The 55,445-nt window shown below is 61.8% G+C and carries 56 protein-coding genes and 2 pseudogenes (2 of these 58 only partly in view); 33 read left to right on the forward strand and 25 right to left on the reverse strand.

Going from position 1 to position 55,445, the window contains the following annotated elements; all coding sequences use genetic code 11:
• From U367_RS0127060 to U367_RS0127090, 7 genes are all read left to right on the forward strand, one after another.
• On the forward strand, window positions 1–592 hold the 3' portion of the coding sequence (locus tag U367_RS0127060; protein ID WP_028619364.1) for an SDR family oxidoreductase. 197 nt of this gene lie to the left of the window's left edge; 592 of the gene's 789 nt are visible here — the last part of the coding sequence; its start codon lies beyond the left edge, outside the window; its stop codon occupies window positions 590–592.
• Between the two features lie 67 nt (window positions 593–659).
• Complete coding sequence (locus U367_RS0127065; RefSeq protein ID WP_016975200.1) at window positions 660–1,592, forward strand: BKACE family enzyme; 933 nt, start codon at window positions 660–662, stop codon at window positions 1,590–1,592.
• Window positions 1,593–1,655: 63 nt separating this feature from the next.
• Window positions 1,656–2,534, forward strand: a complete 879-nt coding sequence (locus U367_RS0127070) for an SMP-30/gluconolactonase/LRE family protein (protein ID WP_028619365.1) — start codon at window positions 1,656–1,658, stop codon at window positions 2,532–2,534.
• Between the two features lie 73 nt (window positions 2,535–2,607).
• Window positions 2,608–3,930 (forward strand): MFS transporter, encoded by a 1,323-nt coding sequence (locus U367_RS0127075; RefSeq protein ID WP_028619366.1) that lies wholly within the window; start codon window positions 2,608–2,610, stop codon window positions 3,928–3,930.
• Window positions 3,931–3,985: 55 nt separating this feature from the next.
• Complete coding sequence (locus U367_RS0127080; protein WP_028619367.1) at window positions 3,986–5,302, forward strand: MFS transporter; 1,317 nt, start codon at window positions 3,986–3,988, stop codon at window positions 5,300–5,302.
• Window positions 5,303–5,360: 58 nt separating this feature from the next.
• Window positions 5,361–6,284 carry a LysR substrate-binding domain-containing protein gene (locus tag U367_RS0127085; protein WP_028619368.1) on the forward strand — a complete coding sequence of 308 codons (924 nt, stop codon included), beginning with the start codon at window positions 5,361–5,363 and terminating at the stop codon, window positions 6,282–6,284.
• Between the two features lie 48 nt (window positions 6,285–6,332).
• The gene (locus U367_RS0127090) at window positions 6,333–6,695 is read left to right on the forward strand and encodes a 5-carboxymethyl-2-hydroxymuconate Delta-isomerase (RefSeq protein ID WP_028619369.1); all 363 of its coding nucleotides are present in this window, start codon (window positions 6,333–6,335) and stop codon (window positions 6,693–6,695) included.
• A 3-nt stretch (window positions 6,696–6,698) separates the two neighbouring features.
• Here the strand turns inward: U367_RS0127090 and U367_RS0127095 are convergent, their stop codons facing one another.
• The 4 genes from U367_RS0127095 to U367_RS0127110 form a co-directional block, all read right to left on the reverse strand.
• A complete protein-coding gene (locus tag U367_RS0127095; protein WP_028619370.1) occupies window positions 6,699–7,634 on the reverse strand; it encodes a LysR family transcriptional regulator in 936 nt (311 codons plus the stop codon).
• Window positions 7,635–7,771: 137 nt separating this feature from the next.
• Entirely contained in the window at window positions 7,772–8,959 is a 1,188-nt protein-coding gene (locus U367_RS0127100; protein WP_028619371.1) for a cyanate transporter, read from the reverse strand.
• Window positions 8,960–9,101: 142 nt separating this feature from the next.
• Window positions 9,102–10,544, reverse strand: a complete 1,443-nt coding sequence (locus U367_RS0127105) for an aldehyde dehydrogenase family protein (protein ID WP_028619372.1) — start codon at window positions 10,542–10,544, stop codon at window positions 9,102–9,104.
• A complete protein-coding gene (locus U367_RS0127110) occupies window positions 10,541–12,166 on the reverse strand; it encodes a 5-guanidino-2-oxopentanoate decarboxylase (protein WP_028619373.1) in 1,626 nt (541 codons plus the stop codon). The genes U367_RS0127105 and U367_RS0127110 overlap by 4 nt, the downstream gene beginning before the upstream one ends.
• A 112-nt stretch (window positions 12,167–12,278) precedes the next feature.
• Between U367_RS0127110 and U367_RS0127115 the strand changes: the two genes are divergently transcribed.
• Window positions 12,279–13,157 carry a LysR substrate-binding domain-containing protein gene (locus U367_RS0127115; protein ID WP_028619374.1) on the forward strand — a complete coding sequence of 293 codons (879 nt, stop codon included), beginning with the start codon at window positions 12,279–12,281 and terminating at the stop codon, window positions 13,155–13,157.
• Between the two features lie 56 nt (window positions 13,158–13,213).
• Here the strand turns inward: U367_RS0127115 and U367_RS1000000131870 are convergent.
• From U367_RS1000000131870 to U367_RS0127130, 3 genes and pseudogenes are all read right to left on the reverse strand, one after another.
• A pseudogene (locus U367_RS1000000131870) lies at window positions 13,214–13,360 on the reverse strand (NAD(P)-dependent oxidoreductase); the annotation flags it as partial.
• A 67-nt stretch (window positions 13,361–13,427) separates the two neighbouring features.
• Entirely contained in the window at window positions 13,428–14,042 is a 615-nt protein-coding gene (locus U367_RS0127125; RefSeq protein ID WP_028619375.1) for an NAD(P)-dependent oxidoreductase, read from the reverse strand.
• A 33-nt stretch (window positions 14,043–14,075) separates the two neighbouring features.
• Entirely contained in the window at window positions 14,076–14,942 is an 867-nt protein-coding gene (locus U367_RS0127130) for an MBL fold metallo-hydrolase (protein ID WP_028619376.1), read from the reverse strand.
• 104 nt (window positions 14,943–15,046) lie between these two features.
• On the opposite strand from U367_RS0127130, the gene U367_RS0127135 reads away from it, so the two are divergent.
• Together U367_RS0127135 and U367_RS1000000132115 are read left to right on the forward strand one after the other, a co-directional pair.
• Window positions 15,047–15,952 carry a LysR family transcriptional regulator gene (locus tag U367_RS0127135; protein ID WP_028619377.1) on the forward strand — a complete coding sequence of 302 codons (906 nt, stop codon included), beginning with the start codon at window positions 15,047–15,049 and terminating at the stop codon, window positions 15,950–15,952.
• Window positions 15,953–16,050: 98 nt separating this feature from the next.
• The gene (locus tag U367_RS1000000132115; protein ID WP_012722801.1) at window positions 16,051–16,227 is read left to right on the forward strand and encodes a hypothetical protein; all 177 of its coding nucleotides are present in this window, start codon (window positions 16,051–16,053) and stop codon (window positions 16,225–16,227) included.
• Here the strand turns inward: U367_RS1000000132115 and U367_RS0127145 are convergent.
• Window positions 16,220–17,098, reverse strand: coding sequence for a helix-turn-helix domain-containing protein (locus U367_RS0127145; protein ID WP_028619378.1), 879 nt, complete (start codon window positions 17,096–17,098; stop codon window positions 16,220–16,222). The genes U367_RS1000000132115 and U367_RS0127145 overlap by 8 nt on opposite strands.
• 189 nt (window positions 17,099–17,287) lie before the next feature.
• Here U367_RS0127145 and pobA point away from each other — a divergent pair, with 189 nt between their 5' ends.
• Together pobA and U367_RS0127155 are read left to right on the forward strand one after the other, a co-directional pair.
• Window positions 17,288–18,472 carry a 4-hydroxybenzoate 3-monooxygenase gene (pobA, locus tag U367_RS0127150; protein ID WP_174890980.1) on the forward strand — a complete coding sequence of 395 codons (1,185 nt, stop codon included), beginning with the start codon at window positions 17,288–17,290 and terminating at the stop codon, window positions 18,470–18,472.
• Window positions 18,473–18,538: 66 nt separating this feature from the next.
• Window positions 18,539–20,056 (forward strand): MDR family MFS transporter, encoded by a 1,518-nt coding sequence (locus U367_RS0127155; protein WP_050587938.1) that lies wholly within the window; start codon window positions 18,539–18,541, stop codon window positions 20,054–20,056.
• A gap of 115 nt (window positions 20,057–20,171) precedes the next feature.
• On the opposite strand, the gene U367_RS0127160 is transcribed toward U367_RS0127155, so the two are convergent.
• From U367_RS0127160 to U367_RS0127170, 3 genes are read right to left on the reverse strand one after another with little or no spacing between them, the layout of a single operon-like run.
• Entirely contained in the window at window positions 20,172–21,011 is an 840-nt protein-coding gene (locus U367_RS0127160; RefSeq protein WP_028619381.1) for a cache domain-containing protein, read from the reverse strand.
• 54 nt (window positions 21,012–21,065) lie between these two features.
• A complete protein-coding gene (gene cynS, locus U367_RS0127165) occupies window positions 21,066–21,536 on the reverse strand; it encodes a cyanase (protein WP_028619382.1) in 471 nt (156 codons plus the stop codon).
• A gap of 27 nt (window positions 21,537–21,563) precedes the next feature.
• Entirely contained in the window at window positions 21,564–22,193 is a 630-nt protein-coding gene (locus tag U367_RS0127170) for a carbonic anhydrase (protein ID WP_028619383.1), read from the reverse strand.
• A gap of 111 nt (window positions 22,194–22,304) precedes the next feature.
• On the opposite strand from U367_RS0127170, the gene cynR reads away from it, so the two are divergent.
• Complete coding sequence (cynR, locus tag U367_RS0127175) at window positions 22,305–23,171, forward strand: transcriptional regulator CynR (protein ID WP_028619384.1); 867 nt, start codon at window positions 22,305–22,307, stop codon at window positions 23,169–23,171.
• On the opposite strand, the gene U367_RS0127180 is transcribed toward cynR, so the two are convergent.
• Window positions 23,146–23,919: a transporter substrate-binding domain-containing protein gene (locus U367_RS0127180; protein WP_028619385.1), complete on the reverse strand. Its 774-nt coding sequence runs from the start codon at window positions 23,917–23,919 to the stop codon at window positions 23,146–23,148. The two genes, cynR and U367_RS0127180, sit on opposite strands and share 26 nt — an antisense overlap.
• Window positions 23,920–24,263: 344 nt before the next feature.
• Here U367_RS0127180 and U367_RS0127185 point away from each other — a divergent pair, with 344 nt between their 5' ends.
• From U367_RS0127185 to U367_RS0127205, 5 genes are all read left to right on the forward strand, one after another.
• Window positions 24,264–25,634: a glutamine synthetase family protein gene (locus U367_RS0127185; protein ID WP_028619386.1), complete on the forward strand. Its 1,371-nt coding sequence runs from the start codon at window positions 24,264–24,266 to the stop codon at window positions 25,632–25,634.
• 100 nt (window positions 25,635–25,734) lie between these two features.
• Window positions 25,735–26,334, forward strand: a complete 600-nt coding sequence (locus U367_RS0127190; protein ID WP_028619387.1) for a class I SAM-dependent methyltransferase — start codon at window positions 25,735–25,737, stop codon at window positions 26,332–26,334.
• 122 nt (window positions 26,335–26,456) lie between these two features.
• Window positions 26,457–27,590, forward strand: coding sequence for a ribonuclease D (rnd, locus tag U367_RS0127195; protein WP_028619388.1), 1,134 nt, complete (start codon window positions 26,457–26,459; stop codon window positions 27,588–27,590).
• Window positions 27,587–27,880, forward strand: a complete 294-nt coding sequence (locus tag U367_RS0127200) for a YcgL domain-containing protein (RefSeq protein ID WP_028619389.1) — start codon at window positions 27,587–27,589, stop codon at window positions 27,878–27,880. The genes rnd and U367_RS0127200 overlap by 4 nt, the downstream gene beginning before the upstream one ends.
• Before the next feature lie 107 nt (window positions 27,881–27,987).
• Window positions 27,988–28,920: a D-2-hydroxyacid dehydrogenase gene (locus U367_RS0127205; protein WP_028619390.1), complete on the forward strand. Its 933-nt coding sequence runs from the start codon at window positions 27,988–27,990 to the stop codon at window positions 28,918–28,920.
• A gap of 35 nt (window positions 28,921–28,955) precedes the next feature.
• Here U367_RS0127205 and U367_RS0127210 read toward each other — a convergent pair whose 3' ends face one another.
• Complete coding sequence (locus U367_RS0127210) at window positions 28,956–29,540, reverse strand: nitroreductase family protein (protein WP_028619391.1); 585 nt, start codon at window positions 29,538–29,540, stop codon at window positions 28,956–28,958.
• A gap of 154 nt (window positions 29,541–29,694) precedes the next feature.
• Between U367_RS0127210 and U367_RS0127215 the strand changes: the two genes are divergently transcribed.
• Both U367_RS0127215 and U367_RS0127220 read left to right on the forward strand, forming a co-directional pair.
• Entirely contained in the window at window positions 29,695–30,144 is a 450-nt protein-coding gene (locus tag U367_RS0127215) for a YcgN family cysteine cluster protein (RefSeq protein WP_003172524.1), read from the forward strand.
• A gap of 12 nt (window positions 30,145–30,156) precedes the next feature.
• Complete coding sequence (locus U367_RS0127220; RefSeq protein WP_028619392.1) at window positions 30,157–31,377, forward strand: hypothetical protein; 1,221 nt, start codon at window positions 30,157–30,159, stop codon at window positions 31,375–31,377.
• A 107-nt stretch (window positions 31,378–31,484) separates the two neighbouring features.
• On the opposite strand, the gene U367_RS0127225 is transcribed toward U367_RS0127220, so the two are convergent.
• The 3 genes from U367_RS0127225 to U367_RS0127235 form a co-directional block, all read right to left on the reverse strand.
• Entirely contained in the window at window positions 31,485–31,835 is a 351-nt protein-coding gene (locus U367_RS0127225) for a YgaP family membrane protein (RefSeq protein ID WP_028619393.1), read from the reverse strand.
• 68 nt (window positions 31,836–31,903) lie between these two features.
• Entirely contained in the window at window positions 31,904–32,371 is a 468-nt protein-coding gene (locus U367_RS0127230; RefSeq protein ID WP_003189607.1) for an RNA methyltransferase, read from the reverse strand.
• Between the two features lie 160 nt (window positions 32,372–32,531).
• Window positions 32,532–32,906: a YajD family HNH nuclease gene (locus U367_RS0127235; RefSeq protein WP_003210675.1), complete on the reverse strand. Its 375-nt coding sequence runs from the start codon at window positions 32,904–32,906 to the stop codon at window positions 32,532–32,534.
• Window positions 32,907–33,004: 98 nt separating this feature from the next.
• Between U367_RS0127235 and U367_RS0127240 the strand changes: the two genes are divergently transcribed.
• On the forward strand, window positions 33,005–33,925 hold the full coding sequence (locus U367_RS0127240) for a ParB/Srx family N-terminal domain-containing protein (RefSeq protein WP_028619394.1): 921 nt from the start codon (window positions 33,005–33,007) through the stop codon (window positions 33,923–33,925).
• A 4-nt stretch (window positions 33,926–33,929) separates the two neighbouring features.
• Here U367_RS0127240 and U367_RS0127245 read toward each other — a convergent pair whose 3' ends face one another.
• On the reverse strand, window positions 33,930–34,610 hold the full coding sequence (locus U367_RS0127245) for a spermidine synthase (protein ID WP_028619395.1): 681 nt from the start codon (window positions 34,608–34,610) through the stop codon (window positions 33,930–33,932).
• A 78-nt stretch (window positions 34,611–34,688) separates the two neighbouring features.
• Here U367_RS0127245 and U367_RS0127250 point away from each other — a divergent pair, with 78 nt between their 5' ends.
• The gene (locus tag U367_RS0127250) at window positions 34,689–34,967 is read left to right on the forward strand and encodes a hypothetical protein (RefSeq protein ID WP_028619396.1); all 279 of its coding nucleotides are present in this window, start codon (window positions 34,689–34,691) and stop codon (window positions 34,965–34,967) included.
• Here U367_RS0127250 and U367_RS01000000130340 read toward each other — a convergent pair.
• Together U367_RS01000000130340 and U367_RS0127260 are read right to left on the reverse strand one after the other, a co-directional pair.
• A pseudogene (locus U367_RS01000000130340) lies at window positions 34,964–35,438 on the reverse strand (cyclic nucleotide-binding domain-containing protein). The gene U367_RS0127250 and the pseudogene U367_RS01000000130340 overlap by 4 nt on opposite strands.
• A gap of 81 nt (window positions 35,439–35,519) precedes the next feature.
• Window positions 35,520–37,562 carry a S9 family peptidase gene (locus U367_RS0127260; RefSeq protein WP_028619397.1) on the reverse strand — a complete coding sequence of 681 codons (2,043 nt, stop codon included), beginning with the start codon at window positions 37,560–37,562 and terminating at the stop codon, window positions 35,520–35,522.
• Between the two features lie 25 nt (window positions 37,563–37,587).
• On the opposite strand from U367_RS0127260, the gene U367_RS0127265 reads away from it, so the two are divergent.
• The 3 genes from U367_RS0127265 to U367_RS0127275 are packed head-to-tail and all read left to right on the forward strand — an operon-like array spanning window position 37,588 to window position 39,485.
• Complete coding sequence (locus U367_RS0127265; protein ID WP_028619398.1) at window positions 37,588–38,124, forward strand: hypothetical protein; 537 nt, start codon at window positions 37,588–37,590, stop codon at window positions 38,122–38,124.
• 30 nt (window positions 38,125–38,154) lie between these two features.
• Entirely contained in the window at window positions 38,155–38,931 is a 777-nt protein-coding gene (locus tag U367_RS0127270) for a class II glutamine amidotransferase (RefSeq protein ID WP_016975237.1), read from the forward strand.
• Window positions 38,932–38,942: 11 nt separating this feature from the next.
• On the forward strand, window positions 38,943–39,485 hold the full coding sequence (locus U367_RS0127275) for a DUF2937 family protein (protein WP_028619399.1): 543 nt from the start codon (window positions 38,943–38,945) through the stop codon (window positions 39,483–39,485).
• Between the two features lie 125 nt (window positions 39,486–39,610).
• On the opposite strand, the gene U367_RS0127280 is transcribed toward U367_RS0127275, so the two are convergent.
• On the reverse strand, window positions 39,611–40,531 hold the full coding sequence (locus U367_RS0127280; protein ID WP_028619400.1) for a LysR family transcriptional regulator: 921 nt from the start codon (window positions 40,529–40,531) through the stop codon (window positions 39,611–39,613).
• 175 nt (window positions 40,532–40,706) lie between these two features.
• On the opposite strand from U367_RS0127280, the gene U367_RS0127285 reads away from it, so the two are divergent.
• The 3 genes from U367_RS0127285 to U367_RS0127295 are packed head-to-tail and all read left to right on the forward strand — an operon-like array spanning window position 40,707 to window position 43,053.
• Window positions 40,707–41,447 carry a 5-oxoprolinase subunit PxpA gene (locus U367_RS0127285; RefSeq protein ID WP_028619401.1) on the forward strand — a complete coding sequence of 247 codons (741 nt, stop codon included), beginning with the start codon at window positions 40,707–40,709 and terminating at the stop codon, window positions 41,445–41,447.
• Window positions 41,444–42,148, forward strand: coding sequence for a 5-oxoprolinase subunit B family protein (locus U367_RS0127290; RefSeq protein WP_028619402.1), 705 nt, complete (start codon window positions 41,444–41,446; stop codon window positions 42,146–42,148). The genes U367_RS0127285 and U367_RS0127290 overlap by 4 nt, the downstream gene beginning before the upstream one ends.
• Window positions 42,145–43,053 (forward strand): 5-oxoprolinase subunit C family protein, encoded by a 909-nt coding sequence (locus U367_RS0127295; protein ID WP_028619403.1) that lies wholly within the window; start codon window positions 42,145–42,147, stop codon window positions 43,051–43,053. Before U367_RS0127290 ends, U367_RS0127295 begins: the two co-directional genes overlap by 4 nt.
• 101 nt (window positions 43,054–43,154) lie before the next feature.
• Here U367_RS0127295 and U367_RS0127300 read toward each other — a convergent pair whose 3' ends face one another.
• From U367_RS0127300 to U367_RS0127310, 3 genes are all read right to left on the reverse strand, one after another.
• A complete protein-coding gene (locus U367_RS0127300) occupies window positions 43,155–44,333 on the reverse strand; it encodes a vWA domain-containing protein (RefSeq protein ID WP_016975243.1) in 1,179 nt (392 codons plus the stop codon).
• The gene (locus tag U367_RS0127305) at window positions 44,333–45,178 is read right to left on the reverse strand and encodes an AAA family ATPase (protein WP_003210690.1); all 846 of its coding nucleotides are present in this window, start codon (window positions 45,176–45,178) and stop codon (window positions 44,333–44,335) included. The genes U367_RS0127300 and U367_RS0127305 overlap by 1 nt, the downstream gene beginning before the upstream one ends.
• Window positions 45,179–45,277: 99 nt before the next feature.
• Window positions 45,278–46,354 (reverse strand): DUF748 domain-containing protein, encoded by a 1,077-nt coding sequence (locus U367_RS0127310; RefSeq protein ID WP_028619404.1) that lies wholly within the window; start codon window positions 46,352–46,354, stop codon window positions 45,278–45,280.
• Between the two features lie 127 nt (window positions 46,355–46,481).
• Here U367_RS0127310 and cysK point away from each other — a divergent pair, with 127 nt between their 5' ends.
• Together cysK and U367_RS0127320 are read left to right on the forward strand one after the other, a co-directional pair.
• On the forward strand, window positions 46,482–47,456 hold the full coding sequence (cysK, locus tag U367_RS0127315) for a cysteine synthase A (RefSeq protein WP_010212098.1): 975 nt from the start codon (window positions 46,482–46,484) through the stop codon (window positions 47,454–47,456).
• Window positions 47,457–47,565: 109 nt separating this feature from the next.
• The gene (locus U367_RS0127320) at window positions 47,566–48,504 is read left to right on the forward strand and encodes an aspartyl/asparaginyl beta-hydroxylase domain-containing protein (protein WP_028619405.1); all 939 of its coding nucleotides are present in this window, start codon (window positions 47,566–47,568) and stop codon (window positions 48,502–48,504) included.
• A gap of 147 nt (window positions 48,505–48,651) precedes the next feature.
• Here U367_RS0127320 and acnA read toward each other — a convergent pair whose 3' ends face one another.
• On the reverse strand, window positions 48,652–51,393 hold the full coding sequence (acnA, locus tag U367_RS0127325) for an aconitate hydratase AcnA (RefSeq protein WP_028619406.1): 2,742 nt from the start codon (window positions 51,391–51,393) through the stop codon (window positions 48,652–48,654).
• A 196-nt stretch (window positions 51,394–51,589) separates the two neighbouring features.
• Between acnA and rlmM the strand changes: the two genes are divergently transcribed.
• On the forward strand, window positions 51,590–52,666 hold the full coding sequence (gene rlmM, locus U367_RS0127330; protein WP_016975248.1) for a 23S rRNA (cytidine(2498)-2'-O)-methyltransferase RlmM: 1,077 nt from the start codon (window positions 51,590–51,592) through the stop codon (window positions 52,664–52,666).
• Window positions 52,667–52,693: 27 nt separating this feature from the next.
• Entirely contained in the window at window positions 52,694–52,945 is a 252-nt protein-coding gene (gene tusA, locus U367_RS0127335; RefSeq protein WP_028619407.1) for a sulfurtransferase TusA, read from the forward strand.
• 108 nt (window positions 52,946–53,053) lie between these two features.
• Here the strand turns inward: tusA and U367_RS0127340 are convergent, their stop codons facing one another.
• Window positions 53,054–54,448, reverse strand: a complete 1,395-nt coding sequence (locus tag U367_RS0127340; protein ID WP_028619408.1) for an MATE family efflux transporter — start codon at window positions 54,446–54,448, stop codon at window positions 53,054–53,056.
• A 140-nt stretch (window positions 54,449–54,588) separates the two neighbouring features.
• Between U367_RS0127340 and pdxB the strand changes: the two genes are divergently transcribed.
• Window positions 54,589–55,445, forward strand: partial view of a 4-phosphoerythronate dehydrogenase PdxB gene (gene pdxB, locus U367_RS0127345; protein WP_028619409.1) — the 5' portion only. Its footprint extends 286 nt past the window's final position; only the first 857 of its 1,143 coding nucleotides appear in the window; it begins with the start codon at window positions 54,589–54,591; its stop codon lies off the right edge, out of view.

Here is a 55,445-nt window from a genome sequence, read left to right on the forward strand (position 1 = left end):
CAGTGATGCCGCGCAGATCGAGGCGGTGTTCAAGGTGCAGCGCGAGCGTTTCAGCGGCCTCGATGTATTGGTCAACAATGCCGGGATTGCCGGGCCTACCGGTGGCATCGATGCGATCAGCGACGCCGAGTGGCAAGCCACCATCAACATCAATCTCACCGCGCAGTACCGGTTTGCCCACCACGCGGTGCCGATGCTCAAGGAATCGTCCCACGGCCATCTGCTGCATATTGCCTCGGTGGCGGGGCGCTTGGGCTACGCCTGGCGCACGCCGTACGCGGCGACCAAATGGGCGATCGTCGGCTTGATGAAATCCCTGGCCTCGGAGCTGGGCGAGAGCGACATCCGCGTCAACGCGTTGCTGCCCGGCATCGTCGAAGGCCCGCGCATGGACGGCGTGATCCGCGCGCGTGCGGAGCAGGTCGGCGTGCCCGAAGCCGAGATGCGCCAGGAATACCTCAACAAGATTTCCCTCAAGCGCATGGTCACCGCCGAAGACGTGGCCGCCATGGCGCTGTTCCTCTGTTCGCCCGCCGCACGCAACGTGACCGGCCAGGCGATCAGCGTCGACGGTAACGTCGAGTACCTGTAAGCCACGGAAGAACACATCGCGCTGCACCCAGGATTTTTTTCATAAGAATAAAAGTCGGAGATTCGTCATGTCCAAAAATCGTCCTGTCATCATCACCTGCGCCGTCACTGGTGCGATTCATACGCCGTCGATGTCACCGCATTTGCCGATCACCGCGCAGGAAATTGCCGATGCCGCCATCGGTGCCGCCGAGGCTGGCGCCGCGATTGTCCACCTGCATGCCCGTGACCCCAACGACGGTCGCCCCAGCCAGGACCCGGCGTTGTTCGCCGAATTCCTGCCGCAGATCAAGGCCGCCAGCGACGTGGTGATCAACATCACCACCGGCGGCGCGCCGACCATGGGCGTGGAAGAGCGCCTGCAGCCGGTGATGCAGTTCAAGCCGGAACTGGCGTCGCTGAATATGGGCTCGATGAACTTCGGCCTGTACGAAATGCTCAACCGCTTTACCGACTTCAAGCACGACTGGGAGCGGCCGTACCTGGAAGAAAGTGACGACCGGATCTTCCGCAACACCTTCCGCGACATCACTCACATCCTCAATTCCTGTGCCGAAAACCGCACCCGTTTCGAGATCGAGTGTTACGACATCGGCCACCTGTACACCGCCGCGCATTTCCTCGAACGTGGCCTGCTCAAGCCACCGTTGTTTATCCAGTCGGTGTTCGGCCTGCGTGGCGGTATCGGCGGCCACCCGGAAGACCTGGCACACATGCGCCGCACCGCCGACCGCCTGTTTGGCGACGACTATGTGTGGTCGATCCTTGGCGCCGGGCGTGGGCAGATTCCGCTGGCGACCATGGGCTTGTCCATGGGCAGCAACGCCCGTGTCGGCCTGGAAGATTCGCTGTGGGATGGCCCGGGCAAACTGGCGGCGTCGAATGCCGATCAGGTCCGGCGTATTCGTACCGTGATCGAAGCGCTTGGCCATCGGGTCGCTACGCCGGATGAAGCGCGGGAAATCCTCGGCCTCAAGGGGCGCGACCAGGTCAACTTCTAACCCAACATACCGCCGCGTCAAGGCGCGGCCTGCATCCCGCACAACAACAATAAGGGGATCACCATGCGTATCGAAGTGCTTGTCGACGTCAAGACCACCCTGGGCGAAGGCCCGGTGTGGGACGTCGAGCAACAACGCTTGTATTGGATCGACAGCGCCGACGGCCGCATCTTGCGATGCACCGACGACGGTCGCGAGCTGCTGGCCTGGGACGTGGGCCAGAAGATCGGCTCCATGGCCCTGCGCCGCGACGGTGAGTCGGCGATCGTCGCGCTGCAGAACGGCGTTCACACCCTCGACCTCAACAGCGGTGAGCTCAACCTGGTCATCGACCCGGAACCGCACCTGCCCGACAACCGCCTCAACGACGGCAAGGTCGACCGCCAAGGCCGCTTTATCTTCGGCTCCATGGACACCCAGGAAGACAACGCCAGTGCCAAACTCTACCGGCTTGATGCCGACCTGAGCCTGCACACCCTGGACGAAGGCATCATCGTGTCCAACGGCCCGTGCTGGAGCCCATCGGGTGAAACCTTCTACTTCTGCGACACCTGGTCCGGCGAGATCTGGGCCTACGACTACGACCTGGCCACCGGCAGTGTCAGCAATCGTCGCACCTTCGCCAAGGTCGACACCTCCGGCGGGGGCGCCGCCGATGGTTGCACCGTGGATGCCGAAGGCTGCCTGTGGCAGGCGCTGGTCTACGCCGGAAAACTGGTGCGCTACACCCCCGACGGGCACGTCGACCGCATCATCCAGATGCCGGTGAAAAAGGTCACCAGCCTGACCTTTGGCGGGCCGAACCTGGACACCCTGTTTGTGACCTCCATGGCCAAGCCGCCGCTGCCGCGTTTTCCGGCAGACGGCCAGCAGCGCGGAGCGCTGTTCGCCATTACTGGGTTGGGCGTGCAAGGAATAGCCGAGCGACGGTTCGCCAGCTAGCGCGTGTGTTTGACAAGGCATATTCCTTCGCAACCTTGTGTCAGTGCGCGCCCTTGCGCGCCTGGAGAGGCCCATGGCAACTATAAAAAAAGCGTCGCTGCGCAGCATTCACCGGCATTCCTGGGTGTCGCTGCTGGTCTGCTGGATGATCTGGATCCTCAATGCCTACGACCGTGAGATCGTGCTGCGCCTGGGGCCGACCATTTCCAAGCATTTCGATTTGTCCGCCGACCAATGGGGCACCGTGGCCACGGTGGTCATGCTGGCCCTGGCGCTGCTGGATATCCCCGGTTCGATGTGGAGCGATCGTTACGGTGGCGGCTGGAAACGTGCGCGCTTCCAGGTGCCGTTGGTGCTGGGCTACACCGCGATCTCGTTTCTGTCCGGTTTCAAGGCGTTGAGCGGCAACCTCGCCACCTTCATTGCCCTGCGCGTCGGCGTCAACCTCGGCGCCGGCTGGGGCGAGCCGGTGGGCGTGAGCAACACCGCCGAATGGTGGCCGGTTGAGCGCCGCGGGTTTGCCCTGGGCGCGCACCACACGGGTTACCCGATTGGCGCGATGCTTAGCGGTATCGTCGCGAGTTTTGTCATCACCGTGTTTGGTGAAGAGAACTGGCGCTATGTGTTCTTCTTCGCGTTCGTGGTGGCGCTGCCGCTGATGATCTTCTGGGCGCGTTATTCCACCGCCGAGCGCATCACTGCACTGTACGTCGACATTGCCGCCAAAGGCATGACCCCGCCCGACAACGCGCCGGCCAGCCAAGTCAAAGGCGAGGCCTGGCGTACATTCCTTGCTACCTTGCGCAACCGCAATATCGCCCTCACAGCGGGCAACACCATGCTCACCCAAGTCGTATACATGGGCGTCAACATCGTGCTGCCGGCCTACCTCTACAACATCGCCGGATTGTCCCTGGCCGAGTCGGCGGGGATGAGCGTGGTGTTCACCCTCACCGGCATTCTCGGGCAATTGGTGTGGCCGTCGCTGTCGGACATCATCGGCCGGCGCACCACGCTGATCATTTGCGGCGTGTGGATGGCGGCGAGTGTCGGCGCGTTCTACTTCGCCAATACGCTGACGTTGATCGTCGTGGTGCAACTGCTGTTCGGCCTGGTGGCTAACGCGGTGTGGCCGATCTATTACGCCGTGGCCTGCGACTCGGCCGAGCCGTCGGCGACGTCGACCGCCAACGGCATCATCACCACCGCGATGTTTATCGGCGGCGGCCTGGCGCCGGTGCTGATGGGCAGCCTGATCGCCATGGGCGGCGGTTGGACCACGCTGCACGGCTACACCGTCTGTTTCTTCGTGATGGCCGGCTGCGCCCTGGGCGGCGCACTGCTGCAATTGTTTTCCCATCGCCCCCAGGCCATGGCCGTGCAACTCGACTCCTAGAACAACACCGATGCGCTCCCCAGCCCAGCTGGCGGGGCGCCAAGAGGAATTGCCGATGATTACCGCCACTTCCGCCCGCACCCCGCAGGCGTTGAACAAACTGATGTTCGTCAAGTTGATGCCCTTGCTGATCATCGCCTACATCCTGAGCTTCCTGGACCGCACCAACATCGCCCTGGCCAAGCATCATCTGGACGTCGACCTGGGTATTTCCGCTGCGGCGTACGGGTTGGGCGCGGGGCTGTTTTTCCTGACGTATGCGCTGTCGGAAATCCCCAGCAATCTGATCATGCACAAGGTCGGCGCGCGGTTCTGGATCGCGCGGATCATGGTGACCTGGGGCCTGATCTCGGCGGCCATGGCCTTTGTGCAGGGCGAGACCTCGTTCTACGTGCTGCGCCTGTTGCTGGGCATTGCCGAAGCCGGACTGTTCCCCGGCGTCATGCTCTACCTCACCTACTGGTTCAACCGTGAACAACGGGCGCGCGCCACCGGGTATTTCCTGCTTGGCGTGTGTTTCGCCAACATCATCGGTGGCCCGGTGGGCGCGGCCTTGATGCGCATGGACGGCATGCTCGGCTGGCACGGCTGGCAGTGGATGTTCATGCTCGAAGGCCTGCCAGCGGTGGCGTTTGCCTGGGTGGTCTGGCGCAAGTTGCCGGACCGTCCGAGCAAGGCGCCGTGGTTGTCTGCCGAGGAAGCGCGCGGCATTGAGCAGCGCATCGCCCGGGAAACCGAAGAGGGCGCGGGCGAGGGCGGTCACTCGTTGAAAAACTGGCTGACCCCGCAAATCCTGCTGGCGATTTTTGTGTACTTCTGTCACCAGATCACCATCTACACCGTGATCTTTTTCCTGCCGAGCATCATCAGCAAGTATGGCGAACTGAGTACCATGAACGTCGGCCTGCTGACTTCGTTACCGTGGGTCGCGGCGGCACTCGGTGCCTTGCTGATTCCGCGTTTCGCCACGACGCCCGGACGCTGCCGGCGGTTGCTGGTCACAGGGCTGCTGACCATGGCGCTGGGCCTGGGCATCGCGTCGATATCGGGGCCGGTGTTCAGCCTGCTCGGTTTTTGCCTGTCGGCGGTGATGTTCTTCGTGGTGCAGTCGATCATTTTTTTGTACCCGGCTTCCCGTCTCAAGGGCGTTGCGCTGGCGGGCGGGCTGGGTTTCGTCAACGCGTGCGGGCTGCTTGGCGGGTTTGTCGGGCCGTCGGTAATGGGCGTGATCGAGCAAAGCACCGGCAATGCGATGAACGGCCTGAAGGTGATTGCGCTGGTATTGGTGGTGGCGGCTATTGCGGCGCTGCGGTTGCGCATGGGGCACGAGCCTGAGCGTGGCGCACAGGCCAGCGAAGCGTCCTACACGTAGACGCCGGCAACGCGGCTTTCTACACTGCGGCTTGTCTTGGGGAAAGGGGCAGGCGCCGATGAATCGCAATGAATTACGCAAGGCCGACATCAACCTGATGGTGGTGTTCGAAGCGCTGATGCTGGAGCGCAACGTGACGCGGGTGGCGGAGAAGCTGTTTCTCGGCCAGCCGACCATCAGCTCGGCCCTCAACCGCTTGCGTACCTTGTTCAACGACCCGCTGTTCATTCGCGTCGGCCACCGCATGGAGCCCACGGCGCGGGCCGAGGAAATCATCCAGCACCTGTCGCCGGCGCTGGACTCGCTATCCTCGGCCTTGAGCCTGACCCACGATTTCGACCCGTCCATCAGCACCATGACTTTTCGCATCGGCCTGTCCGATGACGTCGAATTCGGCCTGTTGCCGCCTTTGCTGCGCGCCCTACGCCAGGAAGCGCCGCAAGTGGTGTTCGTGGTGCAACATGTGGACTACTGGCGCATCCCGGATCTGCTCGCCTCTGGCGATATAACCGTTGGCATCACCCAGACCCGTGGCCTGCCGGCAAATGCCAAGCGCAAGCTGCTGCGCCATATCCGCCCGCGCATCCTACGTGCCGATGCCTCGGAAACACCGCTGACCCTCGACGAATACTGCTCACGCCCTCACGTGCTGGTGTCCCACACCGCCAACGTGGCAGGGTTCGCCGATGAGTGGCTGGCAGAAATCGGCCGCAAGCGCCACGTGGTGTTGTCGGTGCCGCAATACAGCGCACTGCCGGCGTTGCTCGCCGGCACCGACCTGATCGCCAGCCTGCCGGACTACACCGCCGAGGCCATGGCCGTGTCGGGCCACCTGTTCTGCGAGCCGTTCCCGTTCGAGACGCCGACCCTGGACTTGTCTATGGTCTGGCTCAGCCATGTCGACACCGACCCGGCCGAGCGCTGGGTACGCTCGCGACTGGAAGCGTTCATGAGTGATCGAGGGTTGGCGACCAAGGCCTGACTCCGTGGTATATCTAGGATTCTTCCTACCAAAGATTCGGAGCCCTACATGCCACACCTGCATCTGGAATACACCGCCAACCTGACGAACCTGGCCGTTGAGAAAACCCTCCTACGGCTCAACAACGTGTTGATGGTGTCTGGCCAGTTCGGTTCCGAATTCGATATCAAAAGCCGTGCGGTCAAGGTCGAGACGTTCCAGGTGGGCACCTCCCTCGACCCCCGCGGTTTTATCGCGGTGAAGCTGTCGCTGCTCAGCGGGCGGTCGCCGCAGGTCAAGAAGCAGTTGTCGGAAAGCCTGTTGGCTGCCTTGCAGGACCTGGGCGACTGGCCGGCGGGCGTACAGGTTCAGCTGAGTGTTCTGTTGGTGGATATGGATCGCGATTCCTACAGCAAAGTCGCGATTGGTTAAGCCCTACAACAACCCCTGATCGGCACACACCTTCACCACCTGTTCACGAAACCAGGTATTGGCACTGTCCTGTTCACTGGTTTCGTTCCATTGCATCTCCAGCGTGAACCCCGGCAAGCCGTTCGGCGCTTCGCAATGGCCGAATGCCGTGGCCGGTGCCAGCAACTTTTGCACGCGGCGCGGCAGGGTGACGATGAAATCGGTGCCGGTGATCATCTTCAAGGCTGCGCTGTAGCTGTTGGCGCGGGCGATGACCTGGCGCTTGTGGGCCTGGCGTGCGAGCCAGCCGTCGATCATGTTGGTGTCGGAGGTCCACGGCGTAGGGAACACGTGGCGGCGTTCGACGAAGGAGTGCAGGCTGAAGGCCGGTTCCCGGGGTGCCGAGCGTTTGTCGAACACGCACACAAGGTCGTCCTCCAGCAGCATATGGGTGCGGAAGTCTCTGTGGGCGCGGTGGAAGTTGGGGCCGAAGCAAATCACCAGGTCGAGACGACCTTCGCGCAGGTCGTCGGCGGGGATGTCGGTTTCCAGCTTCTGCACATTGACGATCACCGGCAGGTCGGCGCGGTCGAAGTTTTTCAACAGGCGCGGCAGGATCAACTGTTCGAAATATTCCGGCGCACACACGTTGAAGGTCACGGCCTTCTGCGTCGGATCGAACGCTTGGCCACCGGCGTGGCAAAGGTTGATGCTTTCGAGGATTTTCTGCACATGGCTGTACATGGTGGTGGCCTTGTACGTCGGCCGCATGCCGGCCCGCGTGTTGATAAACAGCTCGTCTTCGAAGCTGGTGCGCAACTTCTTCAGGCTGTAGCTCACGGTGGACTGGCTGACAAACAGCGTTTCAGACACCTCGGTAACGCTGCTCTGGTCATAGACGGCGATAAACACCATCAAGTCCTGCATATCGAGCTTTCTGAGCAAGTTACTGTTTAGCATCGGTTTCGTCCGTAAACCCTTTGTACCGAATTCAGTACAAGACAGCACAAAAGCTTAACGGAACGAGCGTGCCAATAGAATGCTCTGTAGGGCGTTTCTATGTTTGGTGTGAGACAAATACTGTTTGCAACACGACCTCAGCGTATATGTCGTGCGTAATGCTTTGGGTTGAAGCGCGTCACGATCAACAGCATCAGCACGATCACCGCCGTCAGCGACCACCAGGCCCATTCGAAGCTGCCCAGTCTGTCACGGATCATCCCGGCGATCAGCGGCGAAAGCCCGGCAATCAGGTAGCCGATGCCTTGCACAAACGCGGTGAGGCCACCGGCGCGGCGCGGGTTGTCCAGGTGGTCGAGGGACAGGATCAGGCTCATCGGGAACAGGCCGCCGATGCCCAGGCCGAGCAGGCTAGGCCACAGCAGGCTCAGGTGTTGCGGACTCAGGATCAGGCCGCAGAAACCGAGGATGATCAGCACCAGCAACACCGCAACGACGCCGCGTTTATCCTGGCGACGGTTGGCGATGGCGGGGGTGATCAGGCCGGACACGACTTCCATGGCCGTCAGGAAACCCAGCAGCAAACCGGCGTTCTGTTCACTCCAACCCTGCTCCACGTAGTACGGCGCCAGCCAGGCGAGTACGCAGGTGTAGGAGGCGGTGCCGAGGCCGAAGAATACCGCGAGCAACCAGGCGCGACCGTTGCCGAAAAATGATTCTTGAGGGCCCGCACCGGCTTGGGGCAGTGGCGGCAACACCGAGCGCTGCGCGTACCAGAACACCAAGGCCAACAGCGCCAGCACCGCCCAGATCGCCAGGCCGATGCGCCAACTGCCGGTCTGCACCTGCACGAACGGTGCAAACGATGCGGCCAGCGCCGCGCCGCCCATGATCGCGGTGACGTACAGGCCCATGAACAGCGAAACGTTGTCACTGAACCGCGATTTGATCAGCGCCGGCATCAGCGCCTGGATCATCGCAATCCCCACGCCGGCGGCGATGGCGCTGACAATCAACTCCAGCGCCGAATCGAGGAACAACCGCGACAGCGTCGCCACGCCAATCACCACCAGTGACACCACGATGCTGCGGTGCTCGCCAAAACGTTTGGCCACGCCCATTCCAAAGAACATCGCCAAGCCCATGGCCATCACCGGCAACATGGTCAGCAGGGCCGCGCTGCTGAAACTCAACGGCACGTCGCCACGAATCGAGGACAACAGGGGGCCGACAGCGGCCATTGAGGGGCGCAGGTTGAGGGCGACCAGCACGACACTGATCATCAGCCAGACGGCGGTGGTGGGTTTTGTTTGGACGGTTTCCATGGGACGGCCTTGAGTGAACAGGGGCGAATCAGGCCATGGGCGGGAGGAGGGGGGCAAATCAGAAAGTCGCAGGGGCTATCTAAAAATTGCGCAGGTCACATGTGGGAGGGGGCTTGCCCCCTCCCACATGTGACCTGCGCCGTCAGTTAGAGCTGATCACATGCTTGATCTCCTGAAACGCCGCCAACCCCCACGGCCCCAACTCACGACCGATGCTGCTCTGCTTGTAACCGCCCCACGCGGCCTGCGGGAAGATCACCTGCGGCGCGTTGACCCACACCAGCCCGGCTTGCAAGGCGTTCGCCACCCGTTCGGCGGTTTCATGGCTGGCGCTGACCACACTCGCCACCAGGCCGAAATCGCTGTCATTGGCCAGGGCGATGGCCTCGGCTTCGGAGGTGAAGCGTCGTACACAGAGCACCGGGCCGAAGATCTCTTCGTTCCACAACGCGCTGTCCAGCGGTACGTCGGTGAACACGGTCGGGCGGATGAAAAAGCCCTGCGGCAAATCTGCCGGGCGATCGCCGCCGCACAGCAAGCGTGCGCCATCTTCAACACCGCGCTGGATATGCCCGAGCACGCGCTGATATTGCACGCGGTTGATCAACGCGCCCATTTCCACGTCATCGGCAAATGGGTCAGCCACGCGAATGCCTTCAGCCCGTGCCTGCACACGTTGCAGGAATTCATCCGCCAGGCTGTCAGCTACCAGCACGCGACTGGTGGCGGAACACATCTGCCCAGCGTTGAAAAATCCACCGCCACAGGCCAGCTCCACTGCCAGGTCCAGGTCGGCATCGGCCAATACCAGCAGGGAAGATTTGCCGCCCAGTTCCAGGCTCACGCCCTTGATGGTTTCGGCCGCGCGCTGCATCACCTGCACGCCGACGGCGTTGCTGCCGGTGAAGGAAATCTTCGCCACGCGGCGATCCGCCGCCAGCGGCGCGCCCACTTCCAGGCCCGTGCCGCACACCAGGTTGAACACCCCAACCGGCAAGCCCGCCTCGGCGATAATCCGCGCCAGATGCAACTCCGCCAATGGCGTCACTTCCGATGGCTTGAGCACCACGCAGCAACCGGCCGCCAGCGCCGGGGCGAGTTTCCACGCGGTGGTGACCATCGGAAAATTCCACGGCACGATCAGCCCGACCACACCGCACGGCTCACGGCGCAGGCGTGCGCTGAAGTCCGCGCTGGGCAATGCCACCGGGCTATCCTGGCTGGCATCCATCGCTTCGGCCACGCTGGCGTAATAGTCGAAGGTGGCGATCACATCGTCCACATCAATCGCGGCTTCAAACAGCGGTTTGCCGTTGTTGCTCGATTGCAGGTGCATCAGCTGTTCGCGCTGCTCGCTGACGCCTTGGGCGATCTTGCGCAACAGCGCGGCGCGGTCGCGGCCGGTGCTTTTCGACCAGTCGATGAAAGCGGCGCTGGCGGCGTCGACCGCCTGGGTGACCGTGCTTGCATCACCGACGCTGACGTGGGCCAGGACGGCCTCAGTCGCGGGGTTGATTACCTCAAGCGAGGCCTGTCCGGCATGCCATGCCCCATTGATATACACACCGTTCAAGACCGCGCTCATACCGCCACCTCCTTCATCCATAGCCCTTGGTCGACTTCAATCAGTGTCGGCCCTTGGCGATCAGCCGCAGCGCGTAGTGCCACGCGCAGCGACTCAACCCCTTGGATGCTGTCGGCGGCGCAACCGAGTGCCTTGGCCACGCCGATAAAGTCCGGCGTGTAGATGTCCACGCCGACCGGCTCGATGGCGCGGTTGACCATGTATTTCTTGATCTCTTCATAGCCGTGGTTATTCCACAGCAGCACGATCACCGGCGTGCGCGCTTCCACGGCGCTGGCCAGTTCCGGCAGGGAGAATTGCAGGCCGCCGTCGCCGATCAGGCACACCACCGGCTGCCCATCGCCACGCCCCAGCCAGGCGCCGATGGCGGCGGGCAGGGCGTAGCCCAGGGTGCCGTAGCCGGTGGACGAGTTGAACCAGCGGCGCGGGTGGTCGAGGTTCAGGGTCAGGTTGCCGCTGTACACCGGTTGGGTGGAGTCGCCCACCAGTACGGCGTTGGGCAATTCTTCGAGGACGGTATTGAGGAACAGGGTTTGCGCGCGGGTGGCGGCGTCCCAGCTCGGGGTCAGTTCCGCCCACAGGCGCGCTACGCGCTCAGCGCCCCACGCGCTGTTACGCGGTGGCAAGGGTTTGCTGCTCAGCTCGGCCAGCAAGGCCTCTGCGGCGATTTGGGCATCGGCCACCAGCGCCACTTGCGGTGGATAGTTACGCACGGTCTGGTCGGGGTCGATATCGATGCGCAGCAGCGCGCCGGGAATCTCGAAACCACCGGCGAAGGTCACGTCGTAGTCGGTTTCCGCCAGTTCGGTGCCGATGGCTAGCACCACGTCCGCTTCGGCCACCAGTGCGCGGGTGGCGACCAGGGTCTGGGTCGAGCCGATCAGCAGCGGGTGGTGGCCGGGCAGCATGCCTTTGGCGTTGATGGTCAGGGCTACCGGCGCGCCGAGCACTTCGGCCAGTCGGGTCAGTTCCGGGGCCGCGTCGATGGCGCCGCCACCGGCCAGGATCAAGGGTTTCCTGGCCGCCGCGAGCAGTTGGCTCATCTGCTTGACCGCCGAAGGCGCGGCACCGGCACGGGCCACGCTGACCGGTTCACTGCCCCGCAGTGCGTCGGCATTTTCCACCAGCACATCCAAGGGGATTTCGATGTGCACCGGTCGCGGCCGCCCGGCCTGGAACAACGCAAACGCCCGTGCCAACACGCCGGGCAGCTCCGCCGCGGACATCAGGGTGTGGGAGAACGCCGCCACGCCGGCCATCATCGCGCCCTGGTTCGGCAGCTCATGCAGCTTGCCGCGTCCGCCGCCCAATTGGCTGCGCGACTGCACGCTGGAAATCACCAGCATCGGGATCGAGTCGGCATAAGCCTGGCCCATGGCGGTGGTGATATTGGTCATGCCGGGGCCGGTGATGATGAAGCACACGCCGGGTTTGCCGCTGGTGCGCGCATAACCGTCGGCCATGAAGCCGGCGCCCTGTTCGTGGCGCGGGGTGACGTGACGGATGCTGGAACGGGCCAGGCCGCGGTACAGCTCCACGGTGTGTACGCCGGGAATGCCAAACACTTGGTCCACGCCGTAGCCTTCCAGGAGGTTGACCAATACTTCGCCGCAGGTCGCCATACAGATCGCTCTTATTGTTGAGGTAAGGCGTTATTGGACCGGCTGGCCCGTAGCGGCAACAATCGATAAAAAGTCATACTAGCCATGTCCTCACGTCATGGCTTGCCCCCCTATGAAACGCCTCCCGCCACTGCCCGCGCTGCACACGTTCTGGGTCACGGCCCAGTGCTGCAACTTCACGCGCGCTGCCGAGCAGTTGCACATCACCCAGGGCGCGGTGAGCCGGCAGATTGCAGGGCTGGAAAGTCATTTGGGCTATGCGCTGTTCCAACGCCAGGCGCGGGGTCTGAGCCTGACCGACGCAGGCCGCGAATGGTCACTGCGCGCACAGCAGGTGTTTGGCCTGCTTGGCGAAGCGGTGGAGCAGATCGGCAGTCGCCGCCAGACCTTGCAACTCAAGGCGTCCACTTGTGTGATGCGCTGGCTGCTGCCGCGCCTGATGCAGTGGCAGAAGGAACGCCCGGACGTGCCGGTTGAACTCACCACCACCGTGGCCTACACCGTGGACTTTCGCCGCGAGCAATTCGACGCGGCGGTGATCTATGCACCCATCGCCGAGCAATCGAGCGCGGCGCGGCATCTGTTCGACGAACAGCTCACGCCGGTCTGTGCACCGGCACTGCTTGCGGGCTTGCACACACCGCAAGATTTGCAACAACAGGTCTTGCTGCACCCCACGCGGGATGAGCGGGATTGGGCATTGTGGCTCAAGGCGGCGCAGACGCGACTGGGCAATTTGAGCCAGGGGCATCATTTTGAAACGCTGGATCTGGCGATGACGGTGGCGTCCCAGGGTTCCGGCGTGGCGATTGGCGACAGTGCGTTGATTGGCGAGGATTTGAAGGCGGGGCGGTTGGTGATGCCGTTTGAGTTAAGGGTGCCGACGGGGATGGGGTATTACTTGGTGTATCCACCGGGGGCCGAGCCTTCGGCGGGTCTGGAAGCCTTGATGGATTGGTTGGTGAGTCAGGCACAGTCCCCAAGACACTGAGGATCCAAATGTGGGAGCGTCGAACCGCCGCTCCCACAGTTTTTAACCGCGCGGTGTCAGTAGCCGACGGTGAAACGTTGGCGCGAGTGCTTGGGTGTTTCCACTTCGTCGATCAAGGCGATGGCGTAGTCAGCAAAGCTGATCCAGCTGCGGCCTTCACTGCTCACCAGCAGATCATCCAGGCCCACACGGAATGTGCCGGTGNAGACACTGAGGATCCAAATGTGGGAGCGTCGAACCGCCGCTCCCACAGTTTTTAACCGCGCGGTGTCAGTAGCCGACGGTGAAACGTTGGCGCGAGTGCTTGGGTGTTTCCACTTCGTCGATCAAGGCGATGGCGTAGTCAGCAAAGCTGATCCAGCTGCGGCCTTCACTGCTCACCAGCAGATCATCCAGGCCCACACGGAATGTGCCGGTGCGCTCGGTTTCGACGAATTCGGCCGATGGCGACAGGAAGGTCCAATCCAGCTCTTTTTCCTGACGCAGCGTGTCGAGAAACGCAGCCCCTGCGCTGGCTTCGGCTTTGTACTCAGCCGGGAAACCTTCGCTGTCGATCACCCGACCGCCACCCGGCAGCAGCAGTGAACCGGCACCGCCCACCACCAGCAGGCGTTTCGCCCCGGCTTTCTTCACCGGCCCGATCACGGCGCTGGCGGGCAGGGTGGCGAATTGCGCCGCGCTGATCACCACGTCGCTACCACTCACCGCCTGTTCCAGGGCGTTGGCATCCAGGGCGTCGACTTGTTTGACGGTGACGCCAGGGCGCACGGCCAGCTTGTCGGTATTGCGTGCGATGGCGGTGACGGTGTGACCACGACGCAGCGCTTCTTCCAGCAGTTGGCTACCGGCACGGCCAGTGGCACCAATGATTGCAATCTTGCTCATGACGTTCTCCAGTACGTTAGGGTTTGAAACGGTTCACCACTTCATTTCGCCCTTGGCGACTTTGGCGCTCAGTTCCAGCGAGCTTTCGTCGGCGAGGGTGGGGTAACGCTTTTTCATGGCCGCGATCAGGGCGGTGGAATCCTTGGCCTTGGCGGTCTCGGCGTCGAAGGCCTTGATGTAGTCGGCGGTAAAGGACACGGATTTCAGGGATGGCGTGCCCAGGTAGTGGCCAGGCACCACGGTGCGCGGCTTCAGTTGTTCAATGCGTTGCAGGGTGGCGAGCCAATCCTTGTGGGACTGCGCGCTCTGGGTATCGGCCATCCACAGGTGGATGTTTTCGGAGACGACTACGCCACCGACCACGGCCTTGATCGACGGGATCCACACAAAGCTGCGATCCGGCTGTGGGCCGTCCAGGCCGATCACCTCCAGTTGCTGGCCTTCCAGGCTCAAGCTATGGCCTTCGAGGACCTGCGGCACGATAGTTTTGGCCGGCTTGTCAGCACCCATTTTCGGGCCCCAGAACTCAAGCTTGCCGGCGACGGTGGCCTTGATGTGGTCGACCACCGGTTGTGGCGCCAGCACCTTGGCGTCGGGGAAGGCGGTGGTGAGGGTGTCGAGGCCGAAGTAATAGTCCGGGTCGCCATGGCTGATGTAGATGGTGGTCAGGTGTTTGCCGCTGGCACGGATCTTCTGCACCAATTGTTCGGCCTGGCCTTTGCCGAATTGGGCGTCGACCAGGATCGCGTCCTTGGCGCCGCTGACCAGCACCGAGCTGACCGGGAAGATCGCGGCTTCGCCTGGGTTGTAGACATCCAGCTTGAGGTCGGCCGCGGCCGCATGGGCGGCGAAGGCCAGGGCGGCCGCGGCCAGGGTCAAGCGCTTGAAGGTTGAGAACATCGGGCAGCTCCAGCATCGGTAAAGGATGCACAGAGCTTAGTTGCACAAAACCAGACTAAAAATGCGATGCTGGGACATAGTTTGTTTCTGAAAGTGGACAGATCATGGATCGTCTTCAAGCAATGCGCGTGTTTGTCACGGTGGTGGACCTGGGCAGCCAGTCCGCTGCCGCCGATCATCTGGACCTGTCGCGCCCGGTGGTGTCGCGTTACCTGGCGGAGCTGGAAGACTGGGTGGGGGCGCGTTTGCTGCACCGCACCACGCGCAAGCTCAGCCTGACGGCGGCGGGCAGTGAAACCCTGCCACGCTGTCGGCAATTGCTGGAATTGTGTGGCGACATGCAAGCCGCCGTCAGCGAGCCCGATGACGCGCCTCGTGGTTTGCTGCGCCTGAGCGTCAGCACCTCGTTCGGCCAAGCGCAACTGGCCCAGGCCATTGCCGAGTACGTCAAGCGCTACCCGCTGGTGACGGTCGACCTGCAGATGCTTGATCGCACGGTGAACCTGGTGGATGAGCGCATCGACCTGGCTATCCGCACCAGCAGCGACCTGGACCCCAATCTCATTGCCAGACGCCTGACGGTGTGCCGCTCGGTGGTGTGTGCTTCGCCGGCTTATCTTTTGGAGCATCCGTCCCCTCGGAAAGTCGAGGATCTGGCCGGGCACAATTGCCTCACCCATTCCTATTTCGGCAAAAGCCTGTGGCATTTCGAGGAGCGTGGGGAGCCTGTCTCGGTGCCGATCAACGGCAATATCACCTCCAACGAGGCCAGCACGTTGTTACGCGTAACGTTGGCCGGTGCAGGGGTGTCGATGTTGCCCACTTACCAGGCCGGCGATTACATCCGGCGCGGCGAACTGGTGCGCCTGCTGCCCGACGCCGAGCCGCGGCAGATGAACATCTACGCGGTGTACGCCTCGCGCAAGCACATGCCGTCGGCGTTGCGCAGTCTGTTGGATTTCCTGGTGCTGCGGTTCCCGGAGGAGCCGTCGTGGGATGTCGGTCTTTAGGCCGGGATCAACCTGTTGAATGTCGTCCGATAATGGCAACTTGGCCGGGTTGACCTATGCTTTAGACAGCACCCTGTAGATCCGCAGAGGTCTGTGCCATGAGCATTAAAACCAGAAAGTACCTGATGATTTTCAGCCTGTGCGCCATTGCCAGCGCACTCTACGGGACCGCCGCCTACCGCGTGGAGCAAACCCGTATGCAGCCGACCTTTGCGATCAGCTGCCATCAGGATCAATGTGTTCCCCACACCGGTAGTTTCAGCGCGCTCAGGTAGCCGGTTGTTCGGCCTTCAACTGCTCGCGAAACGCCTTGGGTGAGAACCCGACCCGTCGGCGAAACAGTCGAGAGAAGTTGGTAGGGTCGGAAAAACCCAACACCTCCGACATCTCATTGATGGTCATGCTGGTGTAAGTCAGCAGGCGCTTGGCTTCCAGCAATTGGCGGTCATGCATGATCTGTAGCGCAGGTTGCCCACCCAACTCCCGACACGTCCCGTTCAGGTGTGAGACCGAGATGCCCAGCTTGTGGGCAAGATCCTCGATCTTCGGGTGTTCGCGGTAATGCTGCTCGACCAACTGGGTAAAGCGCCGAAAGTATTCACGCCCCCGTGGCGCGCGAGGGTGACGGCGCTGGATGGCCTGGCGGCTGATCCACACCAGCAAGACGCTGACCAACGCGTGCAGCATCATGTCCCGTGCCGGTTGTTCATCGGCGTATTCTTCCTGCAAGCGCGCGAACTGGCTGTTCAGGTAATCACTGTCTTTGCCCGCCGGGTAACTGCCGAGTGTCTGCAAACCGTCCACCGTTGTACCCAGTTGGGTTTGCAGGTGGCTGACCAACGGCGCCGATAGCGTCACCACGTAACCTTCGACGTCCTCGGGAAAGCGGAACCCATGCACGCACAAGGGTGGCAGTACTTGCAGGGTCGCTTCGTTCAGCGTGGTGCGCTGGCCTTCGATCTCCAACTGTGCCTGACCTTTGTGCACGTACAGCAACTGGCACAGATCCGCGTGCCGGTGGGGTTGGATTTCCCACTGGTATTCCCGACTGCGCCGGGAAATGGTTTCGCAGTGCAACAAATCGGGGGTGGGCCATTGCTGGTGTTCCCCGTAAAGCTTGAAGACCGGAATTGCGGTTTTGGTCATGGTTTCAACCCGATACTCGAAAGAGTGGTGCGGTAATCGCCCCGATTGGCAAAAAGCGCAGGCTTTGGCTCAGTTTTCACCTTCTTATGCCGCTCACTCAAGTGAAAAATGTCAGCAACAAGATCAATGACAACTCTTTCACCCGATCCGTTCGAGTGGAAATTGCGGACCATAAAAATAATGAAAACGCTGAAAACCCAAGTCGCTATTATCGGCGCCGGTCCTTCTGGACTGCTGCTTGGTCAACTGCTGCATCAGGCAGGGATCGAGACCCTTATCCTAGAGCGTCAGAGCGCCGATTACGTGCAGGGCCGCATCCGTGCCGGGGTGCTGGAACAAGGCATGGTCGACCTGCTGAGGCAGGCGGGTGTCAGTCAGCGAATGGACAGCGAAGGCCTGGTGCATGATGGTTTCGAGTTGGCGCTGAACGGTCAACTCACCCATATCGACCTCAAGGGCCTGACAGGCGGTCAATCGGTGATGATCTACGGACAGACCGAAGTCACCCGCGACCTGATGGCCGCCCGTGCCGCCGCCGGTGCCACCACCCTGTATGAAGCGCGCAATGTGCAGCCTCACGATCTCAAAAGTGATCGACCCTGGCTGACCTTTGAACATCAGGGCGAATCCTTTCGCCTGGAGTGCGATTACATCGCCGGTTGCGACGGTTATCACGGTATTGCACGCCAATCGATTCCGGCTGAATCGCTCAAGGTCTTCGAGCGGGTCTACCCCTTTGGTTGGCTGGGCATCCTCGCCGATACGCCGCCGGTACACGCTGAATTGGTGTACGCCAAGCACGCGCGCGGCTTTGCGCTGTGCAGCATGCGTTCGCCGACGCGCAGCCGTTACTACCTGCAGGTGCCGGTGGAGGAACCGATTGACGAATGGTCCGATGCACGCTTCTGGGACGAACTGAAAACCCGCCTGCCCAGCCACCTCGCCGATCAGTTGGTGACCGGCCCGTCGATTGAAAAAAGCATCGCACCGCTGCGCAGTTTTGTGGTGGAGCCCATGCAGTACGGGCGCCTGTTCCTGCTCGGCGATGCGGCGCATATCGTGCCGCCCACCGGCGCCAAGGGCTTGAACCTGGCGGCCAGTGATGTGAGCACTCTGTACCGGATCTTGCTCAAGGTTTACGGCGAAGGGCGGGTGGATCTGCTGGAGCGCTATTCCGCCATTTGCCTGCGGCGGGTGTGGAAGGCCGAGCGGTTTTCCTGGTGGATGACCTCGATGTTGCATCAGTTTCCCGAGGCCGACGGTTTCAGCCAGCGCATCGCCGAGAGTGAGCTTGAGTACTTCATCCACTCCGAGGCGGGGCGCAAGACCATCGCAGAAAATTACGTCGGACTTCCATACGAAGCTATCGAATAGCCTGCTATCGTATTGAGCATTCCCGTGGGCCGCCTTTTCCCGCGGGCCCTGCTCGAAGGTCCTGCCGTGACGCACCTCAATCAGCCTGTTCCGCCACTGCCCGCTGTGCGCAGCATTCTCGCCTCACTGATGATGGCGATCTTCCTGGGGGCGTTGGACCAGACCATTGTCGCCGTGTCCATGCCTGCGATCTCCGCCCAGTTCCATGACGTCAACCTGCTGGCCTGGGTCATCTCCGGCTACATGGTGGCGATGACCGTGGCGGTGCCGATCTACGGCAAGCTCGGTGACCTGTACGGGCGGCGGCCGATGATGCTGATCGGCATGGGCCTGTTCACCCTGGCCTCGCTGTTCTGCGGCATGGCGCAAAGCATGGAGCAACTGGTGCTGGCGCGGATCCTCCAGGGTATCGGCGCTGGCGGCATGATTTCGGTGAGCCAGGCGATCATCGGCGACATCATCCCGCCCCGTGAACGTGGCCGCTACCAGGGCTATTTCAGCAGCATGTACGCGGTGGCCAGCGTGGCCGGGCCGGTACTGGGCGGCTACATGACCGAGTACCTGTCGTGGCGCTGGGTGTTCCTGATCAACCTGCCCCTGGGCGCCGGCGCCTGGTATGTGGCTCATCGCACGCTAGTGGGTTTGCCGGTGCCGCAGCGCAAGCCGATCATCGATTACCTCGGCACTGTGCTGATGATCATTGGCCTGACGGCCTTGTTGCTGGGCATCACCGAAATTGGCCAGGGTCATCATTGGCGCGATGATCAGGTGCTGGGGCTGCTTGCCTGTGCGTTGGTGGCGTTGACGGTGTTTGTCTGGCACGAGCGCCGGGCGCGGGAGCCGTTGTTGCCGATGCATTTGTTTGCCAACCGCAGTGCGGTGTTGTGCTGGTGCACGATCTTTTTCACCAGCTTCCAGGCGATTTCCCTGACGGTGCTGATGCCGCTGCGTTATCAGACGGTGACCGGTTCCGGCGCGGACAGCGCGGCGCTGCACTTGCTGCCATTGGCCATGGGCTTGCCGATGGGGGCTTATTTTGCCGGGCGCATGACCTCAGTGACCGGGCGCTATAAGCCGATGATCCTCAGCGGCGCGCTATTGAGCCCCTTCGCCATTCTCGGCATGGCCCTGAGCGCGCCGCAGGCGGTGGGGCTGACGGCCTTGTTCATGCTGCTGTGCGGCATTGCGGCCGGCATGCAATTCCCGACGTCCCTGGTGGGCACGCAAAACTCGGTGGAGCAGCGCGATATCGGCGTCGCCACCAGCACCACCAACCTGTTCCGTTCCCTGGGCGGGGCGGTGGGGGTGGCGTGCATGTCGGCACTGTTGCTGGCGCTGTTGCAGGACTCCAGCTTCGCCCACCTGGCCAGCGGCGCGCTGGTGGCCGAAGGCAGTTCCGGCAACGTGCTGCTCGACGGCCTCAACGCCGCCCCCGGCCCGGCGCAGGATGCCCTGCGCGGGGAGTTGGCGGTGACGTTCCGGCATTTGTTGATGGTCAGTGCGGCGGTGTCACTGCTGGGGCTGGCGGCGGCGATTGCGATGCCCAATCGGGTGCTGCGTGGCCGTGAAGACAAAGCACGCTAACCCTGTAGGAGTTGGCTTGCCAGCGATGACGGTGGGTCAGTCAATATATGGGTTACTGATACAACGCCATCGCCGGCAAGCCAGCTCCTACAGGGGGAATGCATTTCAATTTTGATCAGGGGCTGTAATAACCCACCGCCACCATGAAATGCCCAGCCTTGCGCACATACGCATGCTTGTTCTCGATCTTGTCGGTCACCGGGTTTTTCCAGCGGTATTTGTATTCGCCCTGGTCCTGCTCGGCCATCAACTTGAGGATCGGCTCACCCACCGGCTTGCCGTCCGGGTCCTTGATCTTGCTGAAATCGGTGTTGACCAGGCGCAGGTTGGTGCCGTGGGCTACATAGCGCTGGGTATCGAGGTCAACCACGAACACATAAAGGTCATCCTGCAGGAAACCACCCTGCAATGAGTTGATGGCCTTGAGTGTGCCGGTTTCATCCTTGAGCAAGGCGGTTGCCGCCTTGTTGCGCAGGGCCCGGGCCTGTTCCGGCGTGGCCCGTGGCAGGTAATAACCCACCGCGAGGATGCGTTCGCCCACACGCTGATAAAACACGTGCTTGTGTTCGACCTTGCCATCGTTCCAGTTCTGCCAGCGATAGTCGGCCTGCTGGATGCCCTGGCTTTCCGGCACCTTGAGCGCATCTTTGAAGGACTGGCGCAAATCCGGCCCGAGGACTTCGGACACGTCACGGCCGATCAAGGCGGAGGATGGACCACCGCTGGCCAGCAGCATGCCCTTCGTGTCGACCACAAACACATAGCGATCGTGGTCGACGAATTCGCCCTGTCGACTGAAGGCGGCAAACGCCTTGTCGCCGTTGCTCTGGTAGTAGACCAAGGCTTTTTCCAGCAGCGCCTTGGCCGCCTTGGCGTCTTCATCCTGAGTCGTTTCAGCGTGCACCTGGCTGAAACACAACAGCAGCAGCCAGGTGAGTTGGAACACTACCTTCATTACCCGTCCCTCGTTCTTGTTGATGTGACAAGAGCGTAGACGGTCACGGGCGACTCAGAAGGGTTTGGTCGGCAGGTACTTGCCGTCCAGGGTGATCACCGCGCGGGAGCCGCCGTCCGGGTCCTCGACCTTCTTGATGTCCAGCTTGAAGTTGATTGCACTGATGATGCCGTCGCCGAACTGCTCATGGACCAGCGCCTTGAGGGTGGTGCCATAGACTTGAAGCATTTCGTAGAAGCGGTACATCGTCGGGTCGGTTGGCACGCCGCCGGGGAAGCTGCCGCGCAGGGGCACGCTTTGCAGCAGGCGGCTGGCGTCCTGGTCCAGGCCGAGCTTGTCGCAGACCACGTCCGCAGCGTCCTTGGGCAGCGGATGCTGGCCGAGCAGGGCGGCGGTGACGAACGCCAAGCTGAGCCCGGTGCCGTCGGTGAGGTCTTGCCAGGACAGGTTCTTGCGTGCCTTGAGGTCGATAACGGTGTCGGCCAGGGCCAGGCGTGGGGTTTGTGAGAAGTTGGATTGCAACATGGTGTTGTCCTCTTGGTTGAAATGGGGTCAGGCAGCGTGGATCTGATTGAGCAGCGACACGAAACGCCCGCTGCGGCTGTCCAGGGCGTCGATGGCGCCGGTTTCGATGTCGTACACCCAGCCGTGCAACGTCAGTCGGCCTTGTTCCAGGGCCAGGGCGACGCAGGGGTGGGTCTTGAGATTGGCCAACTGGGCGATCACGTTTTCGCGCACCAAGTCGCTCAAGCGGGCGGCATCGGATGTGTGCTGGCGTGCGGCGTTAATCACCTTGGCCGACTCTGCATGGCGCAACCAATTGGCCACGGCGGGCAGGTGGTCCAGGCATTTGCAGGTGGAGATGGCAGTCATCGCCCCGCAGTCGGAATGGCCGCAGATCACAATGTCACTGACCCCCAGCACCGCCACCGCATATTCGACGGTGGCCGATACACCGCCCGGCTCCGGGCCGTAGGACGGCACGATGTTGCCGGCGTTGCGGATTACGAACAGGTCTCCCGGTTCTTGCTGGGTCAGTAGCTCGGGGACTACACGGCTGTCGGAACAGGACACAAACAGTGTGCCCGGGGTTTGCGTGGTCGCCAGGTGTTTGAACAGGTCGCTGCGTTGGGCAAAGGCTTCGGCCTGGAATTTGCGGAAGCCGTCGATGAGATGTTGCATGGGAGGTTCTCCTTGCGTCGCTGATGGGGCAAGGATGGAAGTTTTCAGCTATAGCGTCCAAGACCGGCTTATTATGGTTTCCATTGGTCATGCCTATAGTTGGGGGCTTCGATGCTGCTGCGCCATATCCGTTACCTGCTGGCGGTGGCTGAACACCGCAATTTCACCCGCGCCGCCGAGGCGCTGCATGTGTCGCAGCCGACCTTGTCGCAGCAGATCAAGCAGTTGGAGGACACCTTGGGTGCACCGCTGCTGGACCGCTCCGGGCGCAGCGTCAGCCTGACCGACGCCGGCGAGGCCTATGTGCGCTTTGCACGGCTGGCCTTGCAGGACTTGCAGGCTGGCACCCGCGCCATGCATGACGTGCAGGACTTGAGCCGGGGCAACCTGCGCCTGGCCATGACACCGACTTTTACCGCCTACCTGATCGGGCCGTTGCTGGCGCAGTTCAACCAGCGGTATCCGGGGATTACGGTGAGCATCGAGGAGCTGACCCAGGACCGCATGGAAGCCGCCTTGGCGGAAGACGCGCTGGACATCGGCATAGGTTTTACCGGCGAGCATCTGCCGGATATCGAGTGCGAAGGGCTGTTTGTTGAAACGCTGAGTGTGGTGGTCGGCGCCAATCATCCGGGAGTGGACAGTCGGCAGTGGCTGGCGCAACCCCTAGTGTTGTTGAACACCGGCTTTGCGACCCGCCGCTACATCGACGATTACTGCCGTGCCCAGGGCATAAGCCCTTTGATTGCTATGGAGGCCAACTCCATCAGTGCAATCATTGAAATCGTGCGCACCACGGCACTGGCGACCATCCTGCCCAGTGCAATCGCCGAGGCCCAGCCAGGTTTGAACGCAGTGGCAATCAGCCCTGCATTGCCGCAACGCACCGCGGCACTGCTGAGCCGCAAGGGCGCCTATCGCAGTGCCGCGTGTCGCGCCTTCGTGTCGTTGATCAAGGCGCGGCCAGCCACTGGCTGACGATAGCGTCATAGGCTCCCGTGGCCTGGCTCAGGTGCAGCCATTGATCGACGTAGCTTTTCCAGGCCACATCATCACGGGGTAACAGGAAGGCTTTTTCGCTGTACTGCATCTGCCGCTCGGGGTTCACCGCACACAGCCCCGGCTTGAGCTTCTGCTGGTAACGCGCTTCGCTGGCGTCGGTGATCATCACATCGGCCTTGCCTGCCAGCAGTTCATCGAAGATGGTCACGTTGTCGTGCAGGCGGATCTGCGCCTGGCCCAAGTGGGCACGGGCGAATACTTCGTTGGTGCCGCCGGCCGGTTCGATGACGCGTACCTGGGGCTGGTTGATCTGTTCGACGGTCTGGTAGCGCTGCACATCGGCACAGCGCACCAACGGGATTTTGCCGTCGACGCCCAGGGATTGGCTGAAGAAGGCTTTTTTCTGGCGCTCCAGCGACACCGAAATCCCGCCCACGGCAATGTCACAGCGCTGGGCCAGGAAGTCCGGCATCAGGGTTTTCCAGGTGGTGGGCACCCATTGGATCTTTGCGTTGAGGCTCTTGGCCAGGGACTCGGCCATGGCGATGTCGATGCCTTCATAGCTGCCGTCGGCGCGCAGCGAGGTGTAGGGCTTGTAGTCGCCGGTGGTGCAAACGGTCAGCGTGCCGCGCTGGAGCACTTGGTCGAGGTGCGAAGGCGCGGTGTCGGCCAGGGCGCTGGTGGCCAGACTTGCCAGTACACAGAGGGCGAAAGGAGCTTTCATGCGGTCGAGTCCTTGGGGCATGGGCGTGGGCGCTCATTATTTCCAGCACCGGGCCAGGTAGCAAGGCGCGGCGAATGTTTAGCCAAGTCGCAACCAAACTCCGTCAACCCTGAATTTAATCACCTGTGCAGGCGTGTGACGCTGGCGGTTACCTCTAGCACTGTGATCCCCGCATGGACGGCTCCTCCGACACCCACCCCGCGATACTGCCGTCCGATCTCGCGTTCTGGGCACTGTTTCACTGCCGACACGCACGCCCACCAGATAGCGCATTCCTACGTTGATCCATCCCCTGGATGGCGTGCACCTGCGCGCCTGCCTGACCCACACGTATGAGAATGCCCATGAGTGTCTTTGCCTGCCTGCACGAAGCCCAGTCCTTCCTCGAACAAAACCCGGACATCGAGATGTTCGAGCTGTTTATCCTCGACAACAACGGCGTGCCACGCGGCAAGTTGCTGCACCGCGATGAGTTGCTGGCGGTGTATGAAAGCGGCCGGCCGTTGCCCAGTACCATTCTTGGCCTGACCATCAATGGCGACGACGTGGAAAACTCCGGGCTGGTGTGGGAGGTGGGTGATATTGATTGCCGCGCCTATCCGATCAGCGGCAGTTTGCAGCGCATGCCGTGGCGCCTGATTCCGACGGCAGCCGTGCAAGTCAGCATGCACCCCACCGAAGGCCTGCCCGCGACCGTCGCCGATCCCCGGCATTTGCTGGCCAAGGTGATCGATGGACTCAAGGCCGACGGTTATTACCCAGTGATGGCGGCGGAACTGGAGTTCTACCTGCTCGACCAGAAACCCGACAGCAACGGCCGCCCGCAACCGGCGCGGGATGTGGACGGCGGGCGCCCGCGCTCGACTCAGGTCTACGGCCTGCGCGAGCTGGAGCAGATCGAACCCTTCCTTGCTGACCTTTACAGCGCCTGCAAACTGCAAGGCATCCCGGCGCGCACGGCAATCTCCGAATACGCCCCAGGCCAGGTGGAAATCACCTTGGAGCATCGCGCCGACGCCCTGCAAGCGATGGACGAAGCGGTGCGTTACAAACGCTTGGTCAAAGGTGTGGCGCATAAGCACGGGATGACGGCTTGCTTCATGGCCAAGCCGTTCGACGACCTGGCCGGCACCGGCATGCACATGCACGTGAGCCTGGCGGATGCCGAGGGCAATAACCTGTTCGCCAGCGAAGCCACCGACGGCACGCCGCTGTTGCGCCAGGCGGTGGGCGGCATGCTCAGCACCTTGCTCGATTCCTTGCTGATGTTCTGCCCCAATGCCAATTCCTACCGCCGCTTTCAGACCAACAGCTACGCGCCTCTGGCCGCCACTTGGGGCGTGGACAACCGCACCGTCAGCCTGCGCGTGCCGGGCGGGCCAGCGAGTTCTCGACATATCGAGCATCGAATCTGCGGTGCCGACGCCAACCCCTACCTGGCCGCCGCCGCGATTCTGGCCGGCATCCATCGCGGCATCCGTGAGCAGCGTGACCCCGGCGCCCCGGTAGAAGGCAATGGCTACGCCCAGGCCAAGGAGTTGCTGCCTACCGACTGGTTGACCACGCTACGTGCCCTGGAAGGTTCGAGCTGGGCGCGGGACGCGTTCGGTAGTGGATTCCTCGACGTGTACCTGGCGGTCAAGCGCGCCGAATATCGCCAGTTCATGGGCGAAGTGGGCGAGCAGGATTGGCGCTGGTATCTGCATCAGGCGTGAACAGGCTTCGGTGGTGAACGTTTCGACCTTTTTTTGACATTGCACTGGTTAAGCTGCGAATCAAGGTCGTTCACTGCCGTTCCACCCACATGAGCCCGCGATGTCGCCACAACCACCATCCTCCATCGAGATTGAATACGCCGAGCGCTGTGACCGTGAGCACGCCAGGGTCTGCGGCGATACACGGCCGCCAGGGCTGCGGCAGCGACTGGCGTCGTGGCGCGACGAGCGGATGGTTCGCCAGGCGCTTAAAGTCGCCGGTGAACCTGGGTTGGTGTTGGACCTGGCCTGTGGCTCGGGGCGTTTCTGGCCTGTGCTGGCCGAACACGTCAACCGGGTGATCCTGGCGTCGGACAACTCCCAGGACATGCTCGACCATGCCCGCACCCATCACCCGGCGTCCTTGCTCAAACGCGTCAAGACCTTCCAGGGCTCGGCGTTCTCCATCAGCTTGTCGGCGAATGCGGTGGATTGCATTTTCTGCCTGGAATTGTTTCGCCATGTGCCCAGCAGTGAAGGGCGCTTGGCCCTACTGCGCGAGTTCCACCGGGTCAGCCGCGATACGGTGATTGTCTCGGTCAACTCCCGTACCTGCGTCGATGATGAGTTCCGCCAGGCGGGCTTCAAGGTCCTGCATCATCAAGAATTCATGCCCGGCTCAAGCCTGTGGCGGGTCTACGTGCTGCGTAAGAGAGGATAAGTCCCGCCTGTCGGACTATTCTTCAACTCCTGTCTGAGTTTTCATGGTTGCCTGTGCACTGCGGATGCTCGCTAGCCCCTTTCGCGATATATACTGCGCGCCATTCTTCAAGGGAGAGCCGTGTGGCCATCGATATTCACTGGATCTGCGACAACGATAGCCTCGGCCAGCATTGCGCCGAATGGCAGCAGTTGCCATTCGTCGCCCTCGACACCGAATTCATGCGGGTCGACACCTTTTATCCCATTGCCGGGCTGATCCAGATTGGTGATGGCGTGCGCGCTTACCTGATCGATCCCCTGACCATCGACAACTGGCAACCCTTGGCCGCCTTGCTGGAAAACCCGGCGGTGATCAAGGTGGTGCACGCCTGCAGCGAAGACCTGGAAGTGTTGCTGCGCTTGACCGGCAGCCTGCCAGTCCCGCTGTTCGACACCCAGTTGGCCGCCGCTTACCTGAACCTCGGTTTCTCCATGGGCTATTCGCGCCTGGTGCAAGCCGTGCTGGATATCGAGCTGCCCAAGGGCGAGACCCGTTCGGACTGGCTGCAGCGGCCCTTGTCCGAGACGCAAGTCAGCTACGCCGCCGAAGACGCGGTGCACCTGGCCGAGGTTTACACCCGCCTGCGTCCGCAGCTGTCGGACGACAAGTACGCCTGGGTGCTGGAGGACGGCGCGGAGTTGGTCGCCAACCTGCGCCGCGAAGTCGACCCCTACGAGGTGTACCGCGACGCCAAGCTGGCCTGGAAGCTGTCCCGCGCCCAACTCGCCGTACTGCGTGAACTGTGCGCCTGGCGCGAGCAGCAGGCCCGCGCCCGTGACCTGCCGCGCAACCGCATCATTCGCGAACACTCGTTATGGCCCCTGGCCAAATCCCAGCCGGATAACCTCGCCGCCCTGGGCAAGATCGAAGACATGCACCCGCGCACCGTGCGTCAGGACGGCCAGTTCCTGCTGGACCTGATCAAGCGTGCCGGCAGCGTGCCGATGGACCAATGGCCGCCTGCCGTTGCCGAACCGTTGCCGGTGGATGCCGCCGCGCTGATCAAGCAACTGCGCGCCCTTGGCCAGGCGCAAGCCGAACGCCTGGAGATGGCGCCGGAACTGATGCTGCGCAAGAAAACCCTCGAAGCCCTGGTCAAAAGTGGCTACCCCGATGGGCCTTATAAATTGCCAGACTCGCTGCGTGGCTGGCGCCGCGAGTTGATGGGCCAGGCGCTGCTCGACAGCCTGGCTACCGCCGGAGAACAGCCTTGAAACGTATTTGCTCCATTTACCGCAGCACCAAACGCGCCGGCATGTACCTTTACGTACTCAAAAGTGATGAGCTGAAACGTGTGCCCGAAGGTTTGCTCGCGGTGTTCGGCCAGCCGCTGCTCGCGTTCAACCTGGTGCTGACGCCTGAACGCAAACTGCAACAGGAAGACATCGTGCAGGTGCTGGAAAACCTCGACAAACAGGGTTACCACCTGCAAATGCCGCCGCCCGAGGACGAGTACATCGAGCACTTGCCCGAAGAACTGCTGCGCCGCAACGACCCGATGTGATCGACCGGTGCTCTATCCTGGGCACTTGCTTCAATGGAATCGTATAAGTGGGCGGTGGCCGTAAGGATGCGGGCAGCCGTCCGTACTGTTTTTGAAAGGTTTTATGCATGCGTGTTCTGATTGCTGAACAGGATCACCCGCTCTACGCCCAATTGCTGGGCGAAGCGGCACCGGACCTTGAAGTGCTGACCAGCGGCGACTCGGCAGAACTGTCGCGCCTGGCCGCCGATTGCCCGGTCTGGCTGGGCCAGCCGGACCTGCTGGCGACGCTGCTGCGCCAAGGCCATCACCCGCAATGGCTGCAATCGACCTGGGCCGGCATTACCCCGTTGCTGGCTGAAGGCTTGCCCCGAGACTATCGCCTGACCCGTGCGGTGGGCATTTATGGCCAGGTCATGGCCGAATTTGTCCTCACCTATATGCTCGGCCACGAACGTGAGGTATTGGCACGTCTGGTCAGCCAGGTCGAGCGCAAATGGGACAATCGCATGGGCCAGAGCCTGGCGGGGCGCAAGGTGCTGATCGTCGGCACCGGCGATATCGGCCAGAGCGTTGCCGAGTTCCTGGTGCCGTTCGGCGTGAAGCTGTACGGCATCGCCAGCAACGCTCGAGAGCAGGCGCCGTTTGTCGAAGTGGCCGGGCTTGACGCCCTGGGCCGTCTGGTGGGCGAGGTCGACTACGTGATCAACCTGCTGCCCAACACGCCGAGCACCCATGACCTGTACGACGCTGCGCTGTTCAAGCAATTCAAGCCGACCGGGTTGTTTATCAACGTCGGGCGCGGAGTGGCGGTGGTGGATGCGGACTTGGTCGAGGCCCTGAAAGAAGGGCACCTGGCCGGTGCGGTGATTGACGTGTGCCGCCAGGAACCGCTGCCGCAACGTCATCCGTTCTGGACCGCGTGGGGCCTGTTGCTGACCGGGCACAGTTCGGCACCGACGTCACCAGCATTGATGGTGGAGTTGTTCGTGCAAAATGTGCGGGCGTATCAGGCCAAGCAAGCATTGCGTGGAACCGTGGATTTCGAGCGCGGTTACTGATAGCAGAGGAGCCGGCATGCCGGCTCCTCTTGGCATTACAGGCTGAAGTCACCTTCCGATACCAACTCGCTCAACGGCCGGCGTGGGCTCGGCGTTTCGCGACCTTGCAGGTACTCCGGCAAGTTCGACTTGTCCCCCAATTTGCCAATCGCGACGGCGGCATGCAGTGCATAACCTTCCGGGATTTTCAGCTCTTTGCGGGTCAGGTCCTGATCGAAACCGGCCATGCCGTGGGTGTGCCAGCCGCTGAGGCTGGCTTGCAGCGCCAGGTGGCCCCAGGCCGAGCCGGTGTCAAAAGTGTGCCACAGGGCGGGGGTTTCTTCGTTGGCGCCGGGGGCGGTGAAGTCGGTTTTCGAAGCGATGATCACCAGGGCCGACGCGTGTTGCGCCCAGCCACGGTTGAATTCATTCAGCAAGCCCAGGAAACGCTCCCAGTCCGGCGTGTCGCGGCGCGCGTAGAGAAAGCGCCAAGGCTGCGAGTTGTAGGCGGACGGCGCCCAGCGCGCGGCTTCGAAGAAACTCAGCAGGGTCTCCTTGGAGATGCTCTCGCCGGTGAAGGCGCGGGGCGACCAGCGGTCGGTGAACTGGGTGTGGATCGGATAGTCGGCAACACGTGTCATGGAGCAGTTCCTGATCGTCAATTCGGCGCTCAAAGCTACTGCGCGGCCACTAGACTGACAAGTGTTGTAACACCGCCAGTCGTAAGCGCTTGGCCCCAGGGGCCTTGGGCACTAGACTGGCGGCCTTTTCACCTACCGATACTGATGTAGAGCCATGGCCGCCAAAGTCGAACCTTTCTGGATACGCAAAACCCTTGAGCACCTCGACCAGGAGGAGTGGGAGTCGTTGTGCGACGGCTGTGGCCTGTGCTGCCTGCAAAAGCTAGAGGACGAAGACGACAACAGCGTCTATTACACGCGGATCGCCTGCAAACTGCTCGACCTGAAAACCTGCCAGTGCACCGACTACCCGAACCGTCGCGCGTCAGTGCCGGATTGTATCCAGCTCACGCCGGGCCAAGCCGACCAGTTCAAATGGTTGCCGCCCACCTGCGGCTATCGCCTGGTCAGCGAACGCAAGGACCTGCCGCTGTGGCACCACTTGGTCTGCGGCGACCGCGATGCCGTGCACCACGAACGCATTTCCCAGTCCGGGCGCATGCTCAGCGAAGGCAGCGTGCCCGAAGACGACTGGGAGGATTACCTGATTTTCCGCGCGGGCTGACAAGGAGTGGGTATGAGGGGGGCAATCAAGCTGGCGGCATCGTTGGTGTTGCTGACGCTGAGCACATCGGCGTGGTGCGCGAAGAAAGTCGACCTGGATTATCACGTCAAACTGTTGCCCCAGAGTGATCAGGCTGAGGTGCGGGTGAGTCTGTCCCAGGGCTCGGCGGTGCGCAGCCTGAATTTCGACCTTGGTGCCGATGGTGACTACAGCGACTTCAAGGCCGACGGCCAGTGGAGCGTCACCGAGCATCGCGGTCTGTGGCAACCCAGCGCCAACAAAGCCAGCCTGACCTACCGCGTACGCCTCACCCATGCACGCAAGGCCGGTATCTATGAAGCGCGGATGACGCCGAGCTGGGCGTTGTTTCGCGGCGAAGACCTGGTGCCGACGGCGAAACTGGACCAGCAAGACGGCGTCGAGTTGGTCTCACGCCTGGTGTTCGAACTGCCAGCCGGCTGGAAAAGCGTTGAAACCGCTTGGCCGCGCATCGGCAAGCACAAATTCCGCATTGATAACGTCTCCCGCCTGTTCGACCGGCCCACCGGCTGGATGCTCGCTGGCAACCTCGGCAGCCGCCGTGTGCGCCTGGGCGAGACGGAAGTCACCGTGGCTTCGCCCAAGGGCCAGGCCATGCGCCGCATGGATGTGCTGACATTGCTGACCTTCGTCTGGCCCCAAGTGGAAGCGGCCTTCCCGCGCCATCCGGCCAAACTGCTGGTGGTGGGCGCCAGCGACCCGATGCGCCGTGGCGCGTTCTCGGCGCGGGATTCGGTCTACCTCAACAGCCGCACGCCGCTGGTCAGCGAAAACGGCGGCAGTCCGTTGATACGTGAAGTGGTGCAGGCGATCGGGCGCTTCAATGATCACGACACCAGTGACTGGATCAGTGAAGGCCTGGCCGAGTACTACGGCATCGAACTGGTACGTCGGGCCGGTGGTATCACCGACGAGCGGTATCAGGCAATACAGGCGCGGTTGGCCAAGGAGGGCAAGGACGTGACCAGCCTGCGTGGCGAACACGTCAGCGGTGCGACGGTGTCACGGGCGGTGGTGGTGTTGCAGGAACTGGACCGCGAGATCCGCGTGAAGACTCACAACAAACGGTCATTGGATGACCTCGCGCAGGCGGTGATGCGTGCCAACAGCATTACCACCGCGGAGTTTGTGAAGCTGGCTGAGCGCATCATCGGCGAGTCGTCGGTGGTGCTGGACACCAAGCTGCTGCGTTGAACCCTTGCTGAGCCTCCGCAATGCCTTGTAGGAGCCCGGCTTGCCGGCGATAGGGCTCTCAAGGATGCCATCGCCGGCAAGCCGGGCTCCTACAGGTCGGGGTGGGGTCAGCCGGTGGTTTTGGTGGCCTTCTCGGCCGCCACTTCAGCCTTGGTCTTCAGATTCTTCAGCTCGGCCCCGGCGCGTTCGATCTTAGTGCGCACCGCGTTCATGTCCTGGCGGCCCTGCTCCAGCTTGTCCTTGAGCGAGCTGTGCCCGGTAAAACCACGGGCCAGCGCCACACCGCCGATGGCCACCTGGATCAAACCGAAAATCCCGCCACGGCGCAGGCCTTTGCCGACCATCATCACGCCTCCGGCCACCGAGCCAATGCGCTCCCAGCCATGCACGTTCTGTGTGGGCTGGGTCTCGAAAGGCGTATGTTCGATGATAGGTCGCAAGGTTTTGCTGTCGCTCATGATCTGTCTCCAACGAGGGCTAGTGATAAATAGCTGACTGCCCGCAGGCGCCGGATGTTCCCTAAATCTCAGTACTTGGGACCCGAGCGGGTGTTGTTGCCCTTGGCCAGGCGGTCGTAGAGCACGACGTTGACGGTGGCGGCAAGGTTCATGCAGCCGGTGGTCGGTATGTAGACCACGTCTTCGCACCAGTCGCGGATCTCTTTGTCGAGGGAGCCGTCTTCCGGGCCGAAGATGTACAGCGCGCGGTCGGGGTGGGTGTATTCCGGCAGGGGGCGAGCGCCTTCCACCAGCTCCACGGCAACGGGGATGCAGCCCAGGGGCAGGATTTTTTTCAGGTCATCGATACCGATCAGCGGAATGTCGTGGTGGACTTTCTTGGTGTCGGTGATGAAGTCCCGCGCGCGCTCGTAACGCACGCCGGTGTAGAACACCGAGGCCACGCCGTAGCAGCCGGCGGCACGCATGACCGAGCCGACGTTTTCGGGGGATTTGGGGTTGTACAGACCGATGCAGCTGTAGCGTTTATTGCCCACGGGGAAGGGTGCCTTGGAGGAAAACGGCGATTATACGGCCTTGGGGGGCAGAGTTGCTTGGGCGATCGCAATCGCCGGCAAGCCGGCTCCTACAGGGAATGCATTCCCTCTGTAGGAGCTGGCTTGCCAGCGATGAGGCCAGAACAGGCAAAGAAGATCTTCAGTCGTCTTTCTTCATAAGGCCAGCCAACGCCGCAAACGGGTTATGCGTGGCCTTGGCAATCGTCGGGCTGCTGGTAGAACCTTCGCCGAAGTACTGCTGGTCGGTATACCGCGAGTGTTCGTTGTCGTGGCAATACAGGCACAACAATTCCCAGTTCGAACCGTCCTGGGGATTGTCATCATGATTGTGGTTTCGATGGTGTACGGTCAGCTCACTCAGGCGTTTGCCGGCGAACTCACGGGCGCAGCGGCCGCATACGTGGGGGTACATTTTCAAGGCTTTATCGCGGTAGCCCATTTCCCGGTCGCGCTGGGCATCGGCAAGGATGCGGTCCAGCTTGGCGGTGTGGGAGGGCGGGTTGGTCGAGCTCATCATGGCTCCTGGCTATTTTGGGGTTCACGGATAGGGTTGATTCTAGCCGCTCGCGTTGCAAATAACCGCTTCACTTTATCGATAGGGATCTGAAACTCATGCGTCTGCACTCATGGACTATTGCACTGTTGTTGTGTGGGCTCACGGCCCAAGCCCAGGCATTCTCTACACCACAACCCGGCCAGGTGATCGAGGTGGCCCTCGATCAATTGCACCCGACCCAGGCGGTGGTGGGTTTTGACCAGATTTACTACAGCCTCGGCCTGTTCGCTGACAAACCCGCCAAGGTCTTCGATGAATACTGCGAAACCAACGGCCAGGGCGAGGCCGACAAAGTGCCCAAGAGCGCGGACCTGCACAAGCCGGCGAGCTTCACCTGCAAGGACCCGGTGGGCACCCATCCCGACGACATGAAAACCGTGGTCGTCGGCCCCGGCGGCCAGTTGTACCTGACCGACGGTCATCACAGTTTCACCACCTTGTGGGAAGTGCCCGGCGGAGGGCCTCGCCTGAACATGTGGGTCAAGGTCACCGATGACTTCAGCAACAGCCCGACCATGGCCAACTTCTGGCAGCGCATGGAGGCTGCGCGCAAGGTCTGGCTCAAGGACAATCAAGGCCAGACCCTGCCGCCCGAGCAACTGCCGGCGCACCTGGGCTTCAAGAACCTGCAGGACGACACTTTCCGCAGCCTGGTGTATTTCACCCGCAAGGCTGCATATGGCAAGCCTGAGGCCGGGGAGATCGCGCCGGAGTTCCTGGAGTTCTACTGGGGCAACTGGCTGCGCACTCAAATTGATCTAGGCAAGTACAACCTGAACAAGAAGGGTGGCTACAAGGACGCCATTGAGGCCGTGGCCAAGCGCATAGTCAGCCTGGCGCCGGGCTCACAGGTCGGCGATAGCGGTTTCACCGCCCATCAACTGGGCGGCATGACCAAACTCGACCGAAATGAGCTGGAAAAGACCTTCGACAAAAAAGTCCCGTATGTGATCGATTACCGCAATTCCCTGCGCTAACCGATCACACCTTCTGCGCAATCCAGATGGTGTGTCGGGTGCCCTTGTTGCCATGGGCAAACACCTGCACTTCCTCGGCCTTGAAACCGGCCTTGCGCAGTTTGTCGCTGAACAGCTTGTCCGCGCTGGCCGACCACACGGCCAGCACGCCTTTGGGGCGCAGGGCCTTGGCGCAGGCGGCCAGGCCGCCGGCGGAGTAGAGCCAGCTGTTGGCCTTTTGCGTGAGGCCTTCGGGGCCGTTGTCCACGTCCAGCATGATCGCGTCAAAGCCCTGGGGCTCGGCCTGCAGCACCTTGGCCACGTCTTCCAGGCGGATCACCGTGCGCGGGTCCAGCAGCGGGCGGCCGGATTTTTCGCCCAGCGGTCCACGGTTCCACTCCACAACGCCAGGCACCAGTTCTGCCACGACCACTTCGGCAGTCTTGCCCAGGTGCTTGAGGGCTGACGCCAGGGTAAACCCCATGCCCAAGCCACCGATCAACACCCGTGAATCTGCACGCCCGGCGACTTTGCGGCAAGGGATCTCCGCCAAGGCATCTTCGGAACCGTGCATGCGCGTGTTCATCAACTGGCCGCCGTCACCGCCCTGGATCTTGATGACGAAATCTTCACCGTATTCGAACAGGCACAAGGCACCGCCGTTGTCGGGGATCGGGGTGGTGTCCAGCAGAACGAAACGTTTCATGGAAATCTCATTGGGAAGGGCATTCTTGCGCGGTTGGGAGTAGCCTTACGACATTCCGGTCAGGCCATGGAGCCATCGATGAAGTGCAGCATTCTAACGGTCATTGTGTTGAGCGCGCTCGCCTCTGGTGCGGCGCAGGCTCAGGAGTTGCAAACCGTACCGGTCGCGCCCGCCCCAACGCCAGGCGCGCCGGGCACCCCGACGCCGACGTTGTACCCGCAAGTCACCCCACCGGTCGTGCCCAAGACCAACGGTTCGCCGCCCTTGGTGCCGATCGTGCTGCCAACGCCGCCCAAGGACCAGACGGTGCCGAGCCTGCTGCAAAATGACAGCAAGCCGAAGACGCCTGGCGGTTAAAACTGTTGCGAGAGTAATTGCCCATCGGCCATGCGCAAGCGCTTGGACAGGGCGATGGCAATCGCGCGGATGATCTTGGCGGCGACCCTGGGCGCTTCGTTGAGCATTTTTTCCAGGGAGTCCTTGCCCAGATTCAGCAGCACGCAGTCACTGGCCGCCATGCAACTGGCCGAGCGTCGCTCGCCGTCGAGGACCGCCATTTCGCCAAAGGCTCGACCGCTGCGCAGTGTGGCGATGGTCAGGCGCTGGCCTTCGTGGTTGGTTTTTTTGCACCGCCACCTGGCCGCTGTGGATGATGCACATGAACGTGCCAGCATCGCCTTCGAGGAAAATCACCTCATCGCGGGCAATGCTGCTGATATTGAAATAGCCGGCGGCGACGTGAAAGTCTTCCGGCAACAGCGGGTCGAACAGGCCGCAATCCATGAGCATGTCGCGGATTTCGGTATTCATTAATGTGGGTAGTGCCATGGCTGCAATCTTGGTCCATCAATCAGTAGGCGGTCCTGTGTTCAGACAGAACCGCCCTACTAAGTTCCTTAAATGAGTTTCTTAAACCAGCCCCAGCGCCCTGAACACAAAGCCATATTCGAGTGCTACGTCACGTAATCCCTGATAACGACCGCTCATGCCACCGTGGCCGGCGCCCAGCTCGGTCTTGAGCAACAGCAGGTTGTCGTCGGTCTTGGTGTCGCGCAGCTTGGCCACCCACTTGGCGGCTTCCCAATATTGCACGCGGCTGTCGTTGTAGCCGGCGATCACCAGCAGGTGCGGGTAGGCCTGGGCGCGAACGTTTTCATACGGCGCATAGGCCTTGATGCGCTCGTAGACGTCCGGTGCTTGCGGGTTGCCCCACTCGTCGTACTCGGTGATGGTCAGCGGCAGTTCAGGGTCGAGCATGGTGTTGAGCACATCGACAAACGGCACTTCGGCAATCGCCGCCTGGAACAGCTCCGGACGCTGGTTGAGCACTGCGCCGATCAACAGGCCGCCGGCACTGCCGCCGCTGATGGCCAGTTGTTTGGAGGTGGTCAGGCCCTCGGCGATCAGGTGTTCGGCGCAGGCGATAAAGTCGCTGAAGGTGTTCTGCTTGTGTTCCTGCTTGCCGTTGCGATACCACGCCTCACCCAACTCACCGCCGCCGCGCACATGGGCGATGGCAAACGCCACGCCTCGGTCCAGCAGGCTCAGGCGTGCGTGGGAGAACCACGGGTCCAGGCTCGAACCATAGGCGCCGTAGCCGTACAGGTAGAGGGGCGTTGGTTTACCCAACTGGTCGCGCTTGACTACCAGGCTGATCGGCACCTGGGTGCCATCCGCCGAGGTGGCCCACAGGCGCTGGCTCACGTAATCGTCGGCATTGAACACACCCAGTACCGGGGTTTCCTTGAGCACCTGTTGCGCGCCACTGGCCAGTTCCAGCTGACGGACCTGGGCCGGGCGGTTCAGGGCTTCGTAACGCAGGCGGATCTTGTCGCTGACAAATTCCAGGCTGTTCTGTACGTAGAGGCTGTAGGCGGCGTCAGGCAATTCCACGCGATAGGCCGGCAAGCCCTGCGGGTGCACTTCGATCACCGGCAGGCCACCGATGCGCAGGCTCAAGGTCATGGCATGGGTGTTCAGGCTCACGCCATCGAGCATCACCTCATCGCTGTGGGGGATCAGGTTCTGCCATTCAGCTTGTGTCGGCACGTCGCCAATGTCGGTTGCCACGAACAGGGCGTAATTGATGCCATCGCGGTTGCTGCGGATAAACCAGGTCCACGCCCCATTCAACTGGCCGTGGTCGACATCGTATTCATGGTTTTCTACACGTGGCGCCAGGCAGGTGAAGTCCAGGTGTGGCTGATCGGCGTCCAGGGCCCAGACTTCGCTGGTGGTCTTGCTGCCGAGGGACAGCAGCAACTGGCGCTCGGAGCTGGAACGGTAGCAATGCAGGAAGAAACGTCCGTCGGGTTCATGGAACACTTCCTGCGCCGCCGTGCCGTCCAGGCGATAGCGATACAGCTTGTGCGGGCGGTGGGTGTCGTCCAGTTCGCCAAAGAACAGGGTCAGGCTATCGTTGGCCCAGGTCATGCTGCCGTCGCAGTCTTCAAACGCCAGTTCGCTGACTTTGCCGGTGGCCAATTCCTTCACGTACAGGGTGTAGATCTCTTCACCGCTGGTATCGAGGCTGTAGGCCAGGCGTTGGTGGTCGGGGCTGATGCTGAACGCGCCGAGGGAGAAGAAACCGCCATTGGCCAGCACGTTCGGGTCCAGCAACAACTCTTCGCTGCTGTCGTCCACCTGATTGCTGTCGTCGGCCGGGCGGCGGCAGCGGTAGTGGCGGGCGTATTCGTCACCGGCGGTGGTGCGGGTGTAATACAGATACGGGCCCCACGGTGACGGCAGCGACAGGTCGGTTTCGAGAATGCGGCCCTTGATCTCCTCGAACAGGGTTTCGCGCAATGCTGCCTGGTCGGCGAGCTGGGTTTCCTGCCAGGCGTTTTCGGCCTTGAGGTAATCGAGCACCTCAGTGCTGTCGCGCTCTTGCAGCCAGGCGTACGGATCTGGACCTTGGGCCTTGCGGGCAATCGGAGCGGTCGATGTAGGCATGGGATTATTCTCTATCGGGCGGACGGTGGCAGGCTTTGCAGCCGCGACACGCAAAAGCCGTTATCATAGCCGCCTGTTTGCCAACCTTGCCATGGACACCATGACCGAGAACGACTATCTGACCGCTTGGGGCCTTTACGCCTTCGCCGCTTTGGGCTGCCTGTTGGTGTGGTGGCGCATGACCCGCTGGATCTGGCGCTGGCTGCGCGAGCCGCTGCAATTGCTGATGGCGGTGCTGCTGTTCAGTCCGACCATCGTCGACCCGGTCAAGACCCAGTTCGCGCCGGCCGTGGCCATCACCGCCCTGGACCTGGTGCTCAAGGTCGGCAATAACGCCTGGCGGGCCATTTCCGATCTGTTCATGTACACCATGATCGCCTTTGGCGTGTACCTGGTGTTTGTGCTGATCCGTTGGCCCATCGAGCGCGCCGCCAAGGCCCGCCGTGAGCGCAAGGCCGCCGCGGATGCTGCGCTGGCTGCCGAGCCGGATCAAGATGAAGACGACGTGCCTTTTCGCCGTCCTGCACCCGTGAGCGGTATGCGCGTCGAACCGCGCCTTTAACGTTGTCCGCCCTGCTGCGAGAGCCCTGGCATGTGTGAATTATTGGGCATGAGTGCCAACGTCCCCACCGATATCGTGTTCAGTTTCACCGGGCTGATGCAGCGCGGTGGGCGCACCGGTCCCCACCGTGACGGTTGGGGCATCGCGTTCTATGAAGGCCGTGGCCTGCGCCTGTTCCAGGACCCAGCCGCCAGCAGCGAATCGGAAGTCGCGCTGCTGGTGCAGCGTTACCCGATCAAGAGCGAGGTAGTGATTGGGCATATCCGCCAGGCCAACGTCGGCAAGGTCAGTTTGGCCAACACCCACCCGTTCGTGCGCGAACTGTGGGGCCGCAACTGGTGCTTTGCGCACAATGGCCAGTTGGCCGATTTCAACCCACGCGCCACCTTCTACCGCCCGGTGGGCGATACCGACAGCGAAGCGGCCTTCTGCGATCTGCTCAACCGCGTGCGCGAAGCCTTCCCGGAACCGGTGGACATCGAAAAAGTCCTGCCGGACCTGATCGCCGCCTGCTCCGAATACCGCAGCAAAGGCGTGTTCAACTGCCTGCTCAGCGACGGCGACTGGCTGTTTTGCTATTGCTCGACCAAGCTCGCGCAGATTACCCGTCGCGCTCCGTTTGGCCCCGCACGCTTGAAAGATGTCGATGTGATCGTCGATTTTCAGGCCGAAACCACGCCCAACGACGTGGTGACTGTGATCGCCACCGAGCCTTTGACCGACAACGAAAACTGGACCCGCTACGAACCGGGCCAATGGAGCCTGTGGCGACGTGGTGAATGCGTCAGCCAGGGCATCACCGAGTAAGGATATCGACCATGTTGCTCAGTTATCTGCGGTTGGTGCTGTTTGCCATTGGCCTGTTGGTCGGCGTGCAAGTGCCGGGGTTCATCAGCGACTACGCCAAGCGCGTCGAAGCCCATTTGATCGAGGCCCAGACCGGCCTCAGCGGGTTTGAAACCACCGCGCGGCAGTTCTTCAACGGCGACTTGAAGGCATTGGTGGCGCATTACCGCGCCAGTGACGACCCGGTGTTCCAGAGCGACGCCAACAGCCTGGGCGCCATGCTTGATCGCCAGTTAGCCTTGGACAAACAATTTCAGGCCATGCAAGGCCCGTGGTACATCCGCGCCCTGCAAGTGGCGGTGGCGGCGGACCCGGATATCCGCCAGGAAACCTGGAACGGCTACAGCTATCAGATCCTGCTGACGCCTGAGGCCATGGGCTGGGGGCTGGGCGGGGCGATGCTGTTGTCGTTCGGCCTGGAGTGCCTGTTCCGTTTGATCGACTGGGTGGTGTTGGGCGGCAAGCGCCTGCGCCAGAGCCGGCCGATCGAAGAGCGTGACCTGAAAGGTTTGTAAGCCATACACAGTTCCAAATGTGGGAGCGGGCTTGCTCGCGAAGACGGTGTATCAGTCAAAGATATATTCACTGACCCACCGCACTCGCGAGCAAGTCGAATCGTCGCACCGCCGCTCCCACAGATTTAATCGGGTTTCGCCAGCACCATCCGCTCTTTACCGACCTCTTCGGCATACCGTGCCACCACCTTCTGGCACAACCCGACAATCTCCTCCACCAGTTCCACCCCCACGCGCCACGACACCACCACCTGCAAGTTCGGCAGTTTCTGCGCCATCGGCAACATCACCAATTCGCCGCGCGCCAGTTCTTCGCTGACCAGCACCGGCGGCAGCGCGCCAATGCCGAAGCCATCGCGCAACAAGCGAGTAATCGCCGACACCGAGTTCACACAGTTCATCCGTGGCGCGGCCACGCCGTTGGCTTGCATCAGGCTGATCACGTCCTGGTGCGGATGGGAGTTTTTCGAGTAGGTGATGATGCGCTCCTGGGCCAGTTCGGCCAGGGAGGCGTAGTCACGGTTGTAGATCGACTGGCTGGCGACGATCCAGGCCATGGGGTGGCTGCACAGCTCCAGGCTGCGCACGGTTTCGAGGCGCAGCAGGTCGGTTTGCAGGATCAGGTCGAGGAAGCCTTTTTGCAGCTGATCGCTGAGGTTTAGCGCGGTATCGGCGACCAATTCGATTTCTACCAGCGGGAAGTGGTCCATCAGTTCCGCCACCAACGGGCTCAGCCAGGTGTGGATCACCGTGTCCATCGCGCCGATGCGGATGCGCCCGACTTTGCTGCTGGTAGTCTCCAGGGATTGCTTCAAACCCTGCATGGTCACCATCATTTGCTCGGCGTAATCGAGCACCTTCAAGCCTTCCGGGGTCAGGCTCACGCCGCGTGAGTCGCGCAGAAACAATTTCACCCCCAGTTCACTTTCCAGCACCGCGATGCGGCTGGAGATCGACGCCTGGGTGGTGAACAACTTCTCGGCGGTCAGGCGGAAACTCTTGAGCTTGGCCACCCAGACGAAGGTTTCGAGGAACTTCAAATTCATGGGATCAACTTTTTCTTATGCATGGATCGGTTTTTATTAGTTGGACGCCGCACCGGGCCAGCGCCAAAAATCGAGCTATTCCACGATAAGCGTCGTAGGGGGGGCAGGACAAGTTGCGAGTTCTGTGTAAAAAATCCCACACTACAAAAAAATAAAGCCTACAGGAGCGACCAGCGTGAGCCGCCTTCTTCTGAATTGCGACATTGGCGAAAGCTTCGGCAACTGGACCCTGGGTCTGGACGCCGAGGTCATGCCGTTCATCGATTGCGCCAATGTGGCCTGCGGCTTCCATGCCGGTGACCCGAGCATCATGCGCAAGACCGTCAGCCTGGCACTCAAGCATGGCGTGCAAGTCGGTGCGCACCCGGCGTATCAGGACCTGCAGGGTTTTGGCCGTCGTTCCATGATCTACACGCCCCAGGAAATCCATGACCTGTTGCACTATCAGATCGGCGCCCTCGACGGCATCTGCCGGGCGCAAGGTGGGCGGGTCAGCTATGTGAAGCCCCACGGCGCGATGTACAACGACATGATGGCCAATCCGGCGCAATTGCGCGCGGTGATCCAGGCCGTGGCGGCCTACGGCGAACTGCCGCTGATGTTGCTCGCCACCCGCGACAACAGCGCAGCGCAGGCGTTAGGCGACGAGTATGGCGTCACCCTGTGGTTTGAAGCCTTTGCCGACCGCGCCTATGACAACAAGGGCCACCTGGTTTCGCGCCAGTTGCCCGGTGCCGTGCACCACGATTCCGACACCATCCTGCAGCAAGCCCTGACCATCTCCCGAGGTGAAGCCCTGACCGCCAGCGACGGCAGCTCGTTGGTCCTGCAGGCCAATACGCTGTGCGTACACGGTGACAACGCCAGCTCGATCGCCGCCGTGCAGCGTATCCGCGAGGCATTGAAGCCAGCATGAAGCCTCGGATTGAAGTGGTAGCCATCGACTGCCTGATGGTGCGTCTGTTTGATGCAATCGCCGAAGCCAACATGCCGTGGATGCTCGCCGCCACTCAGCGCTTGCGCAGCGGTTTCGGCGCGGCCTTGGTGGACCTGGTGCCGTCCTACACCACCTTGATGGTGCATTACGACCTCGGCGCATTGAACCCAGCCCAGGCACGGGAATTGATCGACCTGGCTCTGACCGAGCTGCAACCGCAGACCCAGGGCAGCGGCCAGTGCCATGTGCTGCCGGTGTGGTATGACCTGAGCGTCGGTCCTGAGCTGACCCTGCTCAGCCAGCGTAGCGGCCTGGCCATCGACGATGTGATCCGCCGCCACAGCGCCCACGAATACCAAGTGTTCGCCCTCGGCTTCGCCCCCGGTTTTGCCTTTATGGGCCTGGTGGATGAAATCCTCGCTGCGCCACGCCTCAGCACCCCGCGCAAACGCGTGGCGGCGGGCAGTGTCGGCATCGCCGAACGGCAAACCGCCGCCTATCCGGTGGTCTCGCCGGGCGGCTGGAACCTGATAGGCCGCACGCCGGCCAAACTCTTCGATCGTGAGCGAGACGGCTACAGCCTGATGCAACCGGGCGACACGGTGCGTTTTGAAGCGGTTGATCACGCCGAATTCATCAAACTGGGTGGCGATGACACGCCGTTGGAGGCGCAGGCATGAGCCGCTTGATCATCGAGGCCAGCACACCGCTGTGCCTGTTGCAGGACGCCGGCCGTTTTGGCGTGCGCCACTTGGGCGTGACCCAGGGCGGCGCGCTGGATTGGGTGTCGATGTCCTGGGCCAACTGGCTGCTGGGCAATGCGCTGGACGCGCCGGCGGTGGAAATCACCCTCGGCGGCTTTACCGTGCAGGCCGAGGATTACTGCCTGCTGGCCCTTGCCGGTGCGGATTTGGGTGCTTACATCGACGAACGCGCCATCAGCCCTGGCCGCAGTTTTATCCTGCAAAAGGGCCAGCGTTTGCGTTTCACCCAGCCATTCAATGGCGCGCGGGCCTATCTGGCGGCGCCGGGTGGGTTTGATGCGCCGGATGTGCTGGGCAGTTGCGCCACCGTTGTACGTGAAGAACTGGGCGGCGTGGACGGTTTCGGTAAGTCACTGGCCGAAGGCGCGTGCTTGGCCTATTCCGGTACAGGTGGCGCAATGAAGGTGCTGAGCGCACCGGATTTGCAATCCGGTAAACCGTTGGACGTGATCGTCGGCGCCCAGATCGGCCAGTTCAGCGGGCAAAGCCTGTTCGATGCGTTCAACACCGAATGGACCCTGGACAGCCGCGCCGACCGCATGGGCATGCGCCTGCTGGGCACGCCGTTGCAATATCAGGGGCCGTCGTTGATCTCCGAAGGGATTCCGCTGGGGGCGATCCAGGTGCCGCCGGATGGGCAGCCTATTGTGTTGCTCAATGACCGGCAGACGATTGGCGGTTACCCGCGCCTGGGCGCGCTGACGCCATTGGCGCTGGCGCGGCTGGCGCAGTGCTTGCCGGGGGAGAAGGTGAGGTTGGCGCCGGTGGTGCAGGAGACGGCGCACCGGCAGCATGTCGACTTCTTGCAGCGTTTTCGCTAACCCCCGTAGGGGCCCGGCTTGCCGGCGATGGCGTCCGCCCGTCTTGCATAAGGCTCAAGGGTGCCATCGCCGGCAAGCCGGCCCCTACAGGTCGTGCGGGGTTACTTGGAGAGGAAGCGCATCCCTTCCTCAAGCCCGCGCAAGGTCAGCGGATACATCTGATCCTCCACCAGCTCCCGCACAATTCCCGTCGACGCGGTATACCCCCAGGTGTCCTTCGGATACGGGTTAATCCAGATCAGCTTCTTGTACTTGGCCATGAAGCGCTGCATCCACACATAGCCCGGCTCCTCATTCCAATGCTCGACGCTGCCGCCGGCCTGGGTGATTTCATACGGCGCCATCGAGGCATCGCCGATAAAGATCACTTTGTAATCGGCACCGTATTTGTGCAGCAAGTCTTGGGTCGAGGTGCGTTCCGACGTGCGGCGCTGGTTGTTTTTCCACACCGATTCGTACACGAAGTTATGGAAGTAGAAGTACTCCAAATGCTTGAACTCGGTCTTGCACGCCGAGAACAGCTCTTCGCAGATCTTCACGTGGGCATCCATCGAGCCGCCGATATCGAACAGCAATAGCAGCTTGATGGTGTTACGCCGCTCCGGGCGCATCTGGATATTCAGCAACCCGGCGTCACGTGCGGTGTGGTCGATGGTGCCGTCAATATCCAGCTCTTCGGCTGCACCCTGGCGCGCAAATTTGCGCAGGCGGCGCAGGGCGATCTTGATGTTGCGCGTGCCCAGTTCAACCTGATCGTCGAGGTTCTTGTACTCGCGTTGGTCCCACACCTTAACGGCCTTGCCCTGGCGCTTGCCGGCATCGCCGACGCGAATGCCTTCCGGGTTATAGCCGCCGGAGCCAAACGGGCTGGTGCCGCCGGTGCCGATCCACTTGTTGCCGCCGGCGTGACGTTCCTTCTGTTCTTCCAGGCGTTTCTTGAATTCCTCGATGAGTTTGTCGAGGCCACCAAGCGACTGGATCTGCGCGCGTTCCTCATCGGTCAGCGAACGTTCGAATTCCTTGCGCAGCCAGTCTTCGGGGATCAACGCCTGCAGGTGGTCGTCGAGTTTTTCCAGGCCATTGAAGTAAGCGCCGAAGGCCCGGTCGAACTTGTCGAAATGCCGCTCGTCCTTGACCAGGATCGCCCGCGCCAAGTAATAGAACTCGTCCATATCGGCGAAGGTCACGCGCATTTTCAGCGCGTTGATCAGGTCGAGCAGCTCGCGCACCGACACCGGCACCTTGGCGGCACGCATCTCGTTGAACAGGTTGAGCAGCATCAGCGATTACCGCGACGGCTCATGAACGCCAGACGCTCCAGCAACTGCACGTCTTGCTCGTTCTTCACCAACGCACCGGCCAGCGGCGGGATGGCTTTGGTCGGGTCGCGCTCGCGCAGCACGGCTTCGCCGATATTGTCAGCCATCAACAGCTTGAGCCAGTCCACCAGTTCGGAGGTGGAGGGCTTTTTCTTCAGTCCCGGTACTTTGCGCACATCGAAGAACACGTCCAGCGCTTCGCTGACCAGGTCTTTCTTGATGTCGGGGTAGTGCACATCGACGATCTTTTGCAGGGTGGTGCGGTCAGGGAAGGCGATGTAGTGGAAGAAGCAGCGACGCAGGAACGCGTCCGGCAGCTCTTTTTCGTTGTTGGAGGTAATGATGATGATCGGGCGTTTCTTGGCCTTGATGGTCTCGTCGATTTCGTAGACGTAGAACTCCATCTTGTCGAGTTCTTGCAGCAGGTCGTTGGGGAACTCGATGTCGGCCTTGTCGATTTCATCGATCAACAGGATCACCCGCTCCTCAGACTCGAAGGCTTCCCAGAGCTTGCCCTTTTTCAGGTAATTGCGCACGTCATGCACCTTGTCCACGCCCAGCTGCGAGTCGCGCAGACGGCTGACCGCGTCGTACTCGTACAGGCCCTGGTGGGCCTTGGTGGTCGACTTGATATGCCAGGTGATCAGCTTGGCACCGAAGGACTCGGCCAATTGCTCGGCGAGCATGGTCTTGCCGGTGCCGGGCTCGCCCTTGACCAGCAGCGGCCGCTCCAGGGTGATGGCGGCGTTGACGGCCAGTTTCAGGTCATCGGTAGCCACATAGGCCTGGGTGCCTTCGAACTTCATCGGTGTTTCCTCGCATTCATCAATGCCCGGACTATACCGCGCAGCCCCGGCGACTGTGAACGCAGGCGGCTTATTCAGTCTCTGAATGACCAGTCACGATCAATCCGCCGACGGCTTGGGTTGTTCATAGCGCGCATTGAACGCCTGGATGAAGCCGTTGCGCAAAATCGCCAAAAACGCAGAAAACGCGCTGACATTTTGCTGGTGCACGCTGCCACTGAGTTCAACACGGGTGGCGAACTGGTTTTTCGCCTGGTTTTTCAGCACGGTTTCACTGGCGCCGACCACGGCCTCCCAGATCGAGCGGAAGATGTTCTTGTCCTTGTTCTCCACGTCCTGTTGCCAGTCGAACACTTCTACATCGCGCATCAGCGGCTTGATATACCCGGTCAACTGGCCTTTTTCCGCCTGGGCTTCGATCACCACGTCGCCGGTGCCAGCCTTGAAATCGAATTTGCCGTAGGCCGAAGCGAAGTCATTCATGCGCTTGAGCTGCAGGTCCTTGGCGCGAAAACGGAATTCGAAGTTCTCGAAATTGCTCAGCGGGTCGAAGGTGGCGGTGGCTTCCAGCGGCGCCTGGCCCTGAAGGAGCGCCTTGCCCTCGAAGCGGGCGTCGCGCTTGCCTTTGACGTCGACCACGTTGGTCAGGTTATAGAAGCTGGCGTTGACCTCGGTGGCATTGATGTTGACCGGTGGCTTGGAGTTGAAGTTGTGGAAGGCGATCTTGCCGTCCTCGATACGCACCTCGTCGAGGGTGATGGGGGCCAGCTTGCTCAATTGCTCGCGCCAGTCGGTGCCCTTACCGGTCTGGGACGCCTGCTTGTTGGCGCCGCCGTCGACGAAGTTCACTTCGGGGTTGATAAAGCGCACCTTGGCGACTACCGCATGGTCGTACCACAGCGAGTGCCAGCTCACCGCCAGGTCGATCAACGGCGCCTTGACGAACGGTACAGGCACTTTGCCATCGACCTTGATGATCTCCAGGCCGTTGATCCTGTAGGCGCCGCGCCACAGGGCCAGGTCCACATCGGTAACCTGGCCGCGGTAGTCGCCCATATCAGCGAGCTTCTCATTCAAATAGTTGCGCACCATGTAGGGCAGGGCGATGCTCAGGGCAACCAGCACCACCAGCAATCCGGCAACGGTCCATAGTGGCCAGCTGTAGCGACGTTTCATGGGGAGGGTCCTCTGTCCGTATAGGGGATGGACTGTTGTTAAGCGTGCAACGTTCCTCCGACTGGACGCTTCGCGGCACGAGGCATACCCTTGTGGCCTTCCTGAACACCGCCCAATAGGACCCGTCATGAGCCGCATCTTTGCAGACAACGCGCACTCCATCGGTAACACGCCCCTGGTTCAGATCAACCGGATCGCACCGCGTGGCGTGACCATCCTGGCCAAGATCGAAGGGCGTAACCCAGGCTACTCGGTGAAGTGCCGCATTGGCGCAAACATGATCTGGGACGCTGAAAGCACCGGCAAACTCAAGCCGGGCATGACCATTGTCGAACCCACCTCCGGCAACACCGGCATCGGCCTGGCATTCGTCGCCGCCGCCCGCGGGTACAAATTGCTGCTGACCATGCCGGCCTCCATGAGCATCGAGCGCCGCAAGGTGCTCAAGGCACTCGGCGCCGAGCTGGTGTTGACCGAGCCGGCCAAGGGCATGAAGGGCGCGATCGAGAAAGCCGGCGAAATCGTTGCCAGCGACCCCGCCACCTATTTCATGCCGGCTCAGTTCGAAAACCCGGCCAACCCGGCGATCCACGAGAAAACCACCGGTCCGGAAATCTGGAATGACACCGATGGCGCCGTGGACGTGCTGGTGGCGGGGGTGGGCACTGGCGGCACCATCACCGGTGTGTCGCGCTATATCAAGAACATCGCGGGCAAACCGATCCTGTCGGTGGCGGTCGAGCCGATTGTGTCGCCAGTGATCACGCAGGCGCTGGCCGGTGAAGAGATCAAGCCCAGTCCGCACAAGATCCAGGGCATCGGCGCCGGGTTTGTGCCGAAGAACCTTGACCTGTCGATGGTTGACCGTGTGGAGCTGGTGACCGACGACGAATCCAAGGCCATGGCCCTGCGCCTGATGCAGGAAGAGGGGATTCTGTGCGGTATCTCCTGCGGCGCCGCGATGGCCGTGGCGGTACGCTTGGCCGAGAAACCGGAGATGCAGGGCAAGACCATCGTGGTGATCCTGCCGGACTCCGGTGAGCGCTACCTGTCGAGCATGCTGTTCAGCGATTTGTTTACCGAGCAAGAAAACCAGGCTTGATTTGAGTCAGCGCCGATAACCCGGGCCTTCTGCATAATGGCCCAACTGTTTATCATGGCCGGCTGCTACGTCTGCTGTTGGCCAGGCGCTTATTTCCAGGAGTTGCTGCATGACCTTTTCTTTGGCCGCCAAGCTGTCGGTGCTGGCGTTGTTTATCGGCAGCACGTTGTATGTGCACCTGCGCGGCAAGGCGCGTTTGCCGCTGTTGCGCCAGTTCGTCAACCATTCGGCGCTGTTCGCCCCGTATAACGCCTTGATGTACCTGTTCTCGGCCGTGCCGTCCAAGCCGTACCTGGACCGCAGCAAGTTCCCGGAACTGGATGTGCTCAAGGACAACTGGGAAGTGATCCGCGAAGAGGCCATGCACCTGTTCGATGAGGGATACATCCGCGCGGCCGAAAAGAACAACGACGCCGGCTTCGGCTCGTTCTTCAAGAAGGGCTGGAAGCGTTTCTACCTCAAGTGGTACGACAAACCCCTGCCGTCGGCCGAGGCGCTGTGCCCGAAAACCGTGGCGCTGGTGAGCAGCATTCCCAACGTCAAGGGCGCGATGTTCGCGCTGTTGCCGGGCGGCAGCCACCTCAACCCGCACCGCGACCCGTTTGCCGGTTCCCTGCGTTATCACCTGGGCCTGTCGACGCCGAACTCCGACGACTGCCGCATCTTTGTCGACGGCCAGGTCTACGCCTGGCGTGACGGTGAAGACGTGATGTTCGACGAAACCTACGTGCACTGGGTCAAGAACGAAACCGAGCAGACCCGTGTGATCCTGTTCTGCGACATCGAGCGGCCACTGAGCAACCGTGTGATGACCCGCGTCAACCGTTGGGTCAGCAAGCAATTGGGGCGCGCCACTGCGCCGCAGAACCTGGATGACGAGCGCGTGGGCGGGATCAACCAGGCGTATGCCTGGAGCAAGACCTTCAGTGACAAGTTCAGCGGCGTGGTCAAGCAGTGGAAGCGCAAGCATCCGAAGGCTTACCGGATTGCGCGGCCGGTGCTGGCGGTGGTGGTGCTGGTGCTGCTGTGGAAGTGGTTGTTCGGCTGATCCACGCCGTATAAAAAAGGCGCCGCATCGAAAGATGCAGCGCCTTTTTTAATGCCTGGAGTGCGATCACCGCCCTTGTAGGAGCCCGGCTTGCCGGCGATGGCGTCCTTGAAAGCGCTATCGCCGGCAAGCCGGGCTTCTACAGGGTTATGAGGCGATCAGTTGACGCAGTACGTAATGCAGAATCCCGCCCGACTTGAAGTATTCCACCTCATTGAGCGTATCGATCCGGCACAACACCTCCACCTTCTCGCTACTGCCATCCTCCCGGGTAATCACCAGCGTCAGGTTCATGCGTGGCACGATCTCCACGTCGGTCAGACCGAGAATGTCGATCTTCTCCTTGCCGGTGAGCTTGAGCGACTTGCGGTTCTGATCCAGCTTGAACTGCAGCGGCAGCACGCCCATGCCCACCAGGTTGGAGCGGTGGATCCGCTCGAAACTCTCGGCGATCACCGCCTTGACGCCCAGCAGGTTGGTGCCCTTGGCTGCCCAGTCGCGGCTGGAGCCGGTGCCATATTCCTGGCCGGCCACCACCACCAGCGGTGTGCCCGACGCCTGGTATTTCATCGACGCATCGTAGATCGGCATTTTCTCGCCAGTAGGGATGTACAGCGTATTGCCGCCTTCTTCGCCGCCGAGCATTTCATTGCGGATACGGATATTGGCAAAGGTGCCACGCATCATCACTTCATGGTTGCCCCGGCGTGAGCCGTAGGAGTTGAAGTCGCGCGGTTCCACGCCTTGTTCACGCAGGTAGCGACCGGCGGGGCTGTCGGTCTTGATATTGCCGGCCGGGGAGATGTGGTCGGTGGTCACCGAGTCGCCCAGCAGCGCCAGCACGTTGGCGCCTTTGACGTCCTTGATGACCGGCAGTGGGCCTGCAATGTCGTCGAAGAATGGCGGGTGCTGAATGTAGGTCGAGTCTTTCTGCCACACGTAGGTGGCGGCCTGTGGCACTTCAATGGCTTGCCACTGCTCGTCACCGGCGAATACCTCGGCGTATTCCTTGTGGAACATGCCGGTGCTGACCTGGGCCACGGCATCCGCGATTTCCTTGCTGCTCGGCCAGATGTCCTTGAGGTACACCGGCTTGCCATCCTGATCGTTACCCAGCGGTTCACTGCTGATATCGATGCGCACGGTACCCGCCAAGGCATACGCCACCACCAGCGGCGGTGAAGCCAGCCAGTTGGTTTTCACCAGTGGGTGCACGCGGCCTTCGAAGTTGCGGTTACCCGACAGCACAGACGCCACTGCAAGGTCGGCCCTCTGGATGGCTTTTTCGATCGGCTCGGGCAGCGGGCCGGAGTTGCCGATGCAGGTGGTGCAGCCGTAACCCACCAAATCAAAGCCGAGCTTGTCCAGATACCGGGTGAGGCCCGCCGCTTTGTAGTAGTCGGTAACCACTTTGGAGCCTGGCGCCAGAGAGGTTTTAACCCACGGCTTGCGTGTCAGGCCTTTTTCCACGGCCTTTTTCGCCACCAGCCCGGCCGCCATCATCACGCTGGGGTTGGAGGTGTTGGTGCAGGACGTGATCGCGGCGATCACCACCGCGCCGTTTTTCAGGCGATAGGTCTGGCCGTCGTATTCATAGTCGGTTTCGCCCACCAGGTCGGCATTGCCCACGGCAACCCCGCCACCGCCTTCGCTTTCCAGGCGGCCCTCTTCTTTGTTGGTGGGTTTGAATTGCAGGTCGAGGAAGTCGCTGAAGGCTTGGCCGACATTCGGTAGCGCCACACGGTCCTGCGGGCGTTTCGGCCCGGCCAGGCTGGCTTCCACGCTACCCATGTCCAGGGCCAGGCTGTCGGTGAACACCGGCTCCTGGCCCGCGTTGCGCCACAAGCCCTGGGCTTTGGTGTAAGCCTCGACCAGCTTCACGGTTTCTGTGGGACGGCCGGAGAGGCGCAGGTAGTCCAGTGTCACCTCATCCACCGGGAAAAAGCCGCAGGTGGCGCCGTATTCCGGGGCCATGTTGGCGATGGTGGCGCGGTCGGCCAACGGCAGGTCGGCCAAGCCGTCGCCGTAGAACTCGACGAATTTACCCACCACGCCTTTCTTGCGCAGCATCTGGGTCACGGTCAGCACCAAGTCAGTGGCGGTGATGCCTTCCTTCAATTTGCCGGTGAGCTTGAAGCCGATCACTTCCGGGATCAGCATCGACACCGGTTGGCCGAGCATCGCCGCTTCCGCTTCGATCCCGCCCACGCCCCAGCCGAGTACGCCCAGGCCGTTGATCATGGTGGTGTGGGAGTCAGTGCCGACCAAGGTGTCGGGGAAGGCGTAAGTGCGACCGTCTTCGTCCTTGGTCCACACGGTGCGGCCGAGGTATTCGAGGTTGACCTGGTGGCAGATGCCGGTGCCCGGTGGCACCACGCTGAAGTTGTCAAAGGCGCTCTGGCCCCAGCGTAGGAAGGCGTAGCGTTCGCCGTTGCGCTGCATTTCGATGTCGACGTTTTGCTCGAAGGCGTCGGCGTTGCCGAACTTGTCGACCATCACCGAATGGTCAATTACCAGGTCCACGGGCGATAGCGGGTTGATGCGCTGCGGATCGCCCCCGGCCTTGGCCACGGCGGCGCGCATGGCGGCCAGGTCGACCACGGCGGGGACGCCGGTAAAGTCTTGCATCAACACGCGGGCGGGGCGGTACTGGATCTCACGGTCGGACTGGCGTTCCTTGAGCCAGGCGGCAATGGCCTTGAGGTCGGCGCCGGTGACGGTCTTGTTGTCTTCCCAGCGCAGCAGGTTTTCCAGCAGCACCTTCAGTGACATCGGCAGCTTGTCCAGGTCACCCAGGCTCTTGGCGGCTTCGGGCAGGCTGAAGTAGTGGTAGGTTTTGCTGTCTATTTCAAGGGTCTTAAGGGTTCTCAGGCTATCAAGCGATGACATGACACGACTCCTTATGGTCCGCACGGCTACGGACCTGACGGGACGAACAGAGCTATCAACTTAGCCCTGTTTTCATTAGCAGGCTAATAACTGGACTCTATCGTTAAGTCCAAGGTTCCGAACTCCGTTATCATGCGCGGGTTTTCATGACAGGCATTGCGACAGCGCAACGTCAGTTGATTCACTTGGAGAGTTGATGAACACCCTTTTTATGCACTGCCGCCCGGGTTTTGAAGGCGAAGTCTGTTCCGAGATCGCGGACCTCGCCGCGCGCCTGAACGTTTCCGGCTACGCCAAGGCCAAGACCGGCAGCGCCTGCGCCGAGTTTGTCTGCACCGAAGAAGACGGCGCCCAGCGCCTGATGCACGGCCAGCGCTTTGCCGAGCTGATCTTTCCTCGGCAGTGGGCGCGCGGGGTGTTCATCGACTTGCCGGAAACGGACCGCATCAGCGTGATCCTCGCCCACCTGCGCGAATTCCCGGTGTGCGGCAGCCTGTGGCTGGAGATGGTCGACACCAACGACGGCAAGGAACTGTCCAACTTCTGCAAGAAATTCGAAGTGCACCTGCGCAAAGCCCTGCTGAACGCCGGCAAACTGGTGGACGACCCGAGCAAGCCGCGCCTGCTGCTGACCTTCAAGAGTGGCCGCGAAGTGTTCATGGGCCTGGCCGAGTCGAACAACTCGGCAATGTGGCCGATGGGTATTCCGCGTTTGAAATTTCCCCGCGAAGCGCCCAGCCGTTCGACCCTCAAGCTGGAAGAGGCCTGGCACCACTTCATCCCCCGCGACCAGTGGGACGAGCGCCTGCACGGCGACATGACGGGCGTCGACCTTGGCGCAGCGCCCGGCGGCTGGACCTGGCAACTGGTCAACCGTGGCATGCTGGTGACCGCCATCGATAACGGCCCGATGGCCGAAAGCCTGATGGACACTGGCTTGGTGCAGCACTTGATGGCCGACGGTTTCACCTTCGTGCCCAAGCAGCCGGTGGACTGGATGGTCTGCGACATCGTCGAAAAACCGGCGCGTAACGCCGCGCTGCTGGAAACCTGGATCGGCGAGGGGCATTGCCGCGAGGCGGTGGTGAACCTGAAGCTGCCGATGAAACAGCGCTACGCCGAAGTGAAGCGCCTGCTGGAACGCATCGAAGACGGTTTCAAAGCGCGCGGCATCCGCGTGGAGATCGGCTGCAAGCAGCTGTACCACGACCGAGAGGAAGTGACCTGCCACCTGCGTCGGTTGGTGGATGTGAAGAAAACCAAGGCCCGGTAGACTGGCGGCCAGTTCCAGGAGTAGATCATGAGCGATATTTTCGACACCGCCGTCGACGGCACCCTAGATGCAACAGGCCTGAATTGCCCAGAGCCCGTGATGATGCTGCACCAGCACATCCGCGACCTGGCGCCCGGCGGCTTGCTCAAGGTGATCGCGACCGACCCGTCCACGCGCCGCGATATTCCCAAGTTCTGCGTGTTTCTCGACCACGAACTGGTGGGTCAGCAGGAGCAGGCCGGCACGTACCTGTACTGGATCCGCAAAAAAGCCGACTGATTACTCGATGTACTGTAGGAGCGAGCTTGCTCGCGAAAATCCTCAAGGCTAATGCAGCGCACCTGGGTTAACGCGGCGCTCTCGGGTTTTTCGCGAGCAAGCTCGCTCCTACAGGTGTTCCTTGTCGGCGCGAATGCGCCGGCGTGCACTGCGCGCCAGGCGTACCAGCAACATCCCCGCCGCACAGCTCAATCCCACGATCAGCCCTTGCCACAAGCCGCTTGGGCCGCTCGGTTCGCCGAGCCAATTCGTCAGCCCCAGGGCGTAACCCACCGGCAGGCCAACGCCCCAATAGGCGAACAAGGTCAGTACCATCGTCACTCGGGTGTCCTGGTAACCACGCAGTGCGCCAGCCGCCGTGACCTGGATCGAGTCGGAAAACTGGAACAGTGCCGAGAACACGATCAGCGTCGAAGCCAAGTGAATGACCACCGGGTCCGGCGTATAGATCGCCGCAATCTGCTCGCGAAACAGCAACATCAGGCTGCAGGACAGGCAGGCGTAGGCCAGCGCCGTGCCCATGCCCACCCCGGCGGCGAAGCGTGCTTCACGCGGTTCCCCACGTCCCAGCGCCTGGCCCACGCGTACCGTTACGGCCATGCTCAGGGAGTAGGGGATCATGAACACCAGGGAGCTGACGTTCAGCGCGATCTGATGACCGGACACCACCGTGGCTCCCAAGCTGCCCAGCAGTAGGGCAATCACCGCAAAAATGCTCGACTCGGCAAAGATCGCCACGCCAATCGGCAGGCCAATGCCCAGCACGCGCTTGATCACCGCCCATTGTGGCCAGTCGAAACGCTTGAACAGTTCGCTGCTCTGGTAGGCCGGCCCCCAGCGGGTCCAGCCGGCCAGGCCAAGCATCATCACCCACATCGAAATGGCCGTCGCCCAACCGCAACCTACGCCGCCCATGGCCGGCAGGCCGAGGTGACCGTAGATGAAGATGTAGTTCAGCGGGATATTCAGCGCCAGGCCGCACAGGCCCATGACCATGCTTGGCAGCGTACGGCCCAGGCCGTCACTGAAGCAGCGCAGCACGTAATAGAACGCAATGGCCGGCATACCGGCGGCGATGCCATGCAAGTAACCCATGGTGGGCGCGATCAGGTCCGGCTCAACCTTCATTGCATGCAGGATCGGCTCGGCGCAGAGCAGTAGCAGTGAGCCGATGATGCCGACCACCAAGGCCAGCCACAGTGACTGACGCACCAGTGGTCCGATCTCGCTGTACTGGCCCGCACCGAAGCGTTGGGCAACTTTCGGCGTGGTGGCCAGCAGCGTACCGCTCATCAGCAGGTAGACCGGAATCCAGATCGAGTTGCCCAGGCCCACCGCCGCCAAGTCTTGGGGACTGACGCGGCCGGCCATCACCGCATCGACAAAACTCATCGCAGTAGTGGCCAGTTGGCCGACCATGATCGGCAGGGCGAGCGTCAGCAGGCCGCCGACTTCCCGGCTGATGCGGGCGGGGCGGCTGAGGGTGGCAGAGGCAGTGTTCACGTACAGGTGTCCAATCAAGGGATGCGCAAGGACCGCGGATTCTACGCTTTGACGCATTGGTCAGGAAAAATCCTGTGTTAGGGATTTGTAAGCGCGGGTCGTGATCCCTGTACACTGCGGGTCCGCGAAAGGAGCCTGCCATGTTGATTGTTGCCGACGAAAATATTCCGCTGCTCGATGCATTCTTCCAGGGATTTGGCGAGATCCGCCGGGTGCCCGGCCGTTCCATCGACCGCGCCACAGTCGAGCAGGCTGACGTGTTGCTGGTGCGCTCGGTGACCAACGTTAACCGTGCGCTGCTGGAGGGGACGAACGTGCGTTTCGTCGGCACTTGCACCATCGGCACCGATCACCTGGACCTCGACTACTTCAAGCAGGCCGGCGTCCAGTGGTCCAGCGCCCCCGGCTGCAATGCCCGTGGCGTGGTGGATTATGTGCTGGGCAGCCTGATGACCCTGGCTGAAATCGAAGGTGCCGACCTCACTCAGCGCACCTATGGCGTGGTTGGAGCCGGCGAAGTGGGCGGGCGGCTGGTCAAGGTACTCAAGGGCCTGGGCTGGAACGTGCTGGTGTGTGACCCGCCACGGCAGATTGCCCAAGACGGCGATTACGTCAGCCTGGAGCAGATCATCGAGCAATGCGATGTGATCAGCCTGCACACGCCGTTGACCAAGTCCGGCAATGGCTCCACCTGGCACCTGTTCGACCGCGAGCGGCTCAACCAGCTCAAGCCCGGCACTTGGCTGATCAACGCCAGCCGTGGCCCGGTGGTGGACAACGCCGCCCTGCGCGAGGTGTTGCTGGCGCGCGAAGACCTGCAAGCGGTGCTGGATGTGTGGGAGGGCGAACCTGAAGTGGACGTGGACCTTGCCGACCTGTGCGTGCTGGCCACGCCGCATATCGCTGGTTACAGCCTGGATGGCAAACAGCGCGGCACGGCGCAGATCTATCAGGCGTTCTGCGTGCACCTGGGGCAGGAACCGAGTATTCAGTTGAG

The organism is Pseudomonas canadensis (assembly GCF_000503215.1).
In the GTDB taxonomy this organism is placed as follows: domain Bacteria; phylum Pseudomonadota; class Gammaproteobacteria; order Pseudomonadales; family Pseudomonadaceae; genus Aquipseudomonas; species Aquipseudomonas canadensis.

Excerpts from the sequence above, each read along its gene's own strand:
- U367_RS0127170 (WP_028619383.1), bottom strand. The coding sequence starts at position 22,193 with ATGCAACATCTCATCGACGGCTTCCGCAAATTCCAGGCCGAAGCCTTT.
- U367_RS0127220 (WP_028619392.1), top strand. The coding sequence starts at position 30,157 with ATGAGGGGGGCAATCAAGCTGGCGGCATCGTTGGTGTTGCTGACGCTG.
- U367_RS1000000132115 (WP_012722801.1), top strand. The coding sequence starts at position 16,051 with ATGAGCATTAAAACCAGAAAGTACCTGATGATTTTCAGCCTGTGCGCC.
- U367_RS0127270 (WP_016975237.1), top strand. The coding sequence starts at position 38,155 with ATGTGTGAATTATTGGGCATGAGTGCCAACGTCCCCACCGATATCGTG.
- U367_RS0127075 (WP_028619366.1), top strand. The coding sequence starts at position 2,608 with ATGGCAACTATAAAAAAAGCGTCGCTGCGCAGCATTCACCGGCATTCC.
- U367_RS0127185 (WP_028619386.1), top strand. The coding sequence starts at position 24,264 with ATGAGTGTCTTTGCCTGCCTGCACGAAGCCCAGTCCTTCCTCGAACAA.
- U367_RS0127300 (WP_016975243.1), bottom strand. The coding sequence starts at position 44,333 with ATGCTGCTCAACCTGTTCAACGAGATGCGTGCCGCCAAGGTGCCGGTG.
- acnA (WP_028619406.1), bottom strand. The coding sequence starts at position 51,393 with ATGTCATCGCTTGATAGCCTGAGAACCCTTAAGACCCTTGAAATAGAC.
- U367_RS0127245 (WP_028619395.1), bottom strand. The coding sequence starts at position 34,610 with ATGAAACGTTTCGTTCTGCTGGACACCACCCCGATCCCCGACAACGGC.
- U367_RS0127305 (WP_003210690.1), bottom strand. The coding sequence starts at position 45,178 with ATGAAGTTCGAAGGCACCCAGGCCTATGTGGCTACCGATGACCTGAAA.
- U367_RS0127095 (WP_028619370.1), bottom strand. The coding sequence starts at position 7,634 with ATGCTAAACAGTAACTTGCTCAGAAAGCTCGATATGCAGGACTTGATG.
- rlmM (WP_016975248.1), top strand. The coding sequence starts at position 51,590 with ATGAACACCCTTTTTATGCACTGCCGCCCGGGTTTTGAAGGCGAAGTC.
- U367_RS0127125 (WP_028619375.1), bottom strand. The coding sequence starts at position 14,042 with ATGAGCAAGATTGCAATCATTGGTGCCACTGGCCGTGCCGGTAGCCAA.
- U367_RS0127260 (WP_028619397.1), bottom strand. The coding sequence starts at position 37,562 with ATGCCTACATCGACCGCTCCGATTGCCCGCAAGGCCCAAGGTCCAGAT.
- U367_RS0127290 (WP_028619402.1), top strand. The coding sequence starts at position 41,444 with ATGAAGCCTCGGATTGAAGTGGTAGCCATCGACTGCCTGATGGTGCGT.
- cynR (WP_028619384.1), top strand. The coding sequence starts at position 22,305 with ATGCTGCTGCGCCATATCCGTTACCTGCTGGCGGTGGCTGAACACCGC.
- U367_RS0127235 (WP_003210675.1), bottom strand. The coding sequence starts at position 32,906 with ATGAGCTCGACCAACCCGCCCTCCCACACCGCCAAGCTGGACCGCATC.
- U367_RS0127215 (WP_003172524.1), top strand. The coding sequence starts at position 29,695 with ATGGCCGCCAAAGTCGAACCTTTCTGGATACGCAAAACCCTTGAGCAC.
- U367_RS0127190 (WP_028619387.1), top strand. The coding sequence starts at position 25,735 with ATGTCGCCACAACCACCATCCTCCATCGAGATTGAATACGCCGAGCGC.
- U367_RS0127105 (WP_028619372.1), bottom strand. The coding sequence starts at position 10,544 with ATGAGCGCGGTCTTGAACGGTGTGTATATCAATGGGGCATGGCATGCC.
- U367_RS0127100 (WP_028619371.1), bottom strand. The coding sequence starts at position 8,959 with ATGGAAACCGTCCAAACAAAACCCACCACCGCCGTCTGGCTGATGATC.
- U367_RS0127225 (WP_028619393.1), bottom strand. The coding sequence starts at position 31,835 with ATGAGCGACAGCAAAACCTTGCGACCTATCATCGAACATACGCCTTTC.
- U367_RS0127065 (WP_016975200.1), top strand. The coding sequence starts at position 660 with ATGTCCAAAAATCGTCCTGTCATCATCACCTGCGCCGTCACTGGTGCG.
- U367_RS0127090 (WP_028619369.1), top strand. The coding sequence starts at position 6,333 with ATGCCACACCTGCATCTGGAATACACCGCCAACCTGACGAACCTGGCC.
- U367_RS0127070 (WP_028619365.1), top strand. The coding sequence starts at position 1,656 with ATGCGTATCGAAGTGCTTGTCGACGTCAAGACCACCCTGGGCGAAGGC.
- U367_RS0127295 (WP_028619403.1), top strand. The coding sequence starts at position 42,145 with ATGAGCCGCTTGATCATCGAGGCCAGCACACCGCTGTGCCTGTTGCAG.
- cysK (WP_010212098.1), top strand. The coding sequence starts at position 46,482 with ATGAGCCGCATCTTTGCAGACAACGCGCACTCCATCGGTAACACGCCC.
- cynS (WP_028619382.1), bottom strand. The coding sequence starts at position 21,536 with ATGTTGCAATCCAACTTCTCACAAACCCCACGCCTGGCCCTGGCCGAC.
- U367_RS0127310 (WP_028619404.1), bottom strand. The coding sequence starts at position 46,354 with ATGAAACGTCGCTACAGCTGGCCACTATGGACCGTTGCCGGATTGCTG.
- U367_RS0127135 (WP_028619377.1), top strand. The coding sequence starts at position 15,047 with ATGGATCGTCTTCAAGCAATGCGCGTGTTTGTCACGGTGGTGGACCTG.
- U367_RS0127275 (WP_028619399.1), top strand. The coding sequence starts at position 38,943 with ATGTTGCTCAGTTATCTGCGGTTGGTGCTGTTTGCCATTGGCCTGTTG.
- U367_RS0127160 (WP_028619381.1), bottom strand. The coding sequence starts at position 21,011 with ATGAAGGTAGTGTTCCAACTCACCTGGCTGCTGCTGTTGTGTTTCAGC.
- U367_RS0127130 (WP_028619376.1), bottom strand. The coding sequence starts at position 14,942 with ATGTTCTCAACCTTCAAGCGCTTGACCCTGGCCGCGGCCGCCCTGGCC.
- U367_RS0127280 (WP_028619400.1), bottom strand. The coding sequence starts at position 40,531 with ATGAATTTGAAGTTCCTCGAAACCTTCGTCTGGGTGGCCAAGCTCAAG.
- U367_RS0127145 (WP_028619378.1), bottom strand. The coding sequence starts at position 17,098 with ATGACCAAAACCGCAATTCCGGTCTTCAAGCTTTACGGGGAACACCAG.
- U367_RS0127180 (WP_028619385.1), bottom strand. The coding sequence starts at position 23,919 with ATGAAAGCTCCTTTCGCCCTCTGTGTACTGGCAAGTCTGGCCACCAGC.
- tusA (WP_028619407.1), top strand. The coding sequence starts at position 52,694 with ATGAGCGATATTTTCGACACCGCCGTCGACGGCACCCTAGATGCAACA.
- U367_RS0127240 (WP_028619394.1), top strand. The coding sequence starts at position 33,005 with ATGCGTCTGCACTCATGGACTATTGCACTGTTGTTGTGTGGGCTCACG.
- U367_RS0127205 (WP_028619390.1), top strand. The coding sequence starts at position 27,988 with ATGCGTGTTCTGATTGCTGAACAGGATCACCCGCTCTACGCCCAATTG.
- U367_RS0127080 (WP_028619367.1), top strand. The coding sequence starts at position 3,986 with ATGATTACCGCCACTTCCGCCCGCACCCCGCAGGCGTTGAACAAACTG.
- U367_RS0127320 (WP_028619405.1), top strand. The coding sequence starts at position 47,566 with ATGACCTTTTCTTTGGCCGCCAAGCTGTCGGTGCTGGCGTTGTTTATC.
- U367_RS0127250 (WP_028619396.1), top strand. The coding sequence starts at position 34,689 with ATGAAGTGCAGCATTCTAACGGTCATTGTGTTGAGCGCGCTCGCCTCT.
- U367_RS0127085 (WP_028619368.1), top strand. The coding sequence starts at position 5,361 with ATGAATCGCAATGAATTACGCAAGGCCGACATCAACCTGATGGTGGTG.
- U367_RS0127115 (WP_028619374.1), top strand. The coding sequence starts at position 12,279 with ATGAAACGCCTCCCGCCACTGCCCGCGCTGCACACGTTCTGGGTCACG.
- U367_RS0127210 (WP_028619391.1), bottom strand. The coding sequence starts at position 29,540 with ATGACACGTGTTGCCGACTATCCGATCCACACCCAGTTCACCGACCGC.
- U367_RS0127110 (WP_028619373.1), bottom strand. The coding sequence starts at position 12,166 with ATGGCGACCTGCGGCGAAGTATTGGTCAACCTCCTGGAAGGCTACGGC.